The organism is Brevundimonas sp. TSRC1-1 (assembly GCF_049898245.1).
In the GTDB taxonomy this organism is placed as follows: Bacteria; Pseudomonadota; Alphaproteobacteria; order Caulobacterales; family Caulobacteraceae; genus Brevundimonas; species Brevundimonas mediterranea_A.
In genome coordinates, this window is the sequence record NZ_JAFCXI010000003.1 from 1 (window position 1) to 55665 (window position 55665).

The following is a 55665-nucleotide window of genomic DNA, read 5'->3' on the forward strand; positions in this document are numbered from 1 at the left end:
GAACTGGCCGACAAGGGCGTCATCGCCAACAGCCTGACCCCCGCCACTTTCGAAAGCCCGATCCTGCAACAGCTTCCGCCCAGCCAGGTCGAATACATGCGCTCCAAGATCCCGATGGGCCGCCTGGGCGAGGTCGAGGAAAGCGCCGCCATGGTCTGTTTCATGGCCTCCGAAGAATGCAGCTTCACCACCGCCTCGACGTTCGACACGTCCGGCGGACGCACGACGTACTGATTGATTTCGATGCGAGGCCCATGCATTAGGACGCGCGTCACCCCTTTCGATCGGGCACGGGGCTTGAGCGGGTCTTGGCGTAGGATTACGCCGGCTCCCGCAAGCGCCCCCTGGAGATACTTGGATGACGCCTTCCCATGCCGCCGGCTTTGCCCGCATCGCGCTCGATCACGTCACGCGTGACTATCCGCACAAGCCCGATCACGTGATGAGCGATGATGGGGAAGCTTATAGCCCGCGTCGGGTCCATCCGATCTTCTTCGGCAGTTTCGACTGGCATAGTTGCGTTCATGGCTATTGGCTGCTCGCCCGCATTCGGCGGCGCCGTTCACCGTCGTGTAACGCCCAACGAGTTGGTTTTTACGGCGGTGAGCCACGAACTCGAGATGGCTAGCGCAAGCGCGGCGTAAAAATCCCACCTGAGAGTCTCATCATTATTGCACGAGGAATCTCAGCATTCAGGGACCAAACAGCCCCCAAAGGCTGGAGTCTCAAGATTGAGGGACTCTGACAGCAACACTGACCAACTTGGGCTTGTTTCGCATAATATATCTTAGACGCACATCGGATACGACCAAAGTCTCCCTGACGCTTCCCGCGCGACGATGCCAACGTCCCTGCAATGCGCAGCGTATGCGGCGTGAAACGGTCGGAAAGACCTGATAGCTGGGAGGCTAACGCAAATGACGGACAGCGCCATTGGTGCGCCGGTCGATGATGAATATGTGGTCGGCAAGAACGACAAGCTGGTGATCCTGGCGTCGTCGGTCGGCACTGTCATCGAGTGGTATGATTTCTATCTGTACGGGTCGCTCGCCGCGATCATCACCGTGCAGTTCTTCTCCGGCGTGAATGAGACGACCGGCTATATCTTCGCCCTGATGGCTTTCGCCGCCGGTTTCGCGGTGCGGCCGTTCGGCGCGATCGTCTTCGGGCGCCTGGGCGATCTGTGGGGCCGCAAGAACACCTTCCTGGTCACCATGCTGCTGATGGGCCTCTCGACCTTCGTGGTCGGTCTTCTGCCGCCCTACGCCGCCATCGGCATCGCGGCGCCCATCATCCTGGTGCTGATGCGCCTGATCCAGGGCCTGGCCCTGGGCGGCGAGTACGGCGGCGCCGCCACCTATGTCGCCGAGCATGCGCCGCACGGCAAACGCGGCTTCTACACCTCCTTCATCCAGATCACGGCGACCGCCGGCCTGGTGCTTAGCCTGGTGGTCATCCTGGGCGTTCGCGTCGCTGTGGGTGAAGAAGCCTTTGCGGAATGGGGCTGGCGGATTCCGTTCCTGGTCTCGATCCTGCTGCTGGCCGTGTCGCTGTGGATTCGCCTGAAACTGTCCGAGAGCCCTTCGTTTAAGCGGATGAAGGCCGAGGGCAAGGGCTCCAAGACCCCGCTGAAGGACTCGTTCGGCAAATGGCCCAATCTGAAGCTGGTGCTGATCGCCCTGCTGGGCCTGACCGCCGGCCAGGCCGTGATCTGGTACACGGGCCAGTTCTACGCCCTGTTCTTCCTGGAACGGGTGATGAAGCTGGACGCCACCCTGGTCTATGTGATGCTGACCATCGCCCTGGTGGCGGCCTCGCCCTTCTTCATCTTCTGGGGCTGGCTGTCGGACAAGGTGGGGCGCAAGCCGGTCATCCTGGCCGGGTGCCTGATCGCCGCCCTCACCTATTTCCCGCTGTTCAACGCCCTGACTCAGGCCGCCAATCCGCGCCTGGCCGCCGCCGCCGCCTCGGCGCCGGTCGTGGTCTATGCCGATCCGGCGGACTGCAACGTCCAGTTCGACCCCATCGGCAAGACGGTGTTCAACCAGTCCTGCGACGTGGCCAAGTCGCATCTGGCCAAGGCCGGCGTCACCTACACCAATGTCGCGGCGCCTGCCGGGACGGTGGCCGAGGTTCGCATCGGTGATCAGTCGGTCGTCCAGAGCTTCCGCGGCGACGCCATGACCCCGGCGGACTTCGCGGCTCAGAAGAAGACCTGGGACAAGGGCCTGAGCGAGGCCCTGACCGCCGCCGGCTATCCGGCCAAGGCGGACAGCGCCTTGGTCAACAAGCCGATGGTGGTGCTGATCCTGTTCATCCTCGGCTTCTATGTGACCATGGTCTACGGACCGATCGCGGCGGCCCTGGTCGAGATGTTCCCGACCAATATCCGCTACACCTCCATGTCCCTGCCCTATCATATCGGCAACGGCTGGTTCGGCGGCTTCCTGCCGACGACGGCCTTCGCCATCGTGGCGGCGACCGGAAACATCTACTCCGGCCTCTGGTATCCGATCATCGTGGCGCTGGCGACGGTCGTGCTGGGCTTCCTGCTGGTCAAGGAAGGCAAGGACGTCGATCTGAACGCCTGATCCTGCTTTCGGGCGTGATGAGGGGCGGGCTGTCTTCGGACAGCCCGCCCTTTCATTTGCCTGTCCGCCCTTGTGAAACCCACCCTGCACGGTTCACATCCCGCTCATGTTCAGCCTGGTGATCCTCGGCCTCGTGGCCGGCTATATGGCGATCCTGTTCGCCGTCGCCTGGTGGCAGGAGCGGCCTGCGGCGCAGGCGCGGGGCCGCTCGCTGGCGCCCTGGGTCTACGCCCTGTCGCTGGCCATCTACTGCACGTCCTGGACCTATTATGGGGCGGTCGGCACCGCTGCCCGCGACGGGTGGGAGTATCTGCCCATCTATATCGGACCCGTGATCGGTCTGACCCTGCTCTTCCCCCTATGGCGACGCATAGCCGCCGCCGCCCGGCGCGAGAACGTGGGGTCGATGGCGGACTTCGTGGCGTCACGCTACGGCAAGAGCCAGACCTTGGGCGCCGCGGTCACCATCGTGGCCATCCTGGGCTCCCTGCCTTATATCGCCCTGCAGCTGAAATCCCTGTCGATGGCCGGCGCCCTTCTGACGGCGGGTACGCCGGTGGCGGGGGGAGAACGGCTGACCGTTCTGGCGCTGGCCGGGGTTCTGGCGGGGTTCGCCATCCTGTTCGGCGCCCGACGCCCGGATCTGACCGAACATAATCGCGGTCTGATCCAGGCCATCGGCCTGGAGTCCCTGGTCAAACTGGGCGCCCTGTTGTTCGTGGCGATCTTCGCCCTGGTCCTGCTGATCCATGATGGATCGACCCCGCGTATCGTCGAGGGACTGGGCGCCCTCGCCTCGCCGCCCGAGATCACGCCGCGCTTCACGGCCATCACCCTAGTCTCGACCCTGGCCATCTTCTGCCTGCCGCGCCAGTTCCACGTCGCCTTCGTCGAAGGCGCCCAGCCGGCGGATGTGAAGAAGGCCCGCTGGATCTTTCCGATCTATCTTCTTCTGACCAGTCTGGCCGTCCTGCCCCTGGTCGCGGCGGGGGCCCTGTTCGCGCCGGCGGCGAACCCCGATCTCCTGGTGCTGGCCCTGCCGTTCGGGCGGGGTGAGTCCTGGTTGACGGCCATCGTGTTCGTCGGCGGCTTCTCTGCCGCCACGGCCATGGTGATCGTCGAGGCCGTGGCCCTATCGGCCATGGTCTCCAACAGTCTGATCCTGCCCTTCCTGGCCCGTGACCGATGGCGGGTCAGAGGCGACTCGTCGGACATGGCCGGCACGATCCTGCAGGTGCGGCGCGGCGCCATCGTCGCCGTGCTTCTGCTGGCCTGGCTCTATTATCAGGCGACGGACCAGTCTCGCGGGCTGGCCGCCATGGGTCTGGTGTCCTTCGCCGCCATGGCCCAGTTGGCGCCGTCCCTGTTCGGAGCGGTGCTGTGGCGCGGCGGGCATGCCCATGGCGCTCTGGCGGGCATGAGCGTCGGGGTTTTCGTGTGGATCGTCATGCTGGCCCTGCCCCAGTTGGCGCCCGGCGCCCCCTGGCATCTGCATGTCATGATGGGGGTGAAGGATCCGCTGGCTCTGGGCGTCTTCGTCAGCCTGGGGCTGAACCTCGTCGCCTATGTCGGGGTGTCGCGCTTCGCCCAGCCGCGTCTGATCGATCGGGTGCAGGCGCGGGCCTTCGTGGATCGACTGGGGCCGGACTGGCTGGAGTCGAAGCCGTCGCCGTCCGGCGCCTCGGTCGGCGACCTGCGCGCCCTGGTCGCGCGCTTCATCGGCGACGAACGGGCCGAACGGGCCTTCGCCGCCTGGAGCGCGGAGACCGACATCCGGCTTCGCGACGCCGACCCGGCCGACGCCGCCCTCGCCCGGGCCGCCGAACGGATGCTGGCCGGCGCCATCGGCGCGGCCTCGGCGCGGCGGGTCATCGCCGCCGCCCTGGCCGGCGGCGGTCGTGCGCCAGAGGATGTCGTGCGGATGCTGGACGAGGCCTCCCAGGCCGTGCAGTTCAGCCGCGACCTGCTGCAGACCACCCTGGACAATATCGACCAGGGCGTGATTGTGGTGGACGAAGATCTACGTGTAACCGCTTGGAATCGCCGCTATGTCGAGATGTTCGGCCTGCCCGTCGGCTTCGTCCATGTCGGCCTGTCGATCGCCAGCATCTATCGGCTGAACGCCGAGCGCGGCGAGAGCCCGGACGATATCGAGGCCTGGGTGGAGCGCCGGCTGGAGGCCCTGAGCCGGCGTATCCCGCACGACCACGAACGGCGCCAGCCCGACGGCCGGGTCTTGCGGTCCTCCGGCGCCCCCATCCCCGGCGGCGGCTATGTCACCAGCTACACCGACATCACCGCCCTGCGCCGAGCCGCCCGTCAGCTGGAAGAGGCCAACGAACGTCTGGAAGCCCGCGTGGCCGACCGCACCGCCCGTCTGGACGAAGCCCGGCGCGTGGCGGAAGATGCGACGGCGTCCAAGACCCGTTTCCTGGCCGCCGCCAGCCATGACCTGCTGCAGCCCCTGCACGCCGCCCGCCTGTTCATCGCCGCCCTGAAGGAGGAGCCGGCGGTTTCCGGCCCCGGGGCCGAACCGACCAGCCGCACCCTGGCCGTCAACGCCGACCGCGCCATCGACAGCGCCCACCGCCTGCTGACCGCTCTGCTGAACCTGTCCAAGCTGGAGGCGGGCGGGGTCAAGGCGGCCGTGACCCGCCTGTCGCTGGACGGTCTGTTCGACGAACTGAGACGCGAATATGCGCCGGTGGCCGAGGCCAAGGGACTGGTTCTGACCCTTGTGCCCAGCCGCCTGTGGGTCTCGTCCGACCGGGATCTGCTGCGGTCCATGCTGCAGAACCTGATCGCCAACGCCATCCGCTATACGGACGCCGGTCGGGTGCTGGTCGGGGCGAGGCGGAGCGGCGACGCCGTGCGGCTGCTGGTCTGCGACACCGGACGCGGCATCCCCGATGCGGAACAGGAGATGGTGTTCGGCGAGTTCGTGCGCCTGCCCGGCGCCCCTGTCGACGAGCCGGGCGCCGGACTGGGTCTGGCTATCGTGCGCCGCTTGTCCAGCCTGCTGGACCATCCGCTGGAGCTGAACTCCCGCTTCGGGCGCGGCACCATCTTCCGCATCACTGTGCCGCGCAGCCCGCCGGATCGGGTCGTCGAGACCGCGCCCACGCATGAGGTCCGCCTGCCCCTGGCCGGTCTGCGCGTCCTGTGCGTGGACAACGAGCCGGTGATCCTGGACGCGCTGAACGCCCTGCTGACCCGCTGGGGCGCGCGTCCCACCCTGGCGTCCGGGGTCGAGGCGGCGATGGGCGCGGCCGGGCCGTTCGACGCCGCCGTGGTCGATCTGCACCTGGGCGACGGGCCGGACGGATTCGCCGTCATCGACTGGCTGCGGCCGCGCGGGATGCGCCGGATCGCCCTGGTCACGGCCGACACCCGGGACGGGCTGAACGAAAAGGCCGCCGCCGCCGGGGCCGTGCTGCTGCCCAAGCCGATCAAGCCAGCGACCCTGAAGGCCTTCCTGTCGAGCTAGGAGGGGTCCATCTGTTTGGCCAGGATCACCGCCTGGGTGCGGTTATGGACCCCCAGTTTGCGGAAGACGCTGGTCAGATGCGCCTTGATCGTGGCCTCGGACACGCCGAGGTCGAAGGCGATCTGCTTGTTCAGACGGCCGGCCTTCAGGCCTTCAAGGATACGCAACTGCGACGGCGTCAGGCTGGCGACCCGCGCCGGCAGGTCGTCGTCCGCGACGTCCGGCGTCTCCGGCGCCCAGCCGTCGCCGGCCAGGATGGCGGCGATGGCCTCGACCATCTGCGGAAGACTTGCCGACTTGGGAATGAAGCCGGCGGCGCCCAGACCCAGGGCGTGGCGCACGACCGTGGCGTCTTCACTGGCCGACACCACGGCGACCGGCACGGTCGGATGTTCGGCGCGGATGGCGGCCAGACCGGCCATGCCCTCGCTGTCCGACAGTTTCAGGTCCAGCAGCAGCAGATCGACCCCCCCGATGTTCAGGGCGGTTCGGGCTTCGGCCAGACTGGCGCATTCGTCGATCCGCACCCCTGGCGCGGCCCTGTCGACGGCCGAGCGCAGCGCGGCGCGAAACAGCGGGTGATCGTCGGCGACGACGATACGATCCATAAGGCGTCCTTCCCTTGCACGGCATGCTTGTCGGCCGCGTCCTCGACAGCATGGCGTGGTTCGACTTTGGTCGAAACTAGACCAATGGCTAATGGCCGCCTACGGCCCAAAAGGAAAGGTTCACACAGGACGCCCGCATCAGATGGGCGCGGGAGGAACCATGATGATCAAGTCCAGTCTTCTGGGCGGGTGCGTGGCTGCGGCCATGAGTCTCGCGCCCGGCGCCGCCTTCGCCCAGGACGCCCAGGCCGCGCTCGAAGCCCGTATCGCCCAGCTCGAAGCCGAGTTGAACAGCCTCAAGTCCGAAGTCGTCGCCGCCCGCACCCAGCAGGCCGCGCAGCAGCAGGACATCATCCGGCTGGAGACCCGCCCTGCCCCCCCGCCCCCGGTCCAGCAGGCGGCCGCGCCCAGCGACGGCTTCCGCATTGGCGACCACACGGTGAAGTTCGGCGGCTTCGTCAAGGTCGACGCCTCGGCCTCGAACTATTCCGGCGGCGATCCGGCCAACGGCGACGCCCTGCGCGAATTCCACATTCCCGGCTCCATTCCCATCGGCGGCGCCGACGAGGACACGGCGACCGACTTCAACGCCCGCCAGACCCGCTTCTGGCTGACGACGGACGGTCTGGTCGGCGGCCACAAGGTCGGCACCCGGCTCGAGATGGACTTCCAGACCCTGCCCGGCACGGCGGACCAGCGCACCACCAGCCCGGCCAACCCGGCCCTGCGCCGCGCCTTCGTCACCATCGACAACTGGCTGATCGGCCAGGAGTGGACCAATTTCCAGAACACCGCCGTCCTGCCGGAATCCGCCGACTTCATCGGCGCGGCCGAGGGCACGGTCTTCGCCCGCCAGGTTCAGGTGCGATACACACGCGGACCCTTCTCGATCTCGGTCGAGAACCCCGAGACGACCGTCACCCCGTTCAGCGGCGGAGCACGGATCATCGCCGACGACAGCAGTCTTCCGGACTTCACCGCCCGTTACGCCGTGGCGCAGCCGTGGGGGGATCTGCAGTTCGCCGGTCTGTTGCGTCAGCTGAAATATCAGAACCCGGCGACGGACATCGATTCCACCGCCACGGGCTGGGGCCTGTCCGCCTCGACCAAGATCAAGGTCGGGGCCAAGGATGACCTCCGACTGATGGTGACGGGCGGCGAAGGCATCGGCCGTTATGTGGGGCTGAACTTCTCCAACGACGCGGTGCTGGACGCCTCGGGCGAACTGGATGCGATCGGCGTCGTCGCCGGCTTCGCCGCCTATCGTCACGTCTGGGCGCCCGGCTGGCGCTCAAGCCTGATCTGGTCGGCCCAGAAGGTGGACAACGACACCAGCGTGACCGGTCTGGCCGTCAACCGGTCCGCCCAGAGCATCCACGCCAACTTGATCTGGTCGCCCGTTACGGCGTTTGATGTGGGGGCCGAGCTGATGTTCGCTGATCGCGAAATCGAATCCGGCGCGAGCGGCGACATGACCCGACTGATCCTGTTCGCCAAATACGGATTCTGAAAATGCTGGAGACGTCTCGCGTGCCCGATTCCGAACTCTACCCCGTTCCCGCAGACTTCGCCGCCCGTGCCCACATGGACCGGCAGGCCTATGAGGCGGCGCGGGTTGCGGCGCGCGAGACGCCCGAAGCCTTCTGGTCCGAGCAGGCCCAGCGCCTCGACTGGATCAAGGCGCCGACCAAGATCAAGGACGTCTCCTTCAAGAAGGAAGATTTCCGCATCCGCTGGTTCGAGGACGGCGTCCTGAACGTCGCCGCCAACTGCATCGACCGCCACCTGCCCCATCGCCAGGACGAGACGGCCATCATCTGGGAAGGCGACGATCCGGCGGACAGCCAGCACATCACCTATGGCCGGCTGCACGACGAAGTCTGCCGCATGGCCAATGTGCTGAAGGCGCATGGCGCCAGGAAGGGCGACCGGATCACCATCTATATGCCGATGATCCCCGAGGCCGCCTACGCCATGCTGGCCTGCGCCCGCATCGGGGCGGTCCATTCCGTGGTCTTCGGCGGCTTCTCGCCCGACAGCCTGTGCGGCCGGATCGAGGACTGCGGCTCCACCCTGGTCATCACCGCCGACGAGGGCGTGCGGGGCGGCAAGATCGTGCCGCTGAAGGCCAATGTCGATGCGGCCCTGGAGAAGGTGAAGGTCGACACCGTCCTGGTGATCCGTCGCACCGGCGCCGACGTGCCGATGATCGAGGGCCGCGACGTGGACTACGCCGTCGAGGCCGCCAAGGCCGCGACCGAATGCCCGCCCGAGCCGATGAACGCGGAAGATCCGTTGTTTATCCTCTACACCTCAGGCTCCACAGGAAAGCCGAAAGGCGTTCTTCACACGACCGGCGGCTACCTGTTCTGGGCCGCCTGGACCCATGAGCTGACCTTCGACTATCGTCCGGGCGAGGTCTTCTGGTGCACCGCCGACGTGGGCTGGGTCACCGGCCACTCGTATCTGGTCTATGGGCCGCTGGCGAATGCGGCGACCACCCTGATGTTCGAAGGCGTGCCAAACTACCCCGACGCCAGCCGTTTCTGGCAGGTGGTGGACAAGCACAAGGTCGAGGCCTTCTACACCGCCCCCACGGCCCTGCGCGCCCTGATGCGCGAAGGCGACGCGCCCGTGAAGGCGACCTCGCGCAAGTCGCTGCGGGTGCTCGGCACGGTCGGCGAACCGATCAATCCCGAGGCCTGGCGCTGGTATCACGAGGTGGTCGGAGACGGCCGCTGCCCCGTCGTGGACACCTGGTGGCAGACCGAGACCGGCGGGCATCTGATCACCCCCCTGCCCGGCGCCACGGACCTGAAGCCGGGCTCGGCCACCCTGCCCCTGCCCGGCGTCGAACTGCAGATCGTCGATGCGGAGGGCCAGGAACTGGTCGGCGCCGTCTCGGGCAATCTGTGCATCACCGACAGTTGGCCGGGCCAGATGCGCACCGTCTATGGCGACGACCAGCGGTTCTTCGACACCTATTTCTCGACCTATCCGGGCCGGTATTTCACCGGCGACGGCTGCCGCCGGGATCAGGACGGCTATTACTGGATCACCGGCCGGGTCGACGACGTCATCAATGTCTCGGGCCACCGGATGGGCACGGCCGAGATCGAGAGCGCCCTGGTGCTGCACGACGATGTCGCCGAGGCGGCCGTGGTCGGCTATCCCCACGACATCAAGGGCCAGGGCATCTACGCCTATGTCACCCTGAACAAGGGGGTCGAGGCGACCGAGGATCTGCGCAAGGCCCTGGGGGCCCATGTCCGCCGCGAGATCGGTCCGATCGCCACGCCCGACGTGATCCAGTGGGCCCCCGGCCTGCCCAAGACCCGGTCGGGCAAGATCATGCGCCGCATCCTGCGCAAGATCGCCGAGAACGAGATCGGAGCCTTGGGCGACACCTCGACCCTGGCCGATCCGTCGGTCGTCGAGGATCTGGTCCAGAACCGCGCGGGCTGAGCACGCCGCCGGGCTTGTGCGCCGCCTCCAGTCTCGTCAAAACCGGACCAAGGGGCCGGCCGTAGCGCCGAACGCCTCAGGCCTTGGGTGGAGACGACGAGATGACGATCCGATTTGACGGTCAGGTGGCCATTGTGACGGGCGCGGGCGGCGGTCTGGGGCGTGAACACGCCCTGGCCCTGGCGGCGCGCGGGGCCAAGATAGTGGTCAATGATCTGGGCGGCGCCCGCGACGGTTCCGGCGGTTCCGCCACCGCCGCCGAGGCCGTCGTGGCCGAGATCGAGGCGGCGGGCGGAGAGGCCATGGCCAATGCGGCCTCGGTGACCGACTTCGCCGCCGTTCAGGCCATGGTCGAGGCGGCCATGGCCAAATGGGGCCGGGTCGACCTGCTGGTGAACAACGCCGGGGTGCTGCGGGACAAGAGTTTCGCGAAGATGGAGCTGGAGGATTTCCGCTTCGTCGTGGACGTCCATCTGATGGGAGCGGTCAACTGCACCAAGGCGGTGTGGGAGATCATGCGGGCTCAGAATTACGGCCGGATCGTCATGACGACCTCGTCGTCCGGCCTGTACGGCAATTTCGGCCAGTCGAACTATGGCGCGGCCAAGATGGCGCTGGTCGGACTGATGCAGACCCTGTCGATCGAGGGGGCCAAGAACGACATCCGCGTCAACTGCCTGGCGCCCACGGCCCATACGCGCATGACCGAAGACCTGGGCGCCGCCCTGCCCCTTGAGGCCCTGGGGCCGGAGCTGGTGACGCCGGGCCTGCTGTATCTACTGAGCCGGGACGCGCCCAGCCGCTGTATCCTGGCGGCGGGCGCCGGCGGGTTCGAGCGCGCCTATGTCACCCTGACCGAGGGCGTCCACATCACCGGCGAGGATGCGCCGGAACAGGTGGCGGCCCGGTTCGACGCCATCTCCGACCGGTCGAAAGAGATCGTGCCGGAGATGGGCGCCGCCCAGGGGATGATCGAACTGACCAAGGCCCAGAAGGCGCACACTTAGGCGCACGCCTCCTGAGCCGCATCAGTCGGCGCGGTCAGCCGATCGCGCCGACGCAGCCTTCCGCCTCGCCCGGCGTCAGTTCCGCCTCGGTCAGGGCGATGGTCCAGCCGTGGTGGGTGTTCAGGCCCCAGCGACGCGCGCCGCCGCCGTCGCCCGCATCACCGCCGGCGGTGACGACGACGCGGCGGCCCCTGGGGAGCGCCGGCGGGTCGATCTTGCCCACAGCCAGAGACGTCGGCGTCTCGCCGCCGTAACCGTCGAATACGCTCAACATCGACCATTCGCGACGCAGGCCCATCCACCAGGCGTCCTCGGTGTTGATGGCCAGGACGGCGACCCCGTGCCCCTCGGCGGCGAAGGCCAGGGCCTTTTGCGGGTCGCGGACCATCTTGATGTCGGCGGCGGCGCCGAAACGCAGCCGGGCGCCGTCATAGGCGCGGGTCGGCTCGATGGGCGCCCAGACCTGGACCTGGAGCCGCCCCTGGCGCGCCAGGCCCCAGCCGATGATTTCGCGCCACAGGTGTTCGACGGCTTCGGCGTTCTCGGGCTGGGCCTTGGACAGCATGCGCGACAGAACGGTCTGTTCGCGGTCGGGGCGCAGCTTGGTGTGGGGGCCGGTGGGGGCGTCCTTGGCGCGGCCGACGGTGGCGGCGACGGCGAGGCGTTGTTCGAACAGGGCCAGGATCTGATCGTCGATGGCGTCGATCTCGGCGCGCAGGGCGGCCAAGGCCTGTTGTTCGGGGGTCAGTTCGACCACGTCAGGCCACACTTGCTGGACGTTGGAATTGGGCATGGGTTCGGGCTTTCGGCAAAGGGGGATTTCGATGTGCAGGGGCGGACAGCCGCTCTGGTCCAGAGCGGTCGCCGGCGAGACAGTCAGGGACGAAGAGCGCCCGACGCCTCAGCCGGCGTATCGAAAGCCGTAAAAGCCGTAGCCGAAATAGAGGCCGGAAACCGCGCGCGAACGGTCGAAGGAAACAGAAAGAACGCGCTGGCGGGACATGGGTCCGGGTCCGGTTATGCGGATCGATTGCGATCCGTGCGACCTTAAAGCACGCAAAGACCGTGCGCCGTCAAGCCCTTCAGACGCCCAGAAGGACGAAACGCGTCCGGTTGTCGCTGGAATCCTGAAGATCGTTGCGCAGGATCGACAGGCCATAGACCTCCGCCGCGCCCACCGGCGCTACGGCCGCCTGGGTCGGATCGCCGGCCTCGGCGACGTCGCGGGCGGCGCCGGCGGTGTCGAAATGCTCGACCACGTTCAGCCTCATGCCCTTCAGCGTCTGTTCGCACTGGGCTAGGGCGATGGGATGGCTGAGCACCCGTTTCAGATCGGCGATCCGGGCGCCCTCAAGGCCCATCAACGCGTGACGGATCGGCCGCCAGGCCTCCGCCACCACGGGGAGACCGGATTCGCGCACCAGGGTCGCCGCCGGTTCGACCACGCCGATGGACGAGTTCTCGACCGGGATCAGGGCGCAGTCGCAGTCCCCGGTCTTCAGCGCTTCAATGGCCGCTGCAAAGGTCTCGAAGGGCACGGCCACGTCCCAAGGCCGCAGGGCCGTGCAGGCCTCGTGGCTGAACGCCCCCGGCGCGCCCTGGTAGGCGACCCGGCCGGGCTTGTCGTCTTGGTGCGCAGGCGTATCCATATTCGCTACGTCCGGGATCGTCCCCGAACGCCTTTCCTTGTCGTTGGCCGCTGATCAGACGGAACATCCTTGTCCGCGCCATGGCCGTATCCGAGCGTATCTGCGGCGCCGCCCCTGTTCCGACAAGCCGAATATGGCGCCGGCCGGCTATCGAACCGGCTATGGGCGCGCTAGCCTTGCTGTTCCCGTTCCTGGAGGCTTCATGTCCGTCGCCCACTCCAGCCGTCGCGCCGTACTGACCGGCCTGGCGGGGACCGTCGCGGGCTGCGCCGCGACGCCGCCTGTCCCGCTCGCGGCCGGCTTCGCCCCCCGTCGGATCGCCCCGATCCTGATGGAGCCCGAACGAATCATCCGCATCACCGTCTGCACTCGCCCCTTCCGCCCCGCCGGCCCGCGTCTGGACGTTGAGACGGTCGGCGAGAGCAAGGTGGTTCACAACTACGGCCACGGCGGCAGCGGCTGGTCCCTGTCCTGGGGCTCCAGCGCCATAGCGGCGCGCAAGGCCATGGCCCTGGCCGGGGTTGTCGGCGGTCCGCCCGTCATCGCGGTGATCGGCAGCGGCGCCCTGGGTCTGACCTCGGCGCTCCAGCTTCAGCGGATGGGCGCGCGGGTGACCATCTACGCCCGAGAGCGCGCCGCCTTCACCCGGTCGATGCGCGCGACCGGCAGCTGGACGCCGGACAGCCGCATCGCCGACGCCGACCGCGTCTCGGCCGAATTTCCGACCCTGTGGGAACAGATGGCGCGCGAGACCTATGCGACCCACCAGACCTATCTGGGGACGGAAGGCGATCCGGTCGTCTTCAGCGACCGCTATATCCTGTCGGGCGCAGCGGACCTGCCGCGTACGGCCGAACCGCCGCCGATCCGCACCGCGCCCGGCGTAAAACCGATCCGCTTCGCCGAATACCGGCTGGACGGGCTGGCGCCGCGCTCCATCCCCCTCCCCGTTTCGGGCTCGCCCTTTCCGGTCGGGGAAACCCGGATGGTCAGCGCCATGCAGTTCAACGTCGCCGAACTGGCGCATCGGTTGGAGACCGAGTTTCTGAGCCAGGGCGGGCGGATCGAGACCCGCACCTTCAACACGCCGGCGGATCTGACGACCTTGTCCGAAAAGATCGTCGTCAACTGCACCGGTTATGGCGCCAAGGCCTTGTTCGAAGACAAGGATCTGATCCCGGTGCGCGGTCAGATCGCCTGGCTCGCGCCCCAGCCCGAGGCGAACTACGGTCTGCATTTCCGGGGCGTGACCGTGCTGTCGAGACCGGACGGGATCGTGGTTCAGGCCACGCGCAACGACATGAACGGCGTCGGCGTCGACGACGAGACGCCGGACCGGGCCGAGGCGAACGCGACCATCGGCCTCGTCGCCCCGTTGTTCCCGTCGATCAGGCGGCTTTCGAGCGGCTGATCCGGCCCGACTTCAACCGTTCGGCCACCAGGAAGGCCAGCTCCAGCGCCTGGTCGGCGTTCAGGCGCGGGTCGCAGTGGGTGTGATAGCGGTTGGACAGGTCGTCCTCGGTCACGGCCTGGGCGCCGCCGATGCACTCGGTGACGTTCTGGCCGGTCATCTCCAGATGGACGCCGCCGGGGTGGACGCCCTCGGCCTCCGCAACATCAATAAAGGTCCGCACCTCGCCCAGGATCCTGTCGAACGGCCGGGTCTTGTAGCCGTTGCCGGCCTTCAGCGTATTGCCGTGCATCGGGTCGATCGACCAGATCACCTTGCGGCCCGAGGCCTTCACTTCGCGCATCAGCTTGGGCAGGCGCTCGCCGACCTTGTCGTGACCGAAACGGCCGATCAGGGTCAAGCGGCCCGACACATTGTCCGGGTTCAGGGCGTCGATCAGCGGCAGCAGGTCGTCGGCCGTCATCGTCGGTCCGCACTTGACGCCGATAGGGTTCCTGATCCCCTTCATGAACTCGACATGGGCGCCGTCCAGCTGGCGCGTCCGCTCGCCGATCCACAGCATGTGGGCCGAGGTGTCGAACCATTCGCCCGAACCGCCGTCCAGCCGCGTCAGGGCGCTCTCGACGTTGAGCAACAGGGCCTCGTGGCTGGTGAAGACCTCGACCCGGCTCAGGTCCGGATGGCTCTCGGGCGTGACGCCGACCGCCTCCATGAAGGCCAAGGCCTCGGTGATCTTATCGGCCAGTTCGCGATACTGGGCGCCCGCGGCATTGTCGCCCGCGAAGCCCAGGGTCCAGCGATGGATGTTGTACAGATCGGCGTAACCGCCGCCGGCGAAGGCGCGCAGCAGGTTCAGGGTCGAGGCCGACTGGTTGTAGGCGCGGATCAACCGTTGCGGATCAGGCGCGCGCTCTTCCGGCGTGAAGCCCATGCCGTTGATGATGTCGCCGCGATAGCTGGGCAGTTCGACGCCGTCGATCTCTTCCAGCGGCGACGAGCGCGGCTTGGCGAACTGACCCGCGATCCGGCCGACCTTCACCACCGGCTTGCGTCCGGCGAAGGTCAGAACGACCGCCATCTGCAGGATCAGGCGGAAGGTGTCGCGGATATTGTCGGTCGAGAACTCCTTGAAGCTCTCGGCGCAGTCGCCGCCCTGGAGCAGGAAGGCCTCGCCCCGCTCGACCTGGGCCAGTTTCGACGTCAGGCGGCGCGCCTCGCCCGCGAAGACGAGCGGCGGCAAGGCGCGCAACTCGTCCTCGACGACGGCGAGGGCTTTGGGATCTGGATAGTCCGCCGGCATGTGCAGGGCGGTCTTGGTTCTCCAGCTTTCGGGGGTCCAGCGTGTCATCGGGCAAGAATAGGGCTTTGCGGCCGCTCAAACAACGAAAACACGAATGGATTTTGCCGTTGAGCCTCAGTCTTCGGCGGGCGGCGCCTTTTCCGCCGCATCCGCCGCCTTGCGTTCGGCCTTGGCGGCCGCCTTTTCAGCCGCCTTTATGGCCGCCGCGCGCTCACGTTCCTGCCGTTCGAAACTGTAGTTGGGCTTGCGGGCCATGGGCGTCCTCGTATGGTCGATAGTCTGGCCCCAAACTGACGGCCCGCCACGCGGGACGCAATCGCCAAATCGCTCCGTCCGCTGACGTGAGCCTACAGAAGGCGCTCCTTGCGAGTCAGAAACTTGGCCAGGCGGTGCAGCACGATCAGAATCTCGGCGAAGATTGTCATGCGGTCTGAACGCCTCTTGCGCCTTGATGTTCATCCGCCGACCCATAGGTCGCACCCTCCCGTCGATCTGCCCCGCGCCTTGGATGTCCGCGCCGGATGGACGTAGCGGGGCGTGAATTTTCGACGACATCGACCGGACGACTCTGGCGCTCGCCCTCGCCTCGCCCATCTGTGATCGGGGGCGAGTCGACAGACCAGAGGTGCGATATGAGGCCCTATGACCTGACCCTGGACGAGATGCTGGCCGACCCCATGGTGCGGCAGTTGATGGATCGCGACGGCGTGGCTGAAGCCCAGGTGCGGCGTCTGTCCGAGCATGTACGCCGGCGTCGCGGTCCGGGGCTTGGCCCGACGGCAGGCTCCGGCTTCGCCGTTCGTTACGACGTCGTCACTCCGGAGCCACAGAACTTCGCCGACTGACCGGCCAGAACGCACGGTTCATGCCGGAGACGGCGCCCTCCGGCGCCGGATGAGATGTTTTTGGCGTAAAAACCGTGGAAACGGACGATCTTTCGGTATCGCAGCGTCGCCATTGATGGCATCGCTGACGCCCTCTTTTCCTGCCCCCCTGCGAAGTTCGACATGTCCGAAGAATTCTACCGCATGAAACGCCTGCCTCCGTATGTGATCGCGGAGACCAACGCCATGCGCGCCACCGCCCGCGCGGCCGGCGAGGACGTCATCGACCTGGGCATGGGCAATCCCGATCTGCCGCCGCCGCCGCACGTGATCGACAAGCTGTGCGAAGTGGCGCGCAAGCCCGACGCCCACGGCTATTCGGCGTCGCGCGGCATTCCCGGCCTGCGTCGCGCCCAGGCCAACTACTACGCCCGCCGTTTCGGCGTGGACCTGGATCCCGACGCCGAGGTGATCGTCACCATGGGCTCCAAGGAAGGTCTGGCCAGTCTGGCGACGGCCATCACCGAACCCGGCGACGTCGTCCTGGCGCCCAACCCCTCCTACCCGATCCACACCTTCGGCTTCATCATCGCCGGGGCGGCGATCCGCAGCGTGCCGACCACGCCGGACGAGCGCTATTTCGAAAGCCTCGAACGGGCCATGGCCTACACCGTGCCGCGCCCCAAGGTGCTGGTGATGAACTATCCGTCCAATCCGACGGCGGAGACGGTCGATCTGGCCTTCTATGAGCGGGTCGTCGCCTTCGCCAAGGCCAATGACCTGTGGATCATCAGCGACCTGGCCTATTCCGAGCTCTATTATGACGGCAAGCCGACCGTCTCGATCCTGCAGGTGCCGGGCGCCAAGGATGTGGCCGTCGAATTCACCTCGCTGAGCAAGACCTACAGCATGGCCGGCTGGCGGATCGGCTTCGCGGTCGGCAATCCCAGACTGATCGCCGCCATGGCGCGGGTGAAATCCTATCTCGACTATGGCGCCTATACGCCCATCCAGGCGGCGGCCGTCGCCGCCCTGAACGGGCCGCAGGACATCGTCGAGCAGAACCGCGCCCTGTATCACCGTCGCCGTGACGTGCTGGTCGACAGCTTCGGCCGCGCCGGCTGGGAGATCCCCAAGCCCGCCGCCTCCATGTTCGCCTGGGCGCCCCTGCCCCCGGCCCTGGCCCATCTGGGCAGCCTGGAGTTTTCCAAGCAACTGTTGACCCACGCCAAGGTCGCGGTCGCTGCGGGGGTCGGCTACGGCGAAAACGGCGAGGGTTTCGTCCGTATCGCCCTGGTCGAGAACGAGCAGCGCATCCGTCAGGCCGGGCGCAACATCAAGACCTATCTGAAGTCCATGGGCGTCAACGTGCCCCCCGGCCGGGACGTGCCCGACGTCTGATTCTCCCAATTGGTTTGGGAGCCGGCTACGGCCGGCTTCGGACTTCCCAGTCCAGGGTCCAGCGATTGGCGCCGGCCCGCTTCAGCTCGCTGACGGCGGCGGGCACCTGCCGGTCCAGCCCATCCAGCAGGGCCACGCCCTGGCTGACCGAGGCGACGGTGGCGTTGGTCTGCCAGAAGGGGCCGCCCAGGCCTCTCAGCGAGAAACGGATGTGGACGGTGTCATTGACCTGGGGCATCGGCGTTTCCATCGGCGGCTGCGCGCGGCGACGCGGCTATCGGGAACGGAGGATGGTGGATGCGACAGGGATTGAACCTGTGACCCCCTCGGTGTGAACGAGGTGCTCTCCCGCTGAGCTACGCATCCATGCCTTGCGGAGGCGGCGACATAGCCCGGTCGCCCGCCCCGCGCAAGCGTCCGTTTCAGATTCCTGCGGCCCGGACCGCCTCGGGCGTCTCCGCCTCCGGATCGCCGGGCAGCCAGGCGACATGACCGTTGTAGATGTCCTCGTTCAGGATCCCCTCCTCCTTGGCCACCAGCACCGGCACCAGCATCTGGCCGGTGACGTTGGTCGCCGTGCGCATCATGTCGATGATCCGGTCGATGGCGACGATATAGCCGATGCCTTCCAGCGGCAGACCGGCGGTGGACAGGGTCAGGGTCAGCATGACGATGGAGGTCCCCGGCACCCCCGCCGTGCCCAATGAGCCCAGCACCGCCGTCAGACCGATCAGGATGTATTGGGTCAGGGTCAGGTCGATCTGGAAATACTGGGCGATGAAGATCGAGGCGATGGCCGGATAGATGGCCCCGCACCCGTCCATCTTCACATTGGCGCCCAGGGGCACGGCGAAGGCCGCATAGGCCTGGGGCACGCCCAGACGCTCGACCGTCTGGCGCAGGGTGATGGGCAAGGTGCCCAGCGAGGACGAGGTGGCGAACGCCGTCTGCTGGGCCGCGAAGGCGCCGCGGAAGAAGCTGGTGACCTTCAGCCCATGCAATTTCAGCAGGCCTGAATAGACCACCAGGATATGGAACAGGCAGGCCGCATAGATGGCGACGATGAACTTCAGCAGCGGCAGCAGGGCCTCCCAGCCATAGCCGCCGACGACCGAGCCGATCAGACCGAACACGCCGATGGGCGTCAGCTGGATCACCCAGCGGGTGATGCGGAAGATGACCGCGGCGCCTTCGTCCACCAGGCGCCGCACCCCCTGGGCCCGGTCGCCCAGCGCCACCAGGGCCATCCCGACCAGGGCCGAGAAGAAGATGATCTGCAGCACCTTGCCCTCGGCCAGGGCCGCGAACGGATTGGTCGGCACCACGCCGATCAGTACTTCGAGCGGCGTCGGGATCACCCGGTCCTTGACCTCGCCCAGCGGCAGGTTGGCCAGGCCCACGCCCGGATTGATGATATGGCCGAAGGCGAAACCGACCAGCACGGCCAGCAGCGAGGTGATGGCGAACCAGACGATGGTCCGCACCCCCAGCCGCACCGCCCCGGCCCCCTCCCCCAGCTTGGCGATGGAGCTGGCGATGGTGAACAGCACCAGGGGCGCCACCACCATACGGATCAGGTTCAGATAGACGTCGCCGATGGGCTGCAGCCAGACCTCGGCCCGTTCGCGCAGGATCAGCCCCGCGACGACGCCCAGGGCCAGGCCGGCGAAGGTGCGTTGCCACAGGGGTATTCTGAAGAAACGAGCGAACATGGAGGCGCTTTCGACAAGGGGTGCGCCAAACTGGTCATCGCGCCGGCTATCCGCAACCGCGCGAGTGCGGGTTCAGACCCCAGATTTACTGTCCGGCGCCCTCAGAATTTCAGCGCTCTCATCACGTAGAAGTCGGACAGGACGCCGTCGATCGCCTCCTCGACGTCCTCGAAGGCGTCAATCAGGACATCTCCGCCCAGGGTTTCGACGGGAACCGGCGTGTAGCCGAAGGTCGTCAGTATGCAGGGCATGCCTGCGTCCCGCGCCGCTTCGGCGTCCGGCGCCGCGTCTCCGACCATGATGGCCCGTTCTGGGTCGCCGCCGCCCTTGACCACGGCCTCCTTCAGATGGGCGCCTGCGGGCTTTCGCGCGCTGACCCGATCCGGCCCGACGATGGCGGCGAAATGCCGGGTCAGGCCCAGCTTCTCGAGCAGAAGCTCTGACAGGTCCGACCGCTTGTTGGTCGCCACCACCAGGATCGCCCCGCGTTCGCTCAGCCGCTCCAGCGTCTCGACCACCCCCTCGAACGGCTGCGAACCGTCGGCGATGTGGGCGGTGTAATCGACCAGAAACCGCTCGAACAGCTCGTCCGATTGCGCCCGTTCGATCGATGCCCCGGCCGCCTCGAACCCATGAACCAGCAGCGCCCGCGCGCCCGAACCGATCAGGGTCGAGGCGGCTTCCATCGGCACGGGCGGCAACCCTTCCTCGACCAGCAACCGGTTCAGGGTTCCGGTCAGGTCCGGCGCGGAATCGACCAGGGTCCCGTCCAGGTCGAAGACAATGGTCCAGCCTTCCAGGTCGCGATCGGTCATCCACATCTCCCGCTGGCCCGCATGATGGGCTAGATCGCAGGACGACTAGACGCCGGAACGATTCATGACCAGCCAGACGCGCCCTCGCGCCGCCATCATTCTCGCCGCCGGCCAGGGCACGCGGATGAAATCGCCCCTGCCCAAGGTGCTGCATCCGGTCGGCGGCCGCGCCATGCTGGATCACGCCATCGACGCGGCCCAGGCCCTGGGCTGTCAGAAGATCGTCGTGGTGGTCGGCGCCCATTCGCCGGAGGTCCGCGCCCATGTCGTCAAACGCCTTGGCGAGGCGGCCATCGCCGTTCAGGACCCGCCCCTGGGCACGGGCCACGCTGTCCGCGCCGCCGAACAGGCCCTGGCCGGATTCGACGGGGATGTGGTCGTCACCTATGGCGACGTGCCTCTGCTGAAGGCCGCCGACATCGAACCCGTGTTCAACCCCGAGGGCCTGACCGTCATCGGCTTCGAGGCGCGCGATCCGGGCGCCTATGGCCGGCTGATCCTCGACGGCGACGCCCTGGCCGCCATCACCGAGGCCAAGGAGGCCTCGCCCGAGGTCCTGGCGATCACGGCCTGCAACTCCGGCGTCATGGCCGCTCCGGCGGACCTGCTGTTCGCCCTTCTTGCCGACGTCCGCAACGACAACGCCAAGGGCGAATACTATCTGACCGACGTGGTCGAACTGGCCCGCAAGGCCGGCCGCCCGACCCGCGCCGTCTTCGCGGCCGAGGATTCGGTCATGGGCGTCAATTCCCAGGCCGAACTGGCCCAGGCCGAGGCCCTGTTCCAGAGCGTGCAGCGGGACGCCTTCCTGGCCGCCGGCGTCACCATGGCCGCGCCCGACACCGTCCACTTCGCCTGGGACACCCAGGTCGGCGGCGGAACCGTGATCGAGCCCTTTGTCGTCTTCGGTCCCGGCGCGGTGATCGAGGGCGGCGCCCGCATCCGCAGCTTCAGCCATATCGAGGGGGCGCGCGTGGCGTCCGGCGCCGAGGTCGGCCCCTACGCCCGCCTGCGGCCCGGCGCGGACCTGGCCGAGGGGGTCAAGATCGGCAATTTCGTCGAGGTGAAGAATGTGAAGATGGCCGCAGGCGCCAAGGCCAATCACCTGGCCTATCTGGGCGACGGCTCGATCGGCGCGGCCGCCAACATCGGCGCCGGAACCATCTTCTGCAACTACGACGGCTTCAACAAGGCGCAGACCGAGGTCGGCGCCGGCGCCTTCGTCGGTTCGAACTCCAGCCTCGTCGCCCCGGTCGTGATCGGCGACGGGGCCATCGTCGCCTCGGGCTCCGTGATCACCGAGGACGTGCCGGCCGACGCCCTCGCCTTCGGCCGCGCCCGTCAAACCCTCAAGCCGGACGCCGGCGCCGCCTTCCGCGAGAAGGCCAAAGCCAGGAAGGAAGCGGCCAAGGCCGCCAAGCTGAAATGAGTGATCTACAGAAGAAGAACGCCGGCGAGGCCGCTGCGGCCCATGTCGAGGCCGGCATGATCGTCGGCCTGGGCACCGGCTCGACAGCCGCCTGGTTCGTCAAGGCCCTGGCGGCGCGCGGCCTTTCTGGGCTGCGCTGCGTCCCGACCTCGGAGAAGACCGCCGATCTGGCGCGCGAACTGGGCCTGACCCTGTCGACGCTGGAAGACACGCCCCGCATCGACCTGACCGTCGACGGCGCCGACGAGGTCGGTCCCGGCCTGGCCCTGATCAAGGGCGGCGGCGCGGCCCTGCTGCGTGAGAAACTGGTCTGGGAAGCATCCAGCCGCTGTATCGTCATCGCCGACGCCGCCAAGGTGGTGCCGGTCCTGGGCGCCTTCCCCCTGCCGATCGAGGTCGTCGCCTTCGGTCACAAGACCACGGCCAACCGCATCGCCGACGTCCTGATCGACCATGACATCAACTCGCCGGCCCGCGTGCGCCAGGCGGATCGCGGCCTGGTCCGCACCGACGGCGGCAATCTGATCTATGACGCCGGCTGCAAGGCCATCCATGATCCGGTCCGTCTGGCCGATGATCTGAAACTGATCACGGGCGTGGTCGAACACGGCCTGTTTCTGGACCTGGCCGACCTGGCGATCATCGGCACGGACAGCGGGGTCGAGACCCTGACGCCCTGATCTCCCTCCACCTGGCGACCTTGCTCCAGGGTGTCCCGGCGCCTAAGTCCCACGCCTCGCCCCCGGTGTGACCGGAACCGATTTCAGACGATTCAGACTATTCAGACGCTGTTTTTTGAGTCTGAACGGAGCACCCGATGGCCGACTACGACTACGACCTCTTCGTCATCGGCGCCGGCTCCGGCGGGGTTCGCGCCGCGCGCCTGACCGCCCTGGACGGCAAGAAGGTCGCGGTGGCTGAGGAATACCGCGTCGGCGGCACCTGCGTCATCCGGGGCTGCGTGCCCAAGAAATTCATGGTCATGGCCTCCGAGGTCAGCCACGCGCTCGAGATCGCCGAGGGCTACGGCTGGTCCTTCGACAACGCCCGGTTCGACTGGCCGACCTTCCTGGAGGCCAAGGACGTCGAGATCGCGCGCCTGTCGGGCATCTACGCCGCCAACCTGGGCAAGGCCGGGGTCGAGCTGGTCCACGGCCGCGCCGTGCTGAAGGACGCCCATACGGTCGAGATCGTCGGCAAGAATCAGACCTTCACCGCCGAGAAGATCCTGATCGCTACGGGCGGCCGCCCGTGGAAGCCGGAAAGCCTGGAGGGCATCGAACACGCCATCACCTCCGAAGAAGCCTTCCACCTGCCCGAACTGCCCAAACGCATCCTGATCGCAGGCGGCGGCTATATCGCGGTGGAGTTCGCGGGGATCTTCGCCGGCCTGGGCGTCGAGACGACCCTGATTTACCGGGGCCCCAATATCCTGCGCGGCTTCGACGACGATGTGCGCGCCCACCTGGCCGGCGAGATCGAGAAGCGCGGGATCAAGGTCGTCCTGGGCTGCCAGCACGAGAAGATCGAGAAGACCGCCACAGGCCTGGTCAACCACCTCGAGAACGGGATGAAGCTGGAGACCGACGTGGTCATGTTCGCCACAGGCCGCATCCCCCACGTCAAGGACCTCGGCCTGGAGGCGGCCGGCGTCGAACTGAACGACGAGGGCGCGATCAGGGTCGATCCCTGGTCCAAGACGACGGCCGACAACATCTGGGCCATCGGCGACGTGACCGACCGGATGAACCTGACCCCCGTCGCCATCCGCGAGGCCGTCGCCTTCCACCAGACCGTCTATCGCGACAATCCCCAGCATTTCGACTACGAGGCCGTCGCCACCGCCGTCTTCAGCCAGCCGCCCGTGGGCATCGTCGGCCTGACGGAATCCGAGGCGCGTCGGTCGTGTTCGGCCGGGGTCGATGTCTATCTGACCCGTTTCCGGCCGATGAAATACGCCTTCACCGGATCAGAGGAGCGCGTCCTCATGAAGCTGGTGGTCGACGCCGAAAGCCAAAGGGTCGTCGGCGTCCACATCGTGGGGCCCGACAGCCCGGAAATGATCCAGCTCGCCGCCATCGCCGTGAAGGCCGGCCTGACCAAGGCTCAGTGGGACGCCACCTGCGCGGTCCACCCGACCATGGCCGAGGAACTGGTCACGATGAGAGAGAAACAGTCGGGCGCGACCTCGGCGGGATGACGGCGGGGTCTTTGAGTGGCCGAATATCTGTCTAATAGTGCGTTTTTACAGTGACTTGTGGCGACTTGCTGATAGTGTGAGGCCGCTCCCGGAACCGTTCAATCAGATCCAGCCGCGCGCTGTCCGGAACCGGCGTGGCGCTGGGGCCGTCGTTGCGGAACAGCATCAGCTGAGTGTCGCCGCCCCCGGCCATCGGCCAGTCCGGCCGCCCCACCCCATTGGGGTCGCCGGACCGTGAGAAGGCGGTCCAGTAGCCCATCATCGCCGCTGAGGCCGCGACATCCGCCTCCCGGACGGGATAGGGCAGCAGCGGCAGGGTGCCGAACACATAGGGGCGCTCGATGGCGTGGGTCGCCCCGCCGTGCGGTTCGGGATTGTCCGGCGACGAGATGTCGAACCGGTATAAATAGGCCGGATGCCCCGCCGCCGCGTGCAGCCGCGCCAGCCGCCGCGCCGGCTCGGAGAAGACCGCGTCGGTGATGAAGCCCCGGTCGAAGCCCGCCTCCCCGCCATAGGCCGCCGTGATCGTGGCCCGCTCCAGCCAGGTCAGGTCGTCGTCGATCATGCCGTAGCCGTTGCGATCCGTCGGCTTCATCCACCAGAACTCAGCGCTGTTGGTCCCGATCACCATCGGCACAGGCGCCTGCCGCCCGGACCGAAAGGCCGCTTCCACGGTCGAAGGCACGATCCGGCCGTCGATCAGGGACAGATCGCCGTTAGCGAAGACGGGCGCCGGGGTCAGCAGCAGCTCGACCGGCGCAGCGCGCAGATCCGCTGCAGTCAACAGGTTATGACCGTGGGCCCAGACCTCGCCCCGCTCACGCGCCGACGGCAGGTCATAGGCGCCGCGCCGGTCCAGCGGGGTCTGCAACTCGCGCCCCAGGCCCGACTGCACGATGGCGCGGTCGAACAGGCCCCGCGCCGGCGGCGAAATCATCATCCGGGTGACGATGGCGCCACCCGCCGACTCCCCGAAGATCGTCACATTGGCCGGGTCGCCGCCGAAGACCGCGATGTTCGCCCTGACCCACTGCAGGGCCGCGATGACGTCCATCAGGCCGTAGTTGCCCGCCGCCTCGTCCGCCGGTCGTTCCGCCGCCAGGGCCGGGTGATCGAAGAAGCCCAACCGCCCCAGCCGATAGTTCATCGAGACCACGACCATGCCCTGACGGGCCAGATGGGATCCGTCGTACAGGGCCGCCGTGCCCGATCCATTGACCAGGCCCCCGCCGTGGATCCACACCATGACCGGGGCCGGCGACGCGGCGACGTCGGTCGGCCGCCACACATTCAGGTTCAGGCAGTCCTCGCTCATCGGCAAGGGCCCCACGCCGGGGTCGCCCTGCGGCGTGGCCTGGATGCAGATCGGCCCATAGGTCGAGGCGTCGCGCCGCCCTTCCCAGGTCGGGGCCGCGCCCGGCGGCCGCCAGCGCAGTTCCGCCACCGGCGGGGCCGCATAGGGAATGTTCTTGAACGCGGCGACCGTGTCGTCGGCCCGCCCGGCCAGCATGCCCTGGGCCAACTGGACGACCGGCTGTTCGGGAGGCGGCTGATCTGTCGGTTGAGCCATCATGAGGGAGAGGGTGGCCAAGGCGCCGGCAAATGTCATGTCCCGTCCTTAGCAAATTCTCCTGACACGCCAATGACGATCAGGTGAAAGGCGAATTCTGGGTACGGTAGCGAACTCTTTGCCTCCTCGCGCGTTCGGCACCGGTTGGGCTGGGGTGTAGATTGACAGTACAAGTGAAACCGGGCGCTTCCGTAGTCGATTTGGCGGCGGCCTTCGAGGCGTCGCCAAATCCTTATCTTCTGCTTACGCCGGATCTGCGCATCGCCGAGGTCAATCAGGCCTATGTCGAGGTCACAGGCGCTCGCCGCGAGGACATCCTGGGCCGCCCCCTGTTCACGACCTTCGACGCCGGCCCCGGCGAGGATGCGCCCGAAAACGTGCGTCAGGTCCGGGCGTCCCTGGAGAAGGCGCGCGACACCCGCCAGCGCGACCACCTCGCCGTCGTGCGATACGCCATGCCGCGCAAATTGTCCGACGACCAGGAGGTGTTCGAGGAACGAATCTGGAGCGCGACCCATACGCCAGTCCTGAACGCTGAAGGCGATGTCGTGCTGCTTCTTCAGCACACCATGGACATCACCGACCTGTCGCCGGCGATCCGGACAGATGAACCGACAACCGCCCTGGACGCCCTGATCGGCGGGTCGGTCCTGCGGCGAGCCCAGTCGGTTCAGGAGGACAATCGTCGCCTGGAGAGCGAGCGCAACCGTCTGGTCGAGATGTTCATGCAGGCGCCGGGGTTCGTAGCCATCCTGACCGGCCGCAACCACTGTTTCCAGATGCACAACGACGCCTACAGCCAGTTGATCGGCCATCGCGACATCGCGGGCAAGTCCATACGCGACGCCCTGCCGGAACTGGTCGGACAGGGCTATTACGAGTTTCTGGACACCGTCTTCGAAACGGGCGAGCCCTATGAAGGGCGAGAAAGCCTGGCGAAATTACAAAGGACTCCCGGCGGCCCGCTGGAAACCCTCTATCTCAACTTCATCTATCAGCCGATCCGTGACGAGGCGGGCGCCGTCGTCGGCATCTTCGTTCAGGGCCATGACGTCACAGCCAACGTCCTGGCGACCCAGCGCCAGAAGCTGATGATCGACGAGTTGAACCATCGGGTTAAGAACACCCTCGCCACGGTCCAGTCGATCGCCATCCAGACCGCGCGTTCCCACGTCGACCCCGCCACCTTCGCCGCAACCTTCCAGTCGCGGATACTGGCCCTGTCCCACACCCACGACCTGTTGACGCGAACCCATTGGGAAGGCGCGGATCTGCGGGCGATCCTGGAACACGAAACCGAAGCCTTCGGTCCCACCCGCATCAATCTCAACGGCCCGGCGACGGCGCTGCCCCCCGCCACAGCCCTGTCCCTGGGCATGATCTTCCATGAGCTTGCGACAAACGCCGCCAAATACGGAGCCCTTTCCACGCCCGATGGGCGTGTTCTGATCGACTGGAGTTTGGCCGACCAACGCGACCGAAAGCTGAAGCTTGTCTGGCGTGAAATAGGCGGTCCGAAAGTTACGCAACCGGACAGAAGAGGCTTCGGTAGCCGATTGATTGAACGAAACATTCGCCACGATCTGGCGGGGGAGATCGATCTAGTCTACGCCAGCGATGGATTGATTGCGGAACTGACGGTTCCACTCGACAGGACACCCGCCCCATGACCCAACCTCTAAACGGTCGCCGCATACTTGTGGTGGAAGACGAATCCCTAGTCGCCATGTTGCTCGAGACCATCCTCGAGGACATGGAGTGCATTCCCGTCGGCCCCGCGTCCAATATCGACGATGGTGAAGCCATGGCGCGCGACACTGTCGATCTCGACGCCGCCCTGCTGGACGTCAATGTCGCCGGCCGTCAGGTCTTCCCGGTCGCCGAGGCGCTGAAGGCGCGCGGCGTGCCCTTCGTCTTCTCCACCGGCTACGGCGAAGGTGGATTGCCGGAAGAGTGGCGCGGCGCCACCACCATTCAGAAACCCTTCACCGAGGCCGCCGTTCGAGACGCCCTGATGAAGGTCATGGGCGTCGCCCAGGTCTAGAAATCAGGCGGACCGTCGATCCTTGCAGGATCGGCGCTTGTCCTGACGCCGTCTCTCCAGCGGCCGTGCAGCATGGGCTTGCCCAGCCAATAGGCCAGTTCTGCGGGGCGCTGGACATCCCAGGCCGCCAGGTCGGCGACCTTGCCGACCGCCAGGGTTCCGATCTGATCTTGCAGCCCCAGGGCCCATGCGGCTTCCCGCGTCGCGCCCGCCAGGGCTTCTTCCGGGGTCAGGCGAAACTGAACACAGGCCAGGTTCAGGGCGTCGGTCATGGACGCGACAGGAGAGGTGCCGGGATTGCAGTCGGTCGCAACGGCCATGCGAACGCCATGGGCGCGTAACAGACCGACCGGGGGCACCTGGGTTTCGCGCAGCATCAGGAAGGCGCCGGGCAGCAGAACCGCCGTCACCCCTGCCCGCGCCATGGCTTTGATTCCGTCTTCCGTCGCATGTTCTATGTGATCAGCAGACACGGCGCCGTAACGCGCCGCCAAGGCTGCGCCGCCCCCGTTCGACAACTGATCGGCGTGCAGCTTGAGCGGCAGGCCCAGGGTGCGGGCCTTGTCGAACAGGCGCGCCACCTCCTCGATCGAGAAGGCGATAGGCTCGCAATAGGCGTCCACGGCGTCCACAAGCCCCTCGGCCTGTGCGGCCGGCAGGATGTGATCGACGGCCAGATCGACATAGGCGGCGCGGTTCGCCCGATGCTCGGGCGGAACGGCGTGCAGACCCAGATAGGTGGTGCGCACGCGAACCCCGCCTTCCCGGCCGATGCGGCGGGCGACCCGCAACATCTTCAATTCGCTGTCCTGATCCAGTCCATAGCCCGACTTGATCTCGACCGTGGTTACGCCCGTGGCCTTGAGCCCTTGCAGCCGGTCCATGGCGGAGGCGTACAGTTCGTCCTCCGACGCCGCGCGCGTGGCCTTGACCGAAGCGACGATCCCGCCGCCGGCGCGGGCGATATCCTCATAGGTGGCCCCGCCCAGCCTCTGTTCGAATTCGCCCGAGCGGTCGCCGCCGAAGACCAGATGCGTGTGACAGTCGATCAGTCCCGGCGTGAGCCAGCGTCCGCCCAGCCGCTCCGTCTCGACCGCCTCCACGGACGGCAAATCCGCGCGCGGTCCGATCCAGGCGATACAGCCGTTGGTGATGACCACGGCGGCGTCGCGGATGGCCCCATAGGCGGTTCCGCCTGGGACCATGGTGGCGGCGTGACAGTCGATCAGCAGGCGGTCGGCCTTCATCGGCTCAGGTCCTTGGTGTGGGCGGAAGAGAAAAGCGCGACCAGATCATAGCGATCCCCGGGGAACAGCTGACGAACCCGCGTCACGCCCTGGCCGTCGCGCCAGGTCCGCCTTTCGACAGACAGACAGGCCGCGCCGGGCTTGATCTGCAGCAGACGCGCGGTCACGGCGTCGGCCTCCATGGCGCCGATCCGGTTCTCCGCCTCGGTCCAGGGTTCATAGTCCAGAAGCCAGGTTCCAGGCGGAGTGGATTGAAAATCCACCCTTATCGCTTGGGGAGCCACGGCCAGAGCGATCAGTCGATGCTCCAGGGCCAGAGGGATCGCGTCGGCGCTATGCAGACAGGTCAAGGCCAGGAGCGGACCGCCGGCGGCGAGTTCGATTTCAGCGCCGCCGTCCGGATCGCGTTCCATCTGGTCCAGCAGCCTGTAGCCATAGGCCTGGCCCCGCTCCATCACCTCGGCCCGCAGATCGGGGATGGCCAGGAAGGCGGCATGGGCCTTGGGCTGGGCGACGAAGCTGCCGGCGCGCCGCCGACGTCTGACCAGCCCCCTGCCCGCCAGTTCCGACAGGGCCTTGGAGACGGTGGCGCGCGAACAGCCGTATTGGGCGGTCAATTCGTGTTCGAAGGGAATGCGTGCGCCCGGCGACAGCTCGCCCGAGAGGATGCGGCCTTCGAGGTCCGCGTAGATTCGGCGGTGCAGCGGCTCCGGCGTCATCGCAGCACCGTGTTCAGGGCCTTGCGGTACCGTGCCTCGATGGCGTCGCGCGCCACATGCCGCCCGTTCCGCACCACCTGCCGCCCCGCCCGCCAGACCGAGGCGACGGCGCCCGCCGGCGCGCCGAAGATCCAGCTGTCCAGCAGGGCGTCGCCCGAACGGCCATGGAAGCCCGCGCCGCGCGTATCCAGGCAAACCAGATCGGCCGATCCGCCGATGACCAGGTCGTTCGCCGCGCCCCCGGCCTGGCGCCCGCCCGCCAGCACGCCTTCGAACAGGGCGCGTCCTGTCGAGCGATCCGCATCCGCCATGACCGAACGGCGCCTCAAGGCCAGCCGCTGGCTGTATTCCAGCATCCGCAGTTCCTCGGCCACGCCGATCTGCACATTGGAGTCGGTCCCCACGCCGAACCGCCCGCCCGCCCGCGTATAGGCGGCGGCCGGAAAGACGCCGTCGCCCAGATTGGCCTCTGTGATCGGGCACAGGCCGATGACGGCGCCCCGTTCGATCACGCCCCGCCACTCCGCCTCGGTCACATGGGTCGAGTGGATTAGGCACCAGCGCGGATCGACCGGGGCGTTGGCGAGCAGCCATTCCACCGGCCGGGCGCCGGACCAGGCCAGGCAGTCTTCGACCTCCTTAGTCTGTTCGGCCACATGGATATGGATGGGCCCATCGCCTGCCAGACCGGGCATGGCGGCCAGCTCAGCCGGGCTGACAGCCCGCAGGCTGTGCGGTGCGACCCCCACCACAGCGTCCGCCATATCGGCGGTCAGGCGGCGGCAACGGTCGGTCAACTCCGCGAATCCGTCCAGATCGGTGATGAACCGTCTCTGCCCCCGGGTCGGCGCCAGGCCGCCAAATCCGGCGTGGGCGTAGAAGACCGGCAGCAAGGTCAGGGCGATTCCAGTCGTCTGGGCCGCCGCGACAATCCGCGCCGCGATCTCTCCCCGGTCCGCATAGGCCGCGCCGGACGGGGCGTTGTGAAGATAGTGGAACTCGGCCACGCGGGTGAAGCCGCCCTCCAGCATTTCGGCGAAGGCCAGGGCGGTGATGGCCTCGATCTCTTCCGGCCCGCCCCGATCAAGGAAGCGGTACATCAGGTCACGCCAGGACCAGAAATCATCATCGCCGTGTTGGCCCTGGGGCCCACGCGCCTCGGTCAGCCCGGCCATGGCGCGCTGGAAGGCATGGCTGTGGACATTGACGACGCCCGGCAAGGCCACGCCGTCTCCTTCGTCCTCGGGGCCGCGGGATACGCCAGTCTTGAGGCTTGAAATCCGACCCCTCGCAATGCCGATCCGCACATCCCGCGCCCAGCCGTCCGGCAAGAGGGCGGCCTCGAACCAGAGGGTGCGATCCACAGGCTGCGACTCAAGGCTCACTGGACAGGTCCGTCTTGTTGCGATCAATATGTCTAGACATACCACGACGGATCGATTTGGCGAGGGAGGCCGAGATGACGCGTGACTGGCTGACCGTCCATGAAGGCTCGGGGCCGCTGGTGATCGGCTTGCCGCACACGGGGACCGAAATCCCGGACGCCCTGATGGCGCGGTTTCGATCCCCCTGGCTGGCGCGCAAGGACGCCGACTGGTGGGTGGATCGGCTCTATGATTTCGCCGTCGATCTGGACGCAACCCTGGTTCGCACCGCAGTTTCTCGCAGCGTCATCGACGTGAACCGCGATCCATCCGGCGTGTCCCTGTATCCCGGCATGACCACCACGGGCCTCTGCCCGGTCGATACCTTCGACGGCGAGCCCCTGTATCGGGCCGGCGAAGCGCCCGATGCGGCCGAGATCGCAGAGCGTCGCGCGACCTGGTTTGATCCCTATCATGCCCAGCTGAAGGCCCAGATCGACCGGCTGCGCGCCCGTGGCCCCGTCGTCCTCTATGACGCCCATTCGATCCGTTCTGTCGTCCCGCGGCTGTTCGCCGGCGAGTTGCCCCAGTTCAACATCGGCGACAACGACGGGACCACCTGCGCCCCCGAACTGACCCAGGCCGTCGAGGCCGCCTGCGCGATCAGCGGCTCCAGCCTGATCGTCAACGGCCGGTTCAAGGGCGGCTGGACCACGCGTCACTACGGCCGGCCCCACGCCGGCGTTCACGCTATCCAGATGGAACTGGCGGACCGGGGCTACATGGGCGACCCGGCGAGCCCTTTGTCGCCCGACAACTGGCCCAGTCCCTATGAGCCGGAGCGGGCCGAGGCGATGCGTCGAAACCTGCACCGCGTCCTGACCGCCTGTATCGCCTTCGCCGAGAGCCAGACATGAACCAGCCCAACGCTCGCGTCATCCGAAGCCCGCGCGGATCGGAAAGGACGGCCAAGACCTGGGCGGCCGAGGCGGCCATGCGAATGTTGATGAACAATCTTGATCCCGAAGTGGCTGAACGCCCTCAGGATCTTGTCGTCTATGGCGGCGTCGGCAAGGCGGCGCGCGATTGGGCCGCCTTCGACAGGATCGTGGAGACCCTGAAGACGCTGGAGGCCGACGAGACCCTGCTGGTCCAGTCTGGCAAGCCGGTCGGGGTGTTCCGCACCCATGCCGACGCCCCCCGGGTCCTGATCGCCAACTCCAACCTCGTGCCCAAATGGGCGACCTGGGAGCATTTCTCGGAACTCGATCGCAAGGGCTTGATGATGTACGGCCAGATGACGGCCGGATCCTGGATCTACATCGGCACCCAGGGCATCGTCCAAGGCACGTATGAGACCTTCATGGAGGCGGGCCGCCAGCATTACGGCGGCGACTGGTCCGGAAAATGGATCCTGACCGCAGGCCTGGGCGGTATGGGCGGGGCCCAGACCTTGGCCGCGACCATGGCGGGGGCCTCCTGCCTGGCGGTGGAATGCCAGCAAAGCCGGATCGAGATGCGGCTGAAGACACGCTATCTTGATGTGGCGGCCCAGAGCCTGGACGAAGCCCTGGCCCTGATCGAAGACGCAAATCGGACTGGAAAACCCATATCGGTCGGCCTGTTGGGAAACGCCGCTGATATCTTGCCTGAAATGGTCAAACGCGGCGTACGGCCGGATCTGGTGACAGACCAGACCAGCGCCCATGACCTGGTGAACGGCTATCTGCCGGCCGGCTGGACCGTCGCCGAGTGGGAAGACAAGCGGGTCAGCGAACCCGCCTCGGTCGCGGCGGCCGCCCGCCCCTCCATCGTGGCCCACGTCCGCGCCATGCTCGACTTTCAGTCGGCGGGGGTTCCTGTCGTCGATTATGGCAACAATATCCGTCAGGTCGCCTTTGACGAAGGGGTGACGAACGCCTTCGACTTTCCCGGCTTCGTTCCCGCCTATATCCGCCCCCTGTTCTGCCGCGGGATCGGACCGTTCCGATGGGCGGCCCTGACCGGTGATCCGGACGATATTCGCAAGACCGATGCGGCGATGAAGCGGCTGTTCCCGGACAACATAGGTCTGCATCGCTGGCTCGACATGGCCGGCGAACGTATAGCCTTCCAAGGACTTCCGGCGAGAATCTGCTGGATTGGATTGGGAGAGCGCCACCGGGCGGGCCTGATGTTCAACGACATGGTGGCGTCCGGTGAATTGTCGGGACCGATCGTGATCGGCCGGGACCATCTCGACTCCGGCTCGGTCGCCAGCCCGAACCGTGAGACCGAGGCCATGATGGACGGATCGGACGCTGTGTCGGACTGGCCCCTTCTCAACGCGCTTCTGAACACAGCCTCGGGCGCCAGCTGGGTGTCGCTGCACCACGGCGGCGGGGTCGGCATGGGCTATTCCCAGCATTCGGGCGTCGTGATCGTCGCCGACGGCACGCCGGAAGCGGCGCAGCGGCTGGAGCGCGTGCTTTGGAACGATCCGGCGACGGGCGTCATGCGCCATGCCGACGCCGGTTACGACATCGCCCGCGCCGCGGCCCGCGAACACGGCCTGAACCTCCCCAGCCTGAAGGCCTGACCTCCATGACGACCCTGACCCTCGGCCGTTCGCCCCTGACCCTGGCCCAGTTGCGCGGCGTCCTGGACGGCCCCGTGACGGTCGCTGTGGCGCCCGAGGCCTGGGCCGATGTGGACAGGGGCGCCGCGACCATCGCCGCCATCGTGGCCGAGGGGCGCACCGTCTATGGGGTCAACACCGGCTTCGGCCTGCTGGCCAACACCTCCATCGCGCCCGCCGACCTGGAGACCTTGCAGCGGAACCTGGTGCTCAGCCATGCGTGCGGGGTCGGTCCCTTGCTGCCGGACAGCGTGACGCGACTGCTGATGGTGCTGAAGATCGCCTCCCTGTCACGCGGCGCCTCGGGCGTTCGGCGCGAAACCCTCCAGGCCCTGATCGCGCTCGTCAACGCCGACATCCTGCCCTGTATCCCGTCCAAGGGCTCGGTCGGGGCCTCGGGCGATCTGGCTCCTCTGGCCCATATGAGCTGCGTCCTGATCGGGGTCGGCGAGGCCTGGTGCAAAGGCCAGACCTTGGAGGCCGAGGCCGCACTTGAGCGGGCCGGGCTCAAGCCTCTGGTCCTGGGCCCCAAGGAGGGACTGGCGCTGCTGAACGGGACACAGTGTTCGACCGCCCTGGCCCTGGCGGGTCTGTTCGCAGCCGAGGCGGTCTTCGCCGCCGGCGTGGCGGCGGGGGCCCTGTCGGTCGACGCCCTGAAGGGATCGGACGCGCCGTTCGACGCCCGCATTCACGCCCTTCGGGGTCAACCCGGTCAGATCGCCGTGGCCGCACGGCTCAGGACCCTGATGGCGGGTTCGGCCATCCGTGACAGCCACCGCGACGACTGCGCCAAGGTGCAGGATCCCTATTCGCTGCGCTGCCAGCCTCAGGTCATGGGGGCGGTGCTGGACGTCCTGGCCACGGCGGCCGCGACGCTGGAGCGCGAAGCCAACGCCGTGACGGACAATCCTCTGGTCTTCATTGAGGATGGGGATGTCATATCCGGTGGAAACTTCCACGCTGAACCTGTTGCTTTTGCTGCCGATCAGATCGCCATGGCCCTGTGCGAGATCGGCAATATCTCCGAACGCCGGACCGCCATCCTGGTCGATCCGAAGATGAGCGAACTGCCGGCCTTTCTGGTCAAGGAAAGCGGCCTGAACTCGGGCTTCATGATCGCCCAGGTCACGGCGGCGGCCTTGGTCGCCGAAAACCGGATGGTGGCCCATCCGTGCAGCGTGGACACGGTTCCCACCAGCGCCAATCAGGAAGATCATGTCTCCATGGCGACCCACGGCGCCAGGCGGCTGCTGGACATGGCCGAGAATACGGCGACCGTGGTCGGAATCGAGTTGCTGGCGGCGGCCCAGGGGCTGGAATTCCATCGTCCCCTGACCAGTTCGCCCCTGCTGGAACAGGTCGTCACCGTCGTGCGTGAAGCGGCCGCGCCCTACGCCAGCGACCATTATTTCGCGCCGGATATCGCCAGGGCGACCGACGGCGTGCGTGCGGGACGGTATCGCCTCTTCGCGCACGACCTGCTGCCGTCCGCATAGGTCGCTGACCTCTATTCGTCCAGCGGCTGAAGCGGTGCCCGGCGCAGGGCTGAAAGATTAGCGGAATTCGTGCAGAAGCAGACAGTTCTCAACTGGCGCATGACCAGTTGGAAGTGGGCGACCACCGCCTCCGTCGACACCATCGCCGCCGACAGGACGCCGGCGGCCTGACCCGCGATGTCGGCCCCAAGGCGGATCGCGCGCGCGACGTCCAGACCGTCGCGCACGCCGCCCGAACCGATCACGACCGCGTCTGGACAGGCCCGGCGCACATCAACGATGGCCCGCGCCGTCGGCATGCCCCAGTCGCCAAAGGCGGCGGCGTGGGCCCTGTCGGCGGGATCCGTCGCCCGCTCGCCCTCGATGAGCGCCCAGTTCGAACCGCCCGCGCCGGCGATATCCACGGCCGCGGCGCCCATGTCGATCAGGCGGCGCGCGGTTCGGCCCGACAGGCCGGCCCCGGTCTCCTTGACCACCACTGGAACCTCGATCCTGCGGATCAGAGCCTCCAGTGCGGCGCCGACGCCCCACCAGTCGCGATCGCCTTCGGGCTGACAGGCTTCCTGAAGCGGGTTCAGGTGGACGATCAGGGCGTTCGCCCCGATCATCTCGATCACCCGCCGCGCCTCGTCCAGACCGAACCCCCGCGTCAGTTGCGCCGCGCCGATATTGGCCAGGATGGGGGTGTCGGGCGCCCGGTGGCGCAGCCCCATGTCCAGACCGCCGCTGGCCCCCTCTTCCAGAGCCGTGCGTTGGGACCCGACCGCCAGGGCGATTCCCAGGTGCTGGGCCGCCTCGGCCAGACGGGCGTTCACGGCCTCGGCCCGCGCCGGACCGCCGGTCATGGCGCTGATCAGCAGGGGCGCCTTCAATCGGCGCCCCAGGAAGTCGGCGCCCAGGTCGATCTTGTCGTGATCCAGATCCGGCAGGGCCTCATGCACGAACCGGATCGCGTCGAACCCGGCGTCGCGGGCGTGCCGACCACGCCCGGACAGCACCACGTCGAGGTGCTGATCCTTGCGGCCAAGGGCGCCGGGCGAAATGGCGTCGGTCATGGGGTTCGCCTAGGACCGGATCGTGGCCCGGATGGGGCGGTCAGGGCTGGCGTTCGACGGTCAGGGCATAGGCGCCCGTCTCATTCGGGCCCAACGACCGGGCTCGGACGACGAACCAGCCGTCTTCCGGCGCGGTCCAGTCCAGCTTGGCGTGGGTGTCCGAAAGACCGTCGTCGTCCGTGGCCAGGCTGGTGAAGTCCTCGCCATCCTCGCCCAGGTCGATGAAGGCGTCGAAGGCGTTGGAGACCAGGGTGATCCGCAGTTTCTCGTCCTTCTTCGCCTGGAACCGATAGGCGTCGTAATAGGCGCCCCCGTCGATCAGGGCGTCGGAAAGGCTCAGTGTGCCGCGCGCCGTCGCGCCCACCAGAATACTGCCCGGCTTGGGCTCCGGGCCGCGATCGATCAACGCCAGCGAATAGAGCCCCTTCCCCTCGTTCGACAGCGGAGAGGCCCGCAGGATGTAGTCGCCGGACGACGGCAGGGTGAAGTTCAGACGCGAATCCGTGCCCTCGGCCAGGCCGTCGTCATCGCTCGACAGGGCGGAAAACTCGCCGTCGGCGGCGCTGATCTCGAGATAGGCGTCGAAATCGCCGGATCGCAGAACGGCCTGGACGCGCTGGCCTTCCTGGCCGGTGAAGACATAGGCGTCATAGTGTTTGCCCTCGTCGTTCTGGGGTTTCTCGGGCGTGATCTCGCCCTCCACGGTCTGGCCAAAGGTGATCGCAGACGGCGCAGGGGGCGGGGCGACTTCGCTGATCTTGAGGGTGAAACGGCCTTCGCCGTCGTCGCCCAGGGCGCGCGCCTCGATCACATAGTCGCCGGCTGTCTCCAGCGTCTGGACGATGCGTGAGTCCGTGCCCGATCCGGCGCCGTCGTCGTCCTGATCCAGGACTGAATTGTCCGACGCCTGGCGCAGCGTCAGATAGGTGTCGAAATCCTTCGACGACATCTCGATGGCGACGCGCTGGCCCGCCTCAGCCGCGAACCGATAGAATTCGGCGCGCTGGCCGTCGTCGTTCAGTCCCGTCTCATCGTTCAGATTCCCGTCAATGCTGTCGCCGACGGCGATGGGCTTGGCCGGCGGCGCAGGCGGCGCTTCCGACAGGCCCAGGGTGTAGGCGCCCTCCCCATCCCTGATGGCGGTGACGCGAATCAGATATTCCCCAGCCGTCGGGGCGGTAAAGACGAGGCGCGAGTTCAGTCCGTCGTCGGGTCCATCGTCGTTCTGAGCCAGTTCGACGAAGTCGGCCCCGTTCATCCGGCCCACGCGAACCAGTGGATCGAAGGCCTCGGACTCCAGGGTGACGATCACCCTCTGACCTGCAGAGGCGCGGAAGGTGTAGGCGTCGTAGCGGCCGCCGTCTTCCTGTTCCGGATCACGGTCCGTCAGCGTCCCGGCTCGCTCATCACCGACGCGAAGGCCGACCGGACGCGGTGCGCGCGGGGGCGCGGGGCGTTCGCGCAGGGACAGGCTGTAGTCCCCGCCTTCCAGCCCGGCCAGGGTGCGGGCGCGCAGGACGTAGGTCCCGCTGGTTTCCGGCGTGAAGCGCAGCCGGGCGTCCGTGCCTTCGCCCAGGCCGTCGTCATCATCGGCCAGCGGTTCGTCGCCGCCTTCGGCATAGATGGCCAGATAGGCGTCGAAAGCGTCGGACCTCAGCACCGCCTCCAGCCTCTGCCCCGCACGCGCCTCGAATCGGTAGGCGTCATAACGATAGGCGTCCTCGCCGGTCGTGGCCGCGTCCGTCTCGGTCAATGCGCCATCCACCGCAGCCCCGATGCGCAGGCCCTGTACGTCCTGAGCCAAGGCGGGCGAGGCGGCCCAGGCGAGGGCAAGGGCGCTGGCGGCGGCGACGAGGGACGAACGCTTCATCAAGAACACTCCGGAGTTTGTCGCGGATCATAGACGCCGAACCATGACGGCTGTAAATCGCCGCATCCTCATCCCCCCGGAGTCTTCCCCATGTCAGCCGAGCCCGCACGCGCGACCCTGATCGACGGCAAGGCCTTTTCGGTCGACCTGGTGGACCGCGTCGCCGCCGCCGCCGCGCGTCTGGAAGCCAGCCAGGGCGTCAAGCCGGGCCTGGCCGTCGTCATCGTCGGCGAGGATCCCGCCAGCCAGATCTATGTTCGCAACAAGGGCGAAACGACCCTGCGCGCGGGCATGCGGTCCGACACGCACCGTCTGGACGAGACCACGACCCAGGACGAGCTTCTGGCCCTGATCGCCCGTCTGAACGCCGACGCCGGCATCCACGGCGTCCTGGTTCAGCTGCCCCTGCCGAAACACATCGATTCATCGGTCGTGCTGGACGCCATCGATCCCGACAAGGATGTGGACGGCTTCCACGTGGTCAACGCCGGACGCCTGGCGGTCGGCCTGCCGGGCCTGGTCCCCTGCACCCCCCTGGGCAGTCTGATGCTACTGAAGGACCAGCTGGGCGATCTGACGGGCCTGAACGCAGTCATCGTCGGCCGGTCCAACATCGTCGGCAAGCCGATGGCGCAACTGCTGCTGGGCGAAAGCTGCACTGTCACCATCGCCCATTCCAGGACCCGCGACCTGCCTGCCCTCTGCCGCACCGCCGACATCCTGGTCGCCGCCGTCGGCCGGCCGGAGATGATCAAGGGCGACTGGATCAAGCCGGGCGCGACCGTGATCGACGTCGGCATCAACCGCGTTCCCTCGGCCGACCCGGTCAAGGCGGCGGAGGGAAAGACCCGCGTCGTCGGCGACGTCGCTTTCAAGGAAGCCGTCGAGATCGCCGGGCGCATCACCCCCGTCCCCGGCGGCGTCGGCCCCATGACCATCGCCTGCCTGCTGGCCAACACCTATTCGGCGGCCTGTCGCTCGATCGGCGTCGAACCGGAGCCATTGGACGCTTGAAGCGTTGCGGTCCTGAGGCGATAGTCGCCGCACCGGCGCAATCGCCGACAGGGGAAAATCCATGGCTCGCTTCAACGCTCGCGCTCTGGCTCTGACGACCGTTCTCGTCGCGGCGCCCGCCGTCACCGGCTGCGGCTACAACACTATTCCGACCAAGCAGGAACGGGCCGAGGCGGCCTGGGCCGATGTCCAGGCCCAGTACCAGCGTCGCGCCGACCTGGTGCCCAATCTGGTCGCCACCGTCCAGGGCGCGGCGATCCAGGAACGCACCACCCTGACGGACGTGATCAACGCCCGCGCCCGCGCCACCTCGGTCAATGTCTCGGCCGCCGACCTCAGCAATCCGCAGGCCTTCCAGCAGTATCAGCAGGCTCAGGGCCAGCTGTCCGGCGCCCTGTCGCGCCTGCTGGTCTCGGTCGAGGCCTATCCCCAGCTTCAGGCCAATCAGAATTTCCTGACCCTGCAGTCCCAGCTGGAAGGCACCGAAAACCGGATCACCATCGCGCGCCGCGACTACAATGAGGCCGTGCGCGACTACAACACCACCCTGCGCACCTTCCCGAACGTGATCTGGGCCAAGACGGTGCATAGCGGATCGCAACCGATGCAGTTGTTCACCGCCACGGCGGAGGCCCAGTCGGCGCCCCAGGTGAACTTCAACCTGAACGGCGCTCCGGCCGTCACGCCCGGCGGCGGCGCCGCGCCGGTCGCGCCGGGCTCGACCCCGCCCGCCCCGTGAGCCTTCACCCCGTTCGGACAGGACGTCCAGCGGGCGTCGTCGCCAGTCTGTTCGGTCTGATGGCCGTCCTGCTGTTCGCCGTGCCGGCGACGGCGCAGACGAAGCTCGACTTTCCGCCCCTGTCCGGACGCGTGGTCGATCAGGCTGATCTGCTGGATACGGCGACCGAACAGGCGCTGACCGACAAGCTGGCCGCGTTGGAAGCTCGATCCAGCGACCAGTTGGTGGTGGTCACGGTCCGCAGCCTGCAGGATCAGGAGATCGAGGACTATGGCTATCAGCTGGGCCGGGCCTGGGGCATCGGACAGAAGGAGGGCGACAACGGCGCCCTGCTGATCGTCGCCCCGACCGAACGCAAGGTGCGGATCGAAGTCGGGTACGGGCTGGAGCCGATCCTGACCGACGCCTTCTCGTCCATGGTCATCCGCGACGACATCCTGCCGGCCTTCCGCGACGGCGACTATCAGACAGGCGTCGTCAGGGGCGTGGACGCCTTGATCACCCAGCTGGAGCTGGATCCGGCCGAGGCCCAGGCGCGGGCGGCGGCCGCGGCGACCGAACCAGAGGGCGCGGGCGGCGCGGTGATCCTGCCTGTTGTCATCATCGGCTTGATCTTCATCATCTTTTTGGTCGGCGCGATCGGTTCGGGCGGACGCGGGCGTCGTCATCGTCGCGACGGCGTCACTCCCATACTGATCTGGGCGGCGTCGGAGGCTTTGAGAAACGCCGGTCGAGGGGGCGGCGGGGGCGGCTTCGGCGGCGGCGGCGGAGGATTTGGCGGCGGCGGCGGAAGCTTCGGCGGCGGCGGCGCTTCGGGAGGATGGTGATGCGGTTTACCGAAGACGACCGCGCGCGGGTCGCCGACGCCATCGCCTCGGCCGAGCGCGGCACCTCGGGCGAGATATTCTGCGTCGTCTCGCGCGGGGTCTCGTCTTACGCGGATGTCAGCCTGGCCTGGGCGGCCGCCGCGGCCCTGCTGGCGCCGACCGCGCTCATACCGTTGGGCTTCACCCTGTCCTGGCCGGTCGGAGATGATTGGGAAGCCGCCCACGTCACGGCCCAGGCCGTCGGCGTCGGTCAAGCCCTGGCCTTCTACGCCCTGGTCCAGGCGGTGATCTTCGTCGCGGTCTTCCTGCTGACCCGCATCCCGCCGGTGCTCCGTTGGATCACGCCGCGCAGTCTGCGTCAGGCCCGTGTGCGCAAGGCGGCCCTGCAGCAGTTCCTGGCGCATGGCGTCCACGTCACGCGCGAGCGAACCGGGGTGCTGATCTTCGCCGCCCTCAAAGAACATCAGGTCGAACTGATCGCCGACGAACTGATCCACCAGAAGGTCGATGAAGGGGTGTGGGCCGACGCTGTCGCCGCCCTGACCCGTCAACTGAAGGCCGGCCGACCGGTCGCCGGGTTCGAGGCGGCCATCGACCAGTGCGGCCGGGTCCTGGCGGCCCATTTCCCGCCCCGCGCCGACAATCCCAATGAACTGCCGGATCATCTGGTCCTGCTTTGATCGTCGCACAGGGGTCGCAATCGGCGGCCAAAAGGCCTAGCCGTCCGCTGGATTCGGACACGTCCCTGGGAAATCATGCCCCGCCTTCTGACCTATAACGTCCATCGCTGCGTCGGGACGGACAAGCGTCTGGATGTCGATCGCATCGTCGCCGTGATCGGCGAACACGAAGCCGACATCGTCTGCCTTCAGGAGCTGGACGTGGGCCGGGCCCGCACCGGCAAGGTCGATCAGGCCGAAGCCATCGCCGAAGGCCTGGCCATGACCTCGCGGTTCCATCCGGCCATGAGGGTCGAGGCCGAACTGTATGGCGACGCCATTCTGACGCCGCATACGGACAAGCTGATCCGCGCCGACGCCCTGCCCACGGTGCGCGGCATCCCCGGCCTGGAGCCGCGCGGCGCCATCTGGTCCGAGATTCAGATCGAGGGCGTCGGGGTCAATGTGCTGACCACCCATCTGGGCCTGGTCCCGCGTGAACAACGCCTGCAGGCGGCGGCCCTTGCGGGCGACGGCTGGTTGGCCGGCTGCACCGGCCCCACCCTGCTGGCAGGCGATTTCAACGCCACTTCCATCACCCGGCCCTACCAGACGCTGGCGCGCCGATTGGGCGATTGTCAGCGCCTTTTGAACCTGAAGCCGTCGGTCAAGACCTTCCCCTCGGGCTTCCCCGCCATCCGTATCGACCATTGTTTCGTCAGCCCGGAGATCCGCATCACAGGGGTCAAGGCGGACTTCTCGCCCCTGGCTCGGGTCGCCTCGGATCACCTGCCGCTGATCGTCGACTTCGAGATCGTCCAGCCGTCCCGCTAGGACGAGGCCCCTAGCCGGGCGCCTGGCCGCCTTCCGACGCGGGCCGCGTGCGGTGCGAACGGTTCAGCCTTTTCCAGGGCCGCCAGGCGTCGGTCGATGAGGTGGGGTCGCCCAGTTGCCATTCGGCGAAGATCCGCTGGATCCGCGTCGGCGGATCCGAACCCAAGGACTTGAGCCGGTTACTGCCGAAACTGCTGATGGCCGCGCCCGTCGACCCCAGCACCCCCTCCACAGCCGCAAAATCCTGAGCTGGGACGCCGATCCAGTGACCGATGGTGCGATGGCGATGATGGACGATGACCGCGCGGCCGGCCGCATCGGTCGGCTCGACCGCGACGTCGCATTCGGTGTCCAGCCCCATCGACCGGTTGTTCAGATTGGACGATCCGATCCGCAACAGCCGATCATCGATGATCGACACCTTGGCGTGAACGATGATGCGGTCGCCCTCCGCCGTCAAAGGCGCGAAGGCGAAGAACCGATTGTATTTGTCGGCCTGTTCAAGCCGGTACAGCACCTCGGCGCGGGCCGTATCCATGGTCATGCTGTCGAACCAGCTGGGGCTCTTGCCAGTAGAGACGACAACCACTTCCGGACCGTCGACCTCGGCCAGGCGCTCGGCCAGGGCGGCGGCGATGATCGGCGAGGTGAAATACTGGTTCTCGAAATAGATCAGTCGTTTCGCTCGCCGGATCGCCTCCAGGTGCAAGGCCTCGTTTTCGCGCACCTCGTGGCGGCCGCTCCACTTGGGTTCGGTGCGGGCGATGCCGACCGGCGCCTCGGTCATCTGCACCGGCACGCCGTCAGGCCAGGGATCGCTCTCGACCTCGTCCGGCACGGTCCGTTCCCAGGTCGCCTTGAACCAGCGTTCGCGCGCCAGATCGCCCAGAGCGCGCGCGGCCGGCCCATCCATCACGCACATCACCTCATGCCGGGCCTTGCAGATCACGCCGTTCGGCAGGGCGCGACGCGGATCTCCGTCCAGATGTTCGACAGAATCCCAACGATCCGTCGAGATGTCGCCCCCGCCGCAGAAGGCGACGCGGTCGTCAATGACGATGACCTTCTGGTGGTGACAGGCCCCGATTGGGCCAGGCGCGTCCATGCGGAACTCGACCATCCGCTTGCGGAACCAGCGCTGGGCGCGGTGGGGATAGAAGCCCTGGGACGCGGCAATCAGCAAAGGCGACTTCCAGATCAGCAGCCGGACGTCCAGGTCCGGCTTGCGCTTCACCAGCATGCGCAACTGGTGGCCGATCTCATGCTGTCTTTCGCCGGGCCGGGTCTCCGGATCCAGGTGGGTGCGGGGGTCGAACTGCCAACCCAGGACAACGATCGACCGTTCAGCTTTCTGGAGGGCGGAGGACAGCGCGTCGAAATAGGTTTCGTTCTCCATCAGGATGGAAAACCTGTGCGCGATCTCGCTGCGCCAGACGCCCGCTCCGGGGGTCAGCAGACTGCCGTCATAGCTGTCGCCGTCTTGGGTCATTCAGCCTGCCTGCCCGATTCGCATGACACCGCGATGCGGACGCCCTCCTCTTCTCCGTTTCATGCACGCCACGCCCGGTCAATCTTTAGGCGGCGGGATTGTGACGTTCGCCAAACAGGCGCATAAAACAATCGGCCATGGGGGCTGTTGGAGACGCCGTCTATGCAGGCGCTGGTGGAACTGATCGCTGGCTTCATCGCATTGCTGGCGGCTGCCGTACTGTCGCAGTTCGGCGTCGACATCCATTCGTCCCAGCCTGCGGAACGCGAAGTCCATCGCAGCGCAGACTGCCGTCCGGACAAGTCCGCCGCCTTCAGCGCAGATACCAGGCGCGATTGCTGATCGCGAACAGTCCACGTCTGTTGAATCTGTACGGCTTGGACCTTGGGTTTTGACCCGCTAGGGTCGAATCGGCGCGTTCTCGCGCGCCACGCGCATGAATCGAGCTCGACGCCTGATGAAATCCCGTAACCGGCCGCCGCTTAAACTGACCAACGACGAGGCCGTCCCGCCCCTCGAGATGCCGGACACGCCTGCGTCTGACGTCGAGATCGAGGTCGAGGTCGGGCCGACGCCCGAGATTGAAGCCGAGCCGCATGCGGAGTTGGAGCCCCTGCCCGTAAGGCCGCCCGAACGGCCCATGTCCGAACGCCGCCGCCGCCGTCTGGCGGAAGAGGCGCGCCAGGCCGAGGAACGCGCCGCCGCAGCTCTGAAACCCAAGCCGGAGCCCGTGCCCGAGGCCGAGCCTGCCCCGCCGCCCGTCGAATCCCTCGACGTCGTCCCGGCCGTCGCGCCGGAGATCGATCCGGAACCGACGTTTGAATCTTCCGCCGCTGTCGAGATGGCCGTGGCCGCAGGCAAGCCCCCGGCGCCGTTCGAGCTGTCGTCGCCTCAAATCCTGAGATCAAGCGTTTCCGCGCGTGCTGCAGCGACCGCGAGCGGCCGGACCGCCTATCTGATCGCCGTCCTGGCCTCGGCCCTGTGGATCGGCGGCGTCGCTTCATGGGCCGCGTATGAGTTCGGCTCCGGCGCGGCGGACCTGGATCCGTTGCGCTTCGCCATCTACGCCCTGATGGCTTTGGCGCCGGCCGGCCTCGCCATAATGCTGGCCCACGCCGTACGTCAGGGCGCCGGTCTGGCCGCCGAGACACGGCGCGCCCGCGATATGGCCGAGGCCCTGGTCGCCCCCACCGCCCTGGCCGCCCAGCAGACCGGCCAGGTGCTGAATTCCCTGCGGACCGATATCGACCACGCAGCCCTCGCGGCCGAACGCGCCCGCAACGACATGGTCCTGTTGCGCCAGGCCCTGGCCGAGGAGACGGATCGCCTGAACGCGGCCGCCGAGAACGCCGCCCGCACGGCGCGCCGCCTGACCGAAAACCTCGCTCGCGAGCGTGATCAGATGCAGACCCTGGGCGTCCATCTCGACAGCCAGGCCACGGGCGTCATCGATGCGGTCGAGCGGCAGTCGCGAATGGTCGCCGACGCGTCCGACCTGGCCCAGGCCCAGCTCCGCGAGGCCGAGGCCGCCCTGGCGGCTCGCGCCGCCGATCTGGCCGCCGCGGCCGGCGAGGCCCAGGACGCCGCCCGCGTCGCCGCCGACGACCTGGCCCGCCAGACCATCCGGCTGGAAAACGCCGGCTCCGGCGTGGCCGAACAGATCCAGTCGGTCGAACAGGGGCTGAGCCAGCAGCGCGCCGCCCTGGTCACGGCCGCCTACGCCCTGCGCACCGATCAGGAAGACTTCTCCGCCCAGGTCGAGAGCCAGCGGGCCCAGTTCGTCGAAAATCTGTCGGCGACACGCACAGCCGCCGACGAAATGGGCCGGACGTCTCAGACCTCGATCGAAAGCCTGCGCGAAATCCTGGAAGCCGCCGGCGACCAGTTCCGCGCCCTGGTGGACATGTCCCAACGCGAGGCCGACGGTTTCGACGCCGCAACCAAGGTTTCGCTGGATCGGTTCGAGGCCCTGGCCGCCGACGCCCGCGACACCCTGATGGAGGAAACCCGCCGGGCGCTGGAACAGATGCGCGCCACGGCCGAAGATTCCCGCGCCGCCGCCGCCGACGCCGCCGAACAGGCGCGACTGCGCGCCGACCGGCTGGGCGAGGCCTTGTTCGAGGCGGCCCAAAAGGCCGATCAGGCCGCCGACGCCCGTATCGAGGACGCCCGTCGCATCGTCGGCGAGACCTCGGGCCTGGTGGACGAGGCCGGCGAGCGGATGGTCAAACGGCTGGAAAGCCTGGTGGACCGCCTTAACTCCGCTCTGTCCGAGATCGACACCGCCGTCGCCGATGTGGACGAACGCGCCGCGCGTCTGCCGGAACAGGCGCGCGCCCGCGTCGACGCCGTCCGCGCCAGCGTGGAGGAAGGCCTGGCGTCCCTCGCCGCCGCCTCACGCAAGGCCGCCGAAGACACGGAGGCCCTGGATGTCGGCTTCCAGGAACGGGTCCGCCGCAACTATGACATGCTGACCGAGGCCGTGCGCCTGATGGGGGTGGTCTCGGGCGACGCCCCGACCGGCCGTATTCGCGAGCTTCCGCCTGAGCCGGAACGCCATCGGCAGCCGCGAAGCGCCACGCCGACCGAGCCCTCGCCGGAAGACAGGGCGGCCGACAGAGGCTTCGGGCTTCGCAATCGTCTGCGTCTGGCCCCGACGGAAACGCCGCGCGCTGCGCCTGCGCCGGACGCGGGCCTCGACTGGAACGATCTGGTGTCCGGCGGCCGCGACGATCCGCCTCTGGATTTGGACACGCCGACGGCCAGCCCTGCGGAAACCGCCGCCCTGTCGGACCGGGTCGCGGCCGCGATCCGCCGCATGGGCGTCGATCCCAATGCGCTCCTGCCCCGTTCACGCGTGGAAGAGGCGGCGCGTCTGCTGGGCGACGGGGACGCCGACGGCGCGCGTCGCATCGTGCGCCGTGTGGCGCCGGCCGCCGTCCGCAGCGTCTCGCGCCGTGTGCTCAGCGACCCCGAACTGCGCGCCGACGCCGAGCGTTATGTGGCCGTCTTCTCTCAGGACATATCCACCTACGCGCGCAGCGGCGACGCTCAGGCCGTGCAGAACCGCCTCGCCTCTGACGGGGGTCGCGCCTTCATGCTGTTGGATGCGGCCGTTGGAGACCTCGGTTGAGGCTTGACGGCGGACCCAAGTTCGAGCCACCTGCCTCGGTCACGAAAACGTCACGCGGTGGGCGGGGTTTAAGGTCGAAATGACGAACGAGACCGAAGGCCCCAACCGGCCTGACCGACGCCCCGGAATCGCGATCTGCACCTATGACGGCGATTCCGGCTGGGATCTGGTCGAGGATCTCTCTGGCGAAGCCTGGAGTCCCCCGGGGGCCCGCACGATCCGGGTGTCGATTGGCGATCCGGACGCCCTGGCCGACACCTTGGGCGCGGATCTGAAAGACGGCCGCTGCCGCGCCGTTCTCCTGGTCGGTCGCACGCACAAGGGCGCCGCCTTCCGCATCCAGATGCGGGCTGAAAACAGGGCCTTGGACCGAAAGGACCGTCTGTCTGTCACCGGTCCGGGCGTGGCCCGCACCACCGCTCCCGTCGCCGACATCCTGCGCGCCCTTCACGCCTCCGGCCTGCCCGCCGAGGCCTCGTCAGAGGCTGAGGACGATGCGGGCTCCTATCTGCTCTATCGCATCCTCGCCGACCTCGACGATGGACCGCACACCCCCGCCGTTGGCCTGTTGCGGTCTCCGGCGTCCGCGGATGAGACGGCGGTGAAGAAGGCGGTCAAGGCCGCCGCCTCGATCATGGCCGGCCATATGGCCCTGTCGCCTCGAACCTAGCCCGAGCAACCAGCATCGGCTTCAAGGCCATGACAGCGATCAGGCCCAATCCGGCCAGGCCGGCCATCGCCAAGTATCCGCCCGCGCCATAGGCGTCGTACAACGGACCGCTCGCCAGGGTCGCCAGACCGATCAACACCCCCGCCGACAGGGTCGAACTCAGGGTCTGGGCCGCCGTCTGGCTGTCGCGTGGGGCCAGCCGTTCGATCAGTTCGATCCCGGCCAGATAGCTGGCCGCAAAACTGAGGGCGTGCAGCGCCTGGAGCGGCCACAGGATCCACAACGGGGGCGCCGCCGCCATCAGCCCCCAGCGCAGCACGGCCGCCGTCGCAGCGAGCGCCAGCAGCGGCCAGGCTCCAATCCCGCGCCGACGACGCCAGGGATCGACAATCCACATGAAGCCGATCTCGGCCGCCACGGCGAAGGCCCACAACAGCCCCGTCAGATGCGGTTCAATCCCCTGCCCCCGCCAGACAATCGCGGAGAAACCATAGTAGAAGGCGTGGGCCGCCTGCACCGCGCCTATGGCGACCAGGGCCGTCACCAGAACGGGATCTTTCAACAGTCGCCCCATGCCGCGAAACCGATCCCAGCCGGGGATCGGAGGGCCGTCATGCACCGGCTCGGCGGGCAGCACCCGCCAGGCCACGACCGCTATGCCCAGACAGGCCAGGATCACGCCGACGATGACCGCCTCGGGCCCCGTCGCCCGCAGGACGAACCCCACGGCGATATTGGTCGCGACAAAGGCGGCGGAGCCGAAACCGCGCGGCACGGCGAAGCTGAATCCTTCACGACGGGCCAGTCTCAGGGTGAGAACGTCCGTCAGGGGGATGATCGCCGCCGCGCCTGTCGCGCCGATGAACCAGCAGACCGCCCAGGCTGCGAATCCTTCGGACAGACCCGCCGCTCCGTATCCCAGGCCGGCCAGGGCGGCGAGAAGGGCTATGGGCGTGCGGCGATAGCGGAAGCCGTCGGCCCAGACGGCCAGGGCAGGCCCCGTGATCAGCCGTCCCAGCATGGGGGCGGCCAGAAGGACGCCGATCTCCGCCCCGCTCAGTCCCTGGGCGCGCATCCAGAGGCCGGCGTAGGGCAGGCTGACGCCCAATCCGCCGAACATCAGGACATACTGCAGCGCCGCGCGCGATCTGGATCCCAATTCCATCGCCCGCGCATAGCAGACTTCCCGGATTCGTCAGGCTAGGTTCCTTGCATGACACCGAGTCGCAATCTGATCGTCTTCGCCGCCCTGAACGGGGCTCTTGCCGTCGCCCTGGGCGCCTTTGCGGCCCACGGCGCCGGGCCGCAGGTCAAGACGCTGCTGTCCACCGGCGCCCATTATCAACTGGCCCACGCCGTCTTCGCCCTGGCCTGCACCCTGTGGACCGGCGGTGGTCGATGGGCGCGGATCGCCGGCTGGCTGGGCGCGGCGGGCGGACTTGTGTTCTCGCTCGCCCTGGCCTTCGTCGCCCTGCTCAGTCTGCCCGTCATGGGCGCCGTCGCTCCGATCGGCGGCCTGCTCATGATCGCCGGTTGGCTTTGCCTAGCCTTTGCGGCATTTCGTTCCTAACCCTCAGTACGGCCGCATACGGGCCCAATAGAAAGACCTCGCAAGCATGGCCTTCCCCACGCCCGTCGAGCCGCGTCGCGAACTCTACCCCGAGATCGAACCCTTCGCCTCAGGCTGGATGACCACCGACGGCGTCCACGAAATCTATTACGAGGAAAGCGGCAATCCGCAGGGCCGGCCGGTTCTGGTGCTGCACGGCGGACCCGGCGGCGCCGTCAATCCCGGCATGCGCCGCTATTTCGACCCGGCCCAGTATCGGATCATCATGTTCGATCAGCGCGGCTGCGGCCAATCCCGCCCCCACGCCTCGCTGGAAAACAACACCACCTGGACCCTGATCGAGGACATTGAGCGGCTGCGGGAACGGTGCGGCGTCGACAAATGGGTGGTGTTCGGCGGGTCCTGGGGCTCGACCCTGTCCATGGCCTACGCCATCACTCATCCTGAGCGCGTCCTGGCCCTGGTTCTGCGCGGCATCTTCCTGCTGACCAGGAAGGAGTTGCACTGGTTCTATCAGGACGGCGCCTCGATGATCTTCCCGGACGCCTGGGAAAGGTTCGTCGCCCCCATACCCGAAGCCGAACGGGGCGACCTGATGGGCGCCTATTACAAGCGGCTGATCGGTGACGACGTCGCCGACCGCGAAAGTTGCGCGGTCGCCTGGTCCAGCTGGGAAGGCGAGACGGTCAGCGTCGAGGGCCCCAACGCCAGGCCGGACAAGTTCGCCGAACCCGAATTCGCGGTCGCCTTCGCCCGGATCGAGAACTGGTTCTTCACCAACGCGGGCTTCTTCCCCGAGGATGGCTGGATCGTGAAGAATGTGGACCGGATGCGCCACATCCCCTGCTGGATCGCCCAGGGCCGGTTCGATGTCGTCACCCCGATCGCCAGCGCCTGGTCCCTTCACCGGGCCTGGCCCGAGGCGAAGCTGGACATCGTCGCCGACGCCGGCCACGCCTCGTCGGAGCCGGGCATCGTCGACAGCCTGGTCCGCGCCACAGACTGGGCCGTCGGACTCTGATCACAGAAAGGGGCGAATGACGGCGCCGGGCAGGTTCGTCCCGCCCGGCGCCGTTCGTCGTCAGGCCGCGTCCACCAGCACGACCTCGGCGTCCGAGATCGCCCTGACGGTCACGACATCCTCCTGGGCGATCGCAGCGCCGTCGCGGGCGTTCAGGCGAACGCCATTGACTTCGATCTCGCCCTTGGCCGGAACCAGATAGGCGCGGCGGTTCGATCCCAGGGCGTAGTCGGCGCTGTCGCCGGCGTTCAGGGTCGCCGCCACGATCCGAGCGTCGGTGCGGATCGACAAGGCGTCCGCATCACCTTCAAAGCCCGAGGCCAGGACCACGAACTGGCCCGAACGTTCGCCCTTGGGGAAGGGTTTGGTGCCCCAGCTGGGCGCCTCGCCGCGCTTGGTCGGCTCGATCCAGATCTGGAAGATCCGGGTCAGCTCCGGCTCGGCGTTGTATTCCGAGTGACGGATGCCGGTGCCCGCGCTCATCACCTGGACGTCCCCGGCCACGGTGCGGCCCTTGTTGCCCAGGCTGTCCTCGTGGGTGATGGCCCCGTCGCGGACATAGGTGATGATCTCCATATCGGCGTGCGGATGGGGCGGGAAGCCGGTTCCGGCGGCGATCTCGTCGTCGTTCCAGACCCGCAGATTGCCCCAGCTCATCCGCTTGGGATCATAATAGTTGGCGAAGGAGAAGTGGTGCTTGGCGTTCAGCCAGCCATGGTTGGCGCCGCCCAGCGATTCAAACGGTCTGCGCTCGATCATCGGTCTATCCTCAGGCCGGGCCGTCCCGGCGTCATTGACTTGACGCCAAGATAGAGATCGACGACCGAACAGAAATAGAAACACCTGAAACTCATCGTTTCCAACGCAGAGGCCGCCATGTCCCGCCTGCCCGACCTCGAGGCCATGGCCATCTTCGCCAAGGTGGCGGAGGCCCAGTCCTTTTCCGGCGCGGCCGACGCAATGGGAATGTCCAAGGCGACCGTGTCCAAGGCGGTTACACGGCTGGAGCAGCAGCTGAAGACCACCCTGCTGCACCGGACCTCGCGCCGCTTCTCCCTGACCGACGCGGGCCGGACCCTGGCGGCGCGCGCGGGCCTGATGCTGGCCGAGGCCGAGGGGGCGGTGTCGGAGGCCCTGGACATGTCGGTGACGCCGCGCGGCCTCGTGCGGCTGGCCGCCCCCATGTCCTTTGGCATGGCCTATGTCGCCCCCGCCCTGCCCGAGTTTCTGGCCACCCATCCCGACGTCTCTGTCGACCTGCATCTGTCGGACGAGGTGATCGACCTGGTCGGCGGCGGATTCGATTGCGCCCTGCGCATCGCCGCCCTGCCGGATTCCTCCCTGACGGCGCGGCGCCTGAGGCCTGTCGAGCGCCGGCTGGTGGCCTCGCCGGACTATCTGGCCCAGCGCGGCCGCCCGACCCATCCGCACGATCTGGAACGTCATGCCTGTCTCGGATACGCCTATATGCCCACCCCCGACGTCTGGCGGTTCATCAATGACGCGGGCGAGGAAGTGTCTATCCGACCGCGCGGCCCGCTTCGGGCCAACAACTCAGACGCCCTGACCGCCTCGCTTTGCGCGGGCCTGGGAGTCTTCCCTCAGCCGGACTTCATCTACTGGAAGGACGTCGCCGACGGTCATCTGGAGACGGTGATGAGCGACTGGCGACTGGCGCCCATCGCCCTGCATCTTGTCGCGCCGGGCGGCGGGCCGCGACCGGCGCGGGTCACGGCCCTGATGGACTATCTGGCCAGACGGTTCAGCGGCCCCCTGTGGCCCGGTGATACGGTCGGGCGCTGACGCCTCAGCCGCACTTCACCTGCTGGATCACGCCCGACGCCTCGTCATAGACGAAGTTCACCCGGTTCTCGCGATAGTCCATGGTCGCGGCGCAGGTGGTGCACAGCACCCTGAAGCTCTGCCCTTGCGGCGCGGCGGGCAGCGTCGAACGATTGCGCCCGACATAGGCCTGGTAATCCTCGACCCTGCAGGCCTTGAAGGCGGTCTCGCCGCCCGGCGCTGGGGGCGTTGCGGGCGTTTGGGCGCAGGCCGACAGCGCAAGTCCGGCGGCCATCAGGGAACTCAGGATGAAGGCGGTCTTCATGGTCGTCTCCGGGATACGTCGCGGCCTAGCCGCAGCGGACCTGTTCGATGATGCCGGTGTCGGCGTTGTAGAAGATGTTCAGCCGATAGGCCGAATAGTCCTGGCTGACAGGACAGGTGGTGCAGGTGACGCGGCGGTTCACCACATCCACCGGCACGGGAATCTCGGTCCGGGACTTGCCGACCAGATACTGCATCTCGCCGGCTTTGCAGATGTCGGTCGTCTGGCCGGTCGGCATGCGGCTGCCGACGGGCGGGTTCAGCTGGGCGCGTTCGACCGTGCGGGGCGCCGGCTGGTCGGCGACGGGCGTCGAACAGGCCGCCAGCAGGCCCAGTCCCACGAACCCGGCGATCAGGCCGCCTTTTCCCAGCGCCCTTCGTCCGTCTGACGCCAATAGGCCAGATTGGCGCCCTGTTCTTTCAGCGTCTTCCAGCGCCCGCGCGCGTGTTGCAGCGCCGGCTCGTCCCGACCGTCGAAAATGATGAAGCATCGTTCAAACCCTTCCGTCACGCCCAGTTCTGCGTCGTCGACGATGAACAGCGCCTGAGCGCCGTTCAGGTTCTCTCCCGATTCGCTCAGCAGCACAGGCTGGCGATCCGCATGGGGCTGATCGGCCCGGCCATGCGGAAGGAAACTCTCATCATGAAAACTCCACAGCCGCTCGTCGACATCGTCCAGCCGATGGGCGTGCGCGGACTTGATCAGGGCGCGCCAGCCCCGCTCGAGCGTCTTCTCGAGCAGGGTCGGCAGCACCTGGTCCAGCGTCGAACGCTCCAGGTGGTAGAACCAGATTTCGGGCTTGCCGCTCATCCGGCTCTACCGTCCGGAACTCAGGCTTCGTAGGAGTCGGCCACCATGCGGTCCAGCGTGCGCACGGCGAAGCCGACGCCGCCTTCCGGCACGGTGGGGCTGGGGCTCTTGTTGGCCCAGGCGGTCGGGGCGATGTCCAGGTGGGCCCACGGCACGCCGTTGGTGAAGCGCTGCAGGAACAGGGCGGCGGTGATCGAGCCGCCGGCGCGGCCGTTGCCCGTGTTCTTCACATCGGCGATCTTCGAGTCGATGTGCTGTTCATAGATGTCGGGGATCGGCATCCGCCAGAAATTCTCGCCCACCTTCTTCGACGCCGCCAGGATCGGATCGGCGACCGCGTCCGAGTTGGAGAAGACGCCGGCGTAGTCCAGGCCCAGGGCCACGATCATGGCGCCCGTCAGGGTGGCCAGGTCGATCATGAATTTCGGCTTGAAACGCTGCTGTGTGTACCAGAGGGCGTCAGCCAGAACGAGGCGGCCCTCGGCGTCGGTGTTGATCACCTCGACCGTCTGACCCGACATCGACACGACCACGTCGCCGGGGCGCTGGGCGTCGCCGTCCGGCATGTTCTCGACCAGACCCAGCACGCCGACGGCGTTGACCTTGGCCTTGCGGCCGGCCAGGGCGATCATGGTTCCGGTCACGGCGGCCGCGCCGCCCATGTCCCACTTCATGTCTTCCATGCCGTCGGCCGGCTTGATCGAGATGCCGCCGGTGTCGAAACAGACGCCCTTGCCGACGAAGGCGATCGGCTGGCCGCCGGCCTCGCCGCCGTTCCACTTCATGACCGCCAACTGGCTTTCGCGACGGCTGCCCTGGCCGACGCCCAGCAGGGTGCGCATGCCCAGCGTCTCCATCTCGGCCTCGCCGAGGATTTCGACCTCAAGACCCAGGCTTTCCAGCGCCTTGACGCGCTTGGCGAACTCGGCCGGGTACAGGACGTTGGCGGGTTCGGACACCAGGTCGCGGGCGAAGATCACGCCGTCGGCGACGGCCGACAGGGGCTCCAGCGCGGCCTCGGCGGCGCGCAGGTCCGACGTCACGACGCGGATCGCGGTGATCGACGGGATCTTGTCGGGCTTCTGGGTGGTCCGGTACTTGTCGAACCGATAGGCGGCCAGACGGGCGGCGAAGCCAACGCGGGCCGCCTGTTCCGGCGTCAGGCCCGAGGCGTCGATGGTCAGAACCTCGGCGCCCGACAGTTTCACCGCCGCATAGGCGGCGCCGCCGAAGGCCTCGACCGCCAGGTCGTCCAGCTTGTCCGCAGCCCCGGCGCCGACCAGCAGCACGCAATCGGCGTTCACACCCGACGGCGCGGCGATGCTCAGCGTCTGTCCAGACTTGCCGACGAAACGGCTCTTGGACATGGCTCTGGTCAGGGCGCCGTTGGCCTTGGCGTCCAGTTCCGGGCCTGAACCGGCGAGCGTGCGGTCCTCATGAACCGGCACGGCGAGAATTTCAGCGGCGTCCACGGCAGCGACGAACTCGATCTTCATACAGTGACTCCAGCCAGGCCCCACCCGGCGTTTACAACGGAAGAAAAAGACAAACGGCGCGTCTGCTTGTCGCGGACGCGCCCTCCTGTGCTACTAGATGCGCCTCATTATCGCCGCCTGCAACCGGGCGAAGTCCATCCGCCCATGACCCTGATTCAAAGATACCTTTTCCGCCAGATCTCGCTGCCCGTGGTTGCGGCCTGCGCTTCCTTGGCTGGAATCGGGATTCTGAGCCAAAGCCTCGACCAACTGGAAGTCATTGTCGAACGCGGCCAGAGCGTGTGGGTCATGGTGAAACTGACCCTGCTGGCCCTGCCTCAGCTGCTGGCGGTCATCCTGCCGATCGGTCTGTTCGTCGGCGCCCTCATCGCCCTGACCCGAATGCAGCGCGAGCAGGAACTGACGGCGGCCTTCGCCGGCGGAATGACGCGATGGCAGGTGATCTCGCCCGCGGCGCGACTGGCGTTCCTCGTGCTGATTCTGAATCTCGTGATGACCCTGTTCGCCCAGCCGTGGGCCCAGCGTGAAGCCCGCAACCAGGCTTTCGCCATTCGCACGGACCTGGCGGCCCTGCTGGTCGAGGAGGGCCAGTTCGTCCAGGGACCGGACGGCCTGACCGTCTATGTCCAGCAGATCGAACAGAACGGCCTTCTGAAAAACCTGTTCGTCTACCTCGATGACGGCAAGTCGACCCAGAACTGGAGCGCCGCCGAGGCGCGTTTCGGTCGTGACGCCGCCAATGAGCCGGTTCTCACCATGATCGACGGTTCCTGGCAGAAATATTCGTCGCGCGGCGTCCTCGAGACCCTGTCCTTTGACAGATACGACTTCCCCCTGGGTCAGTTCTCCGGCGTGACCGAGCAGATTCGCTACAAGCCGGCAGACCTCTATCTTCGCCAGTTGTTGAATCCCTCGCCCCGCGTGCTGGAGACCGCCGGCTCGCGCGGCGAACTGCTGGCCGAGGCCCACGCCCGCATCGCCGCCCCGCTCTACGCCCTTGTCGCCATGGCCATGGCCCTGGCCGCCATCATGGGCGGATCGTTCAGCCGCACCGGCTATTCGCTTCGGATCGCCAAGGCGGCGGGCGTCTTCCTGTTGGTCCGGGTGATCGGCTACGGACTGGTGGCCGCCAGCGCCTGGAACCCGTGGATGAACATCCTGCAGTATCTGGCGCCCCTGATCGTCGTCGCAGCGGCCGTGCGGCTGCTGTTCCGCGCCCTCAAGCCCCGCAAGCGCCGAAAGTCGCCGGTCATCGACCGGCTGCGCGCGAGATTCGCATGACCCTGGCCCTTCTCTCGCCTTCCCGATTGCGTCTGCCTCGGCTGGGGCGGATCGAACGCTATGTGCTGATCCAGCAGCTTCGTTCCCTGGGCGTGGCCCTGGCCGTGATCTCCGCCCTGGTCATGCTTATAGAC

General features: G+C 67.4%; 52 protein-coding genes and 1 tRNA gene (1 of these 53 only partly in view). 31 read left to right on the plus strand and 22 right to left on the minus strand.

Annotated elements, in window-relative coordinates:
* The 4 genes from ACP7CK_RS09890 to ACP7CK_RS09905 all read left to right on the plus strand — a co-directional run.
* A partial coding sequence (locus ACP7CK_RS09890) for an SDR family oxidoreductase (protein WP_291756718.1) occupies positions 1-234 on the plus strand: 234 nt, incomplete at its 5' end.
* 124 nt (positions 235-358) lie between these two features.
* The gene (locus ACP7CK_RS09895; protein WP_426025906.1) at positions 359-628 is read left to right on the plus strand and encodes a DUF2891 family protein; all 270 of its coding nucleotides are present in this window, start codon (positions 359-361) and stop codon (positions 626-628) included.
* A gap of 289 nt (positions 629-917) precedes the next feature.
* Positions 918-2591: an MFS transporter gene (locus ACP7CK_RS09900; protein ID WP_008262186.1), complete on the plus strand. Its 1674-nt coding sequence runs from the start codon at positions 918-920 to the stop codon at positions 2589-2591.
* 106 nt (positions 2592-2697) lie between these two features.
* Positions 2698-6078, plus strand: a complete 3381-nt coding sequence (locus tag ACP7CK_RS09905; protein ID WP_426025907.1) for a hybrid sensor histidine kinase/response regulator — start codon at positions 2698-2700, stop codon at positions 6076-6078.
* Here ACP7CK_RS09905 and ACP7CK_RS09910 read toward each other — a convergent pair.
* Positions 6075-6686, minus strand: a complete 612-nt coding sequence (locus ACP7CK_RS09910) for a response regulator transcription factor (RefSeq protein ID WP_372704522.1) — start codon at positions 6684-6686, stop codon at positions 6075-6077. The genes ACP7CK_RS09905 and ACP7CK_RS09910 overlap by 4 nt on opposite strands.
* Positions 6687-6846: 160 nt before the next feature.
* Between ACP7CK_RS09910 and ACP7CK_RS09915 the strand changes: the two genes are divergently transcribed.
* The 3 genes from ACP7CK_RS09915 to ACP7CK_RS09925 all read left to right on the plus strand — a co-directional run bounded on the left by ACP7CK_RS09915 (position 6847) and on the right by ACP7CK_RS09925 (position 11158).
* Positions 6847-8196: a DcaP family trimeric outer membrane transporter gene (locus tag ACP7CK_RS09915; protein WP_426025908.1), complete on the plus strand. Its 1350-nt coding sequence runs from the start codon at positions 6847-6849 to the stop codon at positions 8194-8196.
* A 2-nt stretch (positions 8197-8198) separates the two neighbouring features.
* The gene (acs, locus tag ACP7CK_RS09920; RefSeq protein WP_426025909.1) at positions 8199-10151 is read left to right on the plus strand and encodes an acetate--CoA ligase; all 1953 of its coding nucleotides are present in this window, start codon (positions 8199-8201) and stop codon (positions 10149-10151) included.
* A gap of 101 nt (positions 10152-10252) precedes the next feature.
* A complete protein-coding gene (locus ACP7CK_RS09925) occupies positions 10253-11158 on the plus strand; it encodes an SDR family NAD(P)-dependent oxidoreductase (RefSeq protein WP_426025910.1) in 906 nt (301 codons plus the stop codon).
* Positions 11159-11192: 34 nt separating this feature from the next.
* On the opposite strand, the gene ACP7CK_RS09930 is transcribed toward ACP7CK_RS09925, so the two are convergent.
* The gene (locus tag ACP7CK_RS09930) at positions 11193-11951 is read right to left on the minus strand and encodes a chorismate mutase (RefSeq protein ID WP_008261594.1); all 759 of its coding nucleotides are present in this window, start codon (positions 11949-11951) and stop codon (positions 11193-11195) included.
* 289 nt (positions 11952-12240) lie between these two features.
* Positions 12241-12807, minus strand: coding sequence for a prephenate dehydratase domain-containing protein (locus ACP7CK_RS09935; protein ID WP_008261806.1), 567 nt, complete (start codon positions 12805-12807; stop codon positions 12241-12243).
* A gap of 202 nt (positions 12808-13009) precedes the next feature.
* On the opposite strand from ACP7CK_RS09935, the gene ACP7CK_RS09940 reads away from it, so the two are divergent.
* Positions 13010-14218: an FAD-dependent oxidoreductase gene (locus ACP7CK_RS09940; RefSeq protein WP_426025911.1), complete on the plus strand. Its 1209-nt coding sequence runs from the start codon at positions 13010-13012 to the stop codon at positions 14216-14218.
* On the opposite strand, the gene ACP7CK_RS09945 is transcribed toward ACP7CK_RS09940, so the two are convergent.
* Positions 14196-15566 carry a class II 3-deoxy-7-phosphoheptulonate synthase gene (locus ACP7CK_RS09945; protein ID WP_426025912.1) on the minus strand — a complete coding sequence of 457 codons (1371 nt, stop codon included), beginning with the start codon at positions 15564-15566 and terminating at the stop codon, positions 14196-14198. The two genes, ACP7CK_RS09940 and ACP7CK_RS09945, sit on opposite strands and share 23 nt — an antisense overlap.
* 66 nt (positions 15567-15632) lie before the next feature.
* Positions 15633-15773, minus strand: coding sequence for a hypothetical protein (locus ACP7CK_RS09950; protein WP_008261426.1), 141 nt, complete (start codon positions 15771-15773; stop codon positions 15633-15635).
* Positions 15774-16150: 377 nt separating this feature from the next.
* Between ACP7CK_RS09950 and ACP7CK_RS09955 the strand changes: the two genes are divergently transcribed.
* Both ACP7CK_RS09955 and ACP7CK_RS09960 read left to right on the plus strand, forming a co-directional pair.
* Positions 16151-16363: a hypothetical protein gene (locus tag ACP7CK_RS09955; RefSeq protein WP_426025913.1), complete on the plus strand. Its 213-nt coding sequence runs from the start codon at positions 16151-16153 to the stop codon at positions 16361-16363.
* Between the two features lie 162 nt (positions 16364-16525).
* Positions 16526-17743, plus strand: coding sequence for an LL-diaminopimelate aminotransferase (locus ACP7CK_RS09960; protein WP_154726004.1), 1218 nt, complete (start codon positions 16526-16528; stop codon positions 17741-17743).
* A gap of 25 nt (positions 17744-17768) precedes the next feature.
* On the opposite strand, the gene ACP7CK_RS09965 is transcribed toward ACP7CK_RS09960, so the two are convergent.
* The 4 genes from ACP7CK_RS09965 to ACP7CK_RS09980 all read right to left on the minus strand — a co-directional run bounded on the left by ACP7CK_RS09965 (position 17769) and on the right by ACP7CK_RS09980 (position 20276).
* Positions 17769-17981, minus strand: coding sequence for a hypothetical protein (locus ACP7CK_RS09965; protein WP_035306857.1), 213 nt, complete (start codon positions 17979-17981; stop codon positions 17769-17771).
* 53 nt (positions 17982-18034) lie between these two features.
* Positions 18035-18109: transfer RNA gene (locus ACP7CK_RS09970), tRNA-Val, on the minus strand.
* Between the two features lie 56 nt (positions 18110-18165).
* Positions 18166-19455: a dicarboxylate/amino acid:cation symporter gene (locus ACP7CK_RS09975; RefSeq protein WP_426025914.1), complete on the minus strand. Its 1290-nt coding sequence runs from the start codon at positions 19453-19455 to the stop codon at positions 18166-18168.
* 101 nt (positions 19456-19556) lie between these two features.
* Positions 19557-20276 carry an HAD-IA family hydrolase gene (locus tag ACP7CK_RS09980; protein WP_426025915.1) on the minus strand — a complete coding sequence of 240 codons (720 nt, stop codon included), beginning with the start codon at positions 20274-20276 and terminating at the stop codon, positions 19557-19559.
* 58 nt (positions 20277-20334) lie between these two features.
* Here ACP7CK_RS09980 and glmU point away from each other — a divergent pair, with 58 nt between their 5' ends.
* The 3 genes from glmU (at position 20335) to gor (ending at position 23899) form a co-directional block, all read left to right on the plus strand.
* Positions 20335-21699: a bifunctional UDP-N-acetylglucosamine diphosphorylase/glucosamine-1-phosphate N-acetyltransferase GlmU gene (gene glmU, locus ACP7CK_RS09985; RefSeq protein ID WP_426025916.1), complete on the plus strand. Its 1365-nt coding sequence runs from the start codon at positions 20335-20337 to the stop codon at positions 21697-21699.
* Positions 21696-22379 (plus strand): ribose-5-phosphate isomerase RpiA, encoded by a 684-nt coding sequence (gene rpiA / locus ACP7CK_RS09990; RefSeq protein WP_426025917.1) that lies wholly within the window; start codon positions 21696-21698, stop codon positions 22377-22379. The genes glmU and rpiA overlap by 4 nt, the downstream gene beginning before the upstream one ends.
* A 137-nt stretch (positions 22380-22516) precedes the next feature.
* Positions 22517-23899 (plus strand): glutathione-disulfide reductase, encoded by a 1383-nt coding sequence (gene gor / locus ACP7CK_RS09995; protein ID WP_426025918.1) that lies wholly within the window; start codon positions 22517-22519, stop codon positions 23897-23899.
* A 31-nt stretch (positions 23900-23930) separates the two neighbouring features.
* Here the strand turns inward: gor and ACP7CK_RS10000 are convergent, their stop codons facing one another.
* A complete protein-coding gene (locus ACP7CK_RS10000; RefSeq protein WP_426025919.1) occupies positions 23931-25508 on the minus strand; it encodes a carboxylesterase/lipase family protein in 1578 nt (525 codons plus the stop codon).
* A gap of 134 nt (positions 25509-25642) precedes the next feature.
* Here ACP7CK_RS10000 and ACP7CK_RS10005 point away from each other — a divergent pair, with 134 nt between their 5' ends.
* On the plus strand, positions 25643-27139 hold the full coding sequence (locus ACP7CK_RS10005; RefSeq protein WP_426025920.1) for a sensor histidine kinase: 1497 nt from the start codon (positions 25643-25645) through the stop codon (positions 27137-27139).
* Positions 27136-27513: a response regulator gene (locus tag ACP7CK_RS10010; RefSeq protein ID WP_035308891.1), complete on the plus strand. Its 378-nt coding sequence runs from the start codon at positions 27136-27138 to the stop codon at positions 27511-27513. Before ACP7CK_RS10005 ends, ACP7CK_RS10010 begins: the two co-directional genes overlap by 4 nt.
* Here ACP7CK_RS10010 and hutI read toward each other — a convergent pair.
* From hutI to ACP7CK_RS10025, 3 genes are read right to left on the minus strand one after another with little or no spacing between them, the layout of a single operon-like run.
* Positions 27510-28760 carry an imidazolonepropionase gene (gene hutI / locus ACP7CK_RS10015; protein ID WP_426025921.1) on the minus strand — a complete coding sequence of 417 codons (1251 nt, stop codon included), beginning with the start codon at positions 28758-28760 and terminating at the stop codon, positions 27510-27512. The genes ACP7CK_RS10010 and hutI overlap by 4 nt on opposite strands.
* A complete protein-coding gene (hutC, locus tag ACP7CK_RS10020; RefSeq protein WP_426025922.1) occupies positions 28757-29479 on the minus strand; it encodes a histidine utilization repressor in 723 nt (240 codons plus the stop codon). Before hutC ends, hutI begins: the two co-directional genes overlap by 4 nt.
* Complete coding sequence (locus ACP7CK_RS10025) at positions 29476-30864, minus strand: formimidoylglutamate deiminase (protein WP_426025923.1); 1389 nt, start codon at positions 30862-30864, stop codon at positions 29476-29478. The genes hutC and ACP7CK_RS10025 overlap by 4 nt, the downstream gene beginning before the upstream one ends.
* A 74-nt stretch (positions 30865-30938) precedes the next feature.
* On the opposite strand from ACP7CK_RS10025, the gene hutG reads away from it, so the two are divergent.
* The 3 genes from hutG to hutH are packed head-to-tail and all read left to right on the plus strand — an operon-like array spanning position 30939 to position 34956.
* The gene (gene hutG, locus ACP7CK_RS10030) at positions 30939-31760 is read left to right on the plus strand and encodes an N-formylglutamate deformylase (RefSeq protein ID WP_426025924.1); all 822 of its coding nucleotides are present in this window, start codon (positions 30939-30941) and stop codon (positions 31758-31760) included.
* Positions 31757-33421, plus strand: a complete 1665-nt coding sequence (gene hutU, locus ACP7CK_RS10035; protein ID WP_292147721.1) for a urocanate hydratase — start codon at positions 31757-31759, stop codon at positions 33419-33421. The genes hutG and hutU overlap by 4 nt, the downstream gene beginning before the upstream one ends.
* A 5-nt stretch (positions 33422-33426) precedes the next feature.
* Positions 33427-34956, plus strand: a complete 1530-nt coding sequence (hutH, locus tag ACP7CK_RS10040; RefSeq protein WP_426025925.1) for a histidine ammonia-lyase — start codon at positions 33427-33429, stop codon at positions 34954-34956.
* Between the two features lie 11 nt (positions 34957-34967).
* On the opposite strand, the gene fni is transcribed toward hutH, so the two are convergent.
* Together fni and ACP7CK_RS10050 are read right to left on the minus strand one after the other, a co-directional pair.
* The gene (gene fni / locus ACP7CK_RS10045; RefSeq protein ID WP_426025926.1) at positions 34968-36011 is read right to left on the minus strand and encodes a type 2 isopentenyl-diphosphate Delta-isomerase; all 1044 of its coding nucleotides are present in this window, start codon (positions 36009-36011) and stop codon (positions 34968-34970) included.
* A gap of 40 nt (positions 36012-36051) precedes the next feature.
* Positions 36052-37881 (minus strand): PPC domain-containing protein, encoded by a 1830-nt coding sequence (locus ACP7CK_RS10050; RefSeq protein WP_426025927.1) that lies wholly within the window; start codon positions 37879-37881, stop codon positions 36052-36054.
* A gap of 90 nt (positions 37882-37971) precedes the next feature.
* Here ACP7CK_RS10050 and ACP7CK_RS10055 point away from each other — a divergent pair, with 90 nt between their 5' ends.
* The 5 genes from ACP7CK_RS10055 (at position 37972) to ACP7CK_RS10075 (ending at position 41954) form a co-directional block, all read left to right on the plus strand.
* Positions 37972-38895: a bifunctional methylenetetrahydrofolate dehydrogenase/methenyltetrahydrofolate cyclohydrolase gene (locus ACP7CK_RS10055; protein WP_008259940.1), complete on the plus strand. Its 924-nt coding sequence runs from the start codon at positions 37972-37974 to the stop codon at positions 38893-38895.
* Between the two features lie 61 nt (positions 38896-38956).
* A complete protein-coding gene (locus ACP7CK_RS10060; protein ID WP_372704505.1) occupies positions 38957-39634 on the plus strand; it encodes a LemA family protein in 678 nt (225 codons plus the stop codon).
* Complete coding sequence (locus ACP7CK_RS10065) at positions 39631-40461, plus strand: TPM domain-containing protein (protein WP_426025928.1); 831 nt, start codon at positions 39631-39633, stop codon at positions 40459-40461. The genes ACP7CK_RS10060 and ACP7CK_RS10065 overlap by 4 nt, the downstream gene beginning before the upstream one ends.
* Positions 40461-41141, plus strand: a complete 681-nt coding sequence (locus ACP7CK_RS10070; protein ID WP_231492573.1) for a TPM domain-containing protein — start codon at positions 40461-40463, stop codon at positions 41139-41141. The genes ACP7CK_RS10065 and ACP7CK_RS10070 overlap by 1 nt, the downstream gene beginning before the upstream one ends.
* 75 nt (positions 41142-41216) lie before the next feature.
* Positions 41217-41954 carry an endonuclease/exonuclease/phosphatase family protein gene (locus ACP7CK_RS10075; RefSeq protein ID WP_035310783.1) on the plus strand — a complete coding sequence of 246 codons (738 nt, stop codon included), beginning with the start codon at positions 41217-41219 and terminating at the stop codon, positions 41952-41954.
* A gap of 10 nt (positions 41955-41964) precedes the next feature.
* On the opposite strand, the gene ACP7CK_RS10080 is transcribed toward ACP7CK_RS10075, so the two are convergent.
* Positions 41965-43443, minus strand: a complete 1479-nt coding sequence (locus tag ACP7CK_RS10080; RefSeq protein ID WP_035310782.1) for a phospholipase D-like domain-containing protein — start codon at positions 43441-43443, stop codon at positions 41965-41967.
* 162 nt (positions 43444-43605) lie between these two features.
* Between ACP7CK_RS10080 and ACP7CK_RS10085 the strand changes: the two genes are divergently transcribed.
* From ACP7CK_RS10085 to ACP7CK_RS10095, 3 genes are all read left to right on the plus strand, one after another.
* Complete coding sequence (locus ACP7CK_RS10085; protein WP_008260729.1) at positions 43606-43785, plus strand: hypothetical protein; 180 nt, start codon at positions 43606-43608, stop codon at positions 43783-43785.
* Positions 43786-43900: 115 nt separating this feature from the next.
* Positions 43901-46576: a tipN gene (locus ACP7CK_RS10090; protein ID WP_426025929.1), complete on the plus strand. Its 2676-nt coding sequence runs from the start codon at positions 43901-43903 to the stop codon at positions 46574-46576.
* A gap of 79 nt (positions 46577-46655) precedes the next feature.
* Positions 46656-47246 (plus strand): hypothetical protein, encoded by a 591-nt coding sequence (locus tag ACP7CK_RS10095; protein ID WP_426025930.1) that lies wholly within the window; start codon positions 46656-46658, stop codon positions 47244-47246.
* Here ACP7CK_RS10095 and ACP7CK_RS10100 read toward each other — a convergent pair.
* Entirely contained in the window at positions 47209-48411 is a 1203-nt protein-coding gene (locus ACP7CK_RS10100; RefSeq protein ID WP_372704500.1) for an MFS transporter, read from the minus strand. The genes ACP7CK_RS10095 and ACP7CK_RS10100 overlap by 38 nt on opposite strands.
* A 48-nt stretch (positions 48412-48459) precedes the next feature.
* Between ACP7CK_RS10100 and ACP7CK_RS10105 the strand changes: the two genes are divergently transcribed.
* Together ACP7CK_RS10105 and pip are read left to right on the plus strand one after the other, a co-directional pair.
* Positions 48460-48816, plus strand: a complete 357-nt coding sequence (locus ACP7CK_RS10105) for a DUF423 domain-containing protein (protein ID WP_008260335.1) — start codon at positions 48460-48462, stop codon at positions 48814-48816.
* 46 nt (positions 48817-48862) lie between these two features.
* Complete coding sequence (pip, locus tag ACP7CK_RS10110; protein ID WP_426025931.1) at positions 48863-49837, plus strand: prolyl aminopeptidase; 975 nt, start codon at positions 48863-48865, stop codon at positions 49835-49837.
* Between the two features lie 60 nt (positions 49838-49897).
* Here the strand turns inward: pip and ACP7CK_RS10115 are convergent, their stop codons facing one another.
* Positions 49898-50596, minus strand: a complete 699-nt coding sequence (locus ACP7CK_RS10115; protein WP_426025932.1) for a pirin family protein — start codon at positions 50594-50596, stop codon at positions 49898-49900.
* Positions 50597-50713: 117 nt separating this feature from the next.
* On the opposite strand from ACP7CK_RS10115, the gene ACP7CK_RS10120 reads away from it, so the two are divergent.
* Entirely contained in the window at positions 50714-51640 is a 927-nt protein-coding gene (locus ACP7CK_RS10120) for a LysR family transcriptional regulator (RefSeq protein WP_372704498.1), read from the plus strand.
* A gap of 4 nt (positions 51641-51644) precedes the next feature.
* Here the strand turns inward: ACP7CK_RS10120 and ACP7CK_RS10125 are convergent, their stop codons facing one another.
* The 4 genes from ACP7CK_RS10125 to ACP7CK_RS10140 are packed head-to-tail and all read right to left on the minus strand — an operon-like array spanning position 51645 to position 54250.
* Positions 51645-51944: a hypothetical protein gene (locus tag ACP7CK_RS10125; protein WP_008260357.1), complete on the minus strand. Its 300-nt coding sequence runs from the start codon at positions 51942-51944 to the stop codon at positions 51645-51647.
* A 25-nt stretch (positions 51945-51969) separates the two neighbouring features.
* Positions 51970-52284, minus strand: coding sequence for a hypothetical protein (locus ACP7CK_RS10130; protein WP_008259400.1), 315 nt, complete (start codon positions 52282-52284; stop codon positions 51970-51972).
* An 11-nt stretch (positions 52285-52295) separates the two neighbouring features.
* Positions 52296-52754 carry a DNA polymerase III subunit chi gene (locus ACP7CK_RS10135; RefSeq protein ID WP_035308464.1) on the minus strand — a complete coding sequence of 153 codons (459 nt, stop codon included), beginning with the start codon at positions 52752-52754 and terminating at the stop codon, positions 52296-52298.
* Between the two features lie 20 nt (positions 52755-52774).
* A complete protein-coding gene (locus tag ACP7CK_RS10140) occupies positions 52775-54250 on the minus strand; it encodes a leucyl aminopeptidase (protein WP_426025933.1) in 1476 nt (491 codons plus the stop codon).
* Positions 54251-54394: 144 nt separating this feature from the next.
* Between ACP7CK_RS10140 and ACP7CK_RS10145 the strand changes: the two genes are divergently transcribed.
* Positions 54395-55531 carry an LptF/LptG family permease gene (locus ACP7CK_RS10145; RefSeq protein WP_035308460.1) on the plus strand — a complete coding sequence of 379 codons (1137 nt, stop codon included), beginning with the start codon at positions 54395-54397 and terminating at the stop codon, positions 55529-55531.
* A protein-coding gene (gene lptG / locus ACP7CK_RS10150) for an LPS export ABC transporter permease LptG (protein WP_052005010.1) crosses the window boundary here: on the plus strand, positions 55528-55665 show its 5' portion. It continues 999 nt past the right edge of the window; the window shows 138 of its 1137 coding nt (coding positions 1-138); its start codon is at positions 55528-55530; the stop codon falls past the right edge of the window. The genes ACP7CK_RS10145 and lptG overlap by 4 nt, the downstream gene beginning before the upstream one ends.

Bases quoted from the DNA above. Each gene is read 5' to 3' on its own strand.
- ACP7CK_RS09975 (WP_426025914.1), bottom strand. From the start codon at position 19,455: ATGTTCGCTCGTTTCTTCAGAATACCCCTGTGGCAACGCACCTTCGCC.
- hutG (WP_426025924.1), top strand. From the start codon at position 30,939: ATGACGCGTGACTGGCTGACCGTCCATGAAGGCTCGGGGCCGCTGGTG.
- ACP7CK_RS10100 (WP_372704500.1), bottom strand. From the start codon at position 48,411: ATGGAATTGGGATCCAGATCGCGCGCGGCGCTGCAGTATGTCCTGATG.
- ACP7CK_RS09935 (WP_008261806.1), bottom strand. From the start codon at position 12,807: ATGGATACGCCTGCGCACCAAGACGACAAGCCCGGCCGGGTCGCCTAC.
- gor (WP_426025918.1), top strand. From the start codon at position 22,517: ATGGCCGACTACGACTACGACCTCTTCGTCATCGGCGCCGGCTCCGGC.
- ACP7CK_RS10075 (WP_035310783.1), top strand. From the start codon at position 41,217: ATGCCCCGCCTTCTGACCTATAACGTCCATCGCTGCGTCGGGACGGAC.
- ACP7CK_RS10010 (WP_035308891.1), top strand. From the start codon at position 27,136: ATGACCCAACCTCTAAACGGTCGCCGCATACTTGTGGTGGAAGACGAA.
- ACP7CK_RS10095 (WP_426025930.1), top strand. From the start codon at position 46,656: ATGACGAACGAGACCGAAGGCCCCAACCGGCCTGACCGACGCCCCGGA.
- ACP7CK_RS10135 (WP_035308464.1), bottom strand. From the start codon at position 52,754: ATGAGCGGCAAGCCCGAAATCTGGTTCTACCACCTGGAGCGTTCGACG.
- ACP7CK_RS10080 (WP_035310782.1), bottom strand. From the start codon at position 43,443: ATGACCCAAGACGGCGACAGCTATGACGGCAGTCTGCTGACCCCCGGA.
- ACP7CK_RS10105 (WP_008260335.1), top strand. From the start codon at position 48,460: ATGACACCGAGTCGCAATCTGATCGTCTTCGCCGCCCTGAACGGGGCT.
- ACP7CK_RS09965 (WP_035306857.1), bottom strand. From the start codon at position 17,981: ATGCCCCAGGTCAATGACACCGTCCACATCCGTTTCTCGCTGAGAGGC.
- acs (WP_426025909.1), top strand. From the start codon at position 8,199: ATGCTGGAGACGTCTCGCGTGCCCGATTCCGAACTCTACCCCGTTCCC.
- ACP7CK_RS09930 (WP_008261594.1), bottom strand. From the start codon at position 11,951: ATGCCCAATTCCAACGTCCAGCAAGTGTGGCCTGACGTGGTCGAACTG.
- ACP7CK_RS09925 (WP_426025910.1), top strand. From the start codon at position 10,253: ATGACGATCCGATTTGACGGTCAGGTGGCCATTGTGACGGGCGCGGGC.
- ACP7CK_RS09900 (WP_008262186.1), top strand. From the start codon at position 918: ATGACGGACAGCGCCATTGGTGCGCCGGTCGATGATGAATATGTGGTC.
- ACP7CK_RS10120 (WP_372704498.1), top strand. From the start codon at position 50,714: ATGTCCCGCCTGCCCGACCTCGAGGCCATGGCCATCTTCGCCAAGGTG.
- ACP7CK_RS09955 (WP_426025913.1), top strand. From the start codon at position 16,151: ATGAGGCCCTATGACCTGACCCTGGACGAGATGCTGGCCGACCCCATG.
- ACP7CK_RS10085 (WP_008260729.1), top strand. From the start codon at position 43,606: ATGCAGGCGCTGGTGGAACTGATCGCTGGCTTCATCGCATTGCTGGCG.
- ACP7CK_RS09940 (WP_426025911.1), top strand. From the start codon at position 13,010: ATGTCCGTCGCCCACTCCAGCCGTCGCGCCGTACTGACCGGCCTGGCG.
- ACP7CK_RS09950 (WP_008261426.1), bottom strand. From the start codon at position 15,773: ATGGCCCGCAAGCCCAACTACAGTTTCGAACGGCAGGAACGTGAGCGC.
- ACP7CK_RS09915 (WP_426025908.1), top strand. From the start codon at position 6,847: ATGATGATCAAGTCCAGTCTTCTGGGCGGGTGCGTGGCTGCGGCCATG.
- ACP7CK_RS09945 (WP_426025912.1), bottom strand. From the start codon at position 15,566: ATGACACGCTGGACCCCCGAAAGCTGGAGAACCAAGACCGCCCTGCAC.
- ACP7CK_RS10050 (WP_426025927.1), bottom strand. From the start codon at position 37,881: ATGAAGCGTTCGTCCCTCGTCGCCGCCGCCAGCGCCCTTGCCCTCGCC.
- ACP7CK_RS09910 (WP_372704522.1), bottom strand. From the start codon at position 6,686: ATGGATCGTATCGTCGTCGCCGACGATCACCCGCTGTTTCGCGCCGCG.
- pip (WP_426025931.1), top strand. From the start codon at position 48,863: ATGGCCTTCCCCACGCCCGTCGAGCCGCGTCGCGAACTCTACCCCGAG.
- ACP7CK_RS10115 (WP_426025932.1), bottom strand. From the start codon at position 50,596: ATGATCGAGCGCAGACCGTTTGAATCGCTGGGCGGCGCCAACCATGGC.
- hutU (WP_292147721.1), top strand. From the start codon at position 31,757: ATGAACCAGCCCAACGCTCGCGTCATCCGAAGCCCGCGCGGATCGGAA.
- ACP7CK_RS09905 (WP_426025907.1), top strand. From the start codon at position 2,698: ATGTTCAGCCTGGTGATCCTCGGCCTCGTGGCCGGCTATATGGCGATC.
- ACP7CK_RS10140 (WP_426025933.1), bottom strand. From the start codon at position 54,250: ATGAAGATCGAGTTCGTCGCTGCCGTGGACGCCGCTGAAATTCTCGCC.
- hutH (WP_426025925.1), top strand. From the start codon at position 33,427: ATGACGACCCTGACCCTCGGCCGTTCGCCCCTGACCCTGGCCCAGTTG.
- ACP7CK_RS10060 (WP_372704505.1), top strand. From the start codon at position 38,957: ATGGCTCGCTTCAACGCTCGCGCTCTGGCTCTGACGACCGTTCTCGTC.
- ACP7CK_RS09895 (WP_426025906.1), top strand. From the start codon at position 359: ATGACGCCTTCCCATGCCGCCGGCTTTGCCCGCATCGCGCTCGATCAC.
- ACP7CK_RS09960 (WP_154726004.1), top strand. From the start codon at position 16,526: ATGTCCGAAGAATTCTACCGCATGAAACGCCTGCCTCCGTATGTGATC.
- glmU (WP_426025916.1), top strand. From the start codon at position 20,335: ATGACCAGCCAGACGCGCCCTCGCGCCGCCATCATTCTCGCCGCCGGC.
- hutI (WP_426025921.1), bottom strand. From the start codon at position 28,760: ATGAAGGCCGACCGCCTGCTGATCGACTGTCACGCCGCCACCATGGTC.
- rpiA (WP_426025917.1), top strand. From the start codon at position 21,696: ATGAGTGATCTACAGAAGAAGAACGCCGGCGAGGCCGCTGCGGCCCAT.
- fni (WP_426025926.1), bottom strand. From the start codon at position 36,011: ATGACCGACGCCATTTCGCCCGGCGCCCTTGGCCGCAAGGATCAGCAC.
- ACP7CK_RS10055 (WP_008259940.1), top strand. From the start codon at position 37,972: ATGTCAGCCGAGCCCGCACGCGCGACCCTGATCGACGGCAAGGCCTTT.
- ACP7CK_RS10070 (WP_231492573.1), top strand. From the start codon at position 40,461: ATGCGGTTTACCGAAGACGACCGCGCGCGGGTCGCCGACGCCATCGCC.
- hutC (WP_426025922.1), bottom strand. From the start codon at position 29,479: ATGACGCCGGAGCCGCTGCACCGCCGAATCTACGCGGACCTCGAAGGC.
- ACP7CK_RS10000 (WP_426025919.1), bottom strand. From the start codon at position 25,508: ATGACATTTGCCGGCGCCTTGGCCACCCTCTCCCTCATGATGGCTCAA.
- ACP7CK_RS10090 (WP_426025929.1), top strand. From the start codon at position 43,901: ATGAAATCCCGTAACCGGCCGCCGCTTAAACTGACCAACGACGAGGCC.
- ACP7CK_RS09980 (WP_426025915.1), bottom strand. From the start codon at position 20,276: ATGTGGATGACCGATCGCGACCTGGAAGGCTGGACCATTGTCTTCGAC.
- ACP7CK_RS10125 (WP_008260357.1), bottom strand. From the start codon at position 51,944: ATGAAGACCGCCTTCATCCTGAGTTCCCTGATGGCCGCCGGACTTGCG.
- ACP7CK_RS10145 (WP_035308460.1), top strand. From the start codon at position 54,395: ATGACCCTGATTCAAAGATACCTTTTCCGCCAGATCTCGCTGCCCGTG.